Genomic DNA, 57,671 nt, shown 5'->3' with positions numbered 1-57,671 from the left:
CATGGTGCCGTTCGTGCGCACCCTGGGCGAAGCGAGCCAAGTCGTGGACCTGCTGGCTGAAAACGGCCTGTCCCGTGGCGAAAACGGCCTGCGCGTCATCATGATGTGCGAACTGCCGTCCAATGCGATCCTGGCCGAAGAGTTCCTGGAGTTCTTCGACGGTTTCTCCATCGGCTCCAACGACCTGACCCAGTTGACCCTGGGCCTGGACCGTGACTCCGGGATCATCGCTCACCTGTTCGACGAGCGAAATCCTGCGGTCAAGAAGCTGCTGTCCAACGCCATCCAGGCCTGTAACAAGGCCGGCAAGTACATCGGTATCTGTGGCCAGGGCCCTTCCGATCACCCTGACCTGGCCAGATGGCTGATGGAACAGGGTATCGAAAGTGTCTCGCTGAACCCCGATTCCGTGCTTGAAACCTGGTTCTTCCTCGCCGAAGGTCAACCGTCCGCTTAAAGCCGCTACGTCAAAAGTGCCGGTCACCTGTCGAGGGTGACCGGCATTCTTATCTGTACAGGGCGGAATTCCTGCCGGACGCCGCCCTTTTTTGTGCAAGAACATTATGCAAAGCAGCAGCAACCTGTTTCCTGTCGCCCTGATCAGCGCTGAACGTCGTGGCGACCTGAGTGAAGATGTGTACCGCCTCAAGCCCGGCAACAGCCCCGACGCGACCGTCGAGCTGGCGGTTACCCGGTTGGGACTGGCCGATGTCCCGGAAAACCGGGGCACGCCGGTTATTTTCCTGCACGGCAGTTTTTCCAATCGGCGCTTCTGGTATTCGCCCAAGGGCATCGGCCTGGGTGCTCACCTGGCGCGCCGGGGTTTTGATGTGTGGATCCCGGAAATGCGCGGCCATGGCCTGTCCCGGCGCAACCGCGACTACGTGCGCAACCGCGTTGCCGATTACGCGCGTTACGATTTGCCCGCCATTGGCGCCTTTGTGCACGAGCAAAGCGGGCAGGTGCCGCATTGGATCGGGCATTCCCTCGGCGCCACGACCTTGGCTGCGGCGCTGGGTGGGCAAACCTTGAGCGCGCAGTCAGTGGCTTCAGTGGCGTTATTTGGCTGCCAGGTCAGCCGCACGCATTGGCCGTTGAAAATTCCACCGGTGGAGTGGGGCGCTCGATTGATCCTGAAGCGTCTGGCCCAGCTGTCCGGCCCACGGTTCAAGCGCGGGCCGGAGGACGAACCGGCCGGCGTGATGATCGAAGCGCTGCGCTGGAATGGCCTGTTCGGCCGCTTTGGCGACGCCGAGCGCGATTGGTGGAAAGGCCTGGCAGCGGTCGATGTGCCGTTGTTGGCGGTCAGCGCGGCGGGCGATCGGCAGGACCCGGACTGGGCCTGTCGCAAGCTGTTCGAGCAAGTCGGCAGCGAGCATCGCCAGTACCTGTGCCTGGGGCGTCGGCAGGGTTTTACCGAAGATTTCGGGCATGTACAAATGCTGGTCAGCAAAGCCGCGCAGGCCCAGGTGTGGCCCTTGGTGGAGCGCTGGTTGAAAGACCCGCTGACACCTGTGCTCGGCGCTCGTCCCGAGGTGGCTGTGGCGGTGTGACGAAGCGCGCTATCGAGGCCGTTTCACTCTTGAGTGGTTGCGGCTAAGATATGACGCCTCAGGCGCTTCTGGTCATATTCAGTCGCGTAACGGCTGTTGCGTTGCGTTGATTGCAGTTTGATCATGGCCGGCGCCAGTGGCCAGGCATGTAAAGAATGCCTTCTGCAGCACGTTTTCCTGATGTATGCCGTGAGCTGTTCGACCCCTTCTTTGATGACAGGAGTTTCGCGATGGACCATTACGTGACCCCCGACCTGTGCGACGCCTACCCGGAGCTGGTGCAGGTGCTCGAGCCGATGTTCAGCAATTTCGGTGGCCGAGACTCCTTCGGCGGCGAGATTGTCACCCTCAAATGCTTCGAGGATAACTCCCTGGTCAAGGCTCAGGCCGAGCAGCCGGGCGCCGGCAAGGTGTTGGTGGTCGATGGCGGTGGTTCGCTCAGGCGTGCGTTGCTCGGTGACCTGATCGCCGAAAAGGCCGCGAAAAACGGCTGGGAAGGCATGGTGATCTACGGTTGCATCCGCGATGTCGATGTCCTTGCCCAGACTGACCTGGGCGTGCAGGCCCTGGCCGCCCATCCGATGAAAACCGACAAGCGCGGCCTGGGTGACCTGAACGTGGTGGTGAACTTTGCAGGCGTGACGTTCCGCCCGGGTGAATACGTGTACGCCGATAACAACGGGGTGATCGTCTCGCCCAGCCCACTGAAAATGCCGGAATAAACCGCAGTAGCCGAAAGGGATGAGGATGTTCGAGGAAGACAACGCGCAGTGGGGGCTGGTGCATGCCCTGGTGCTGGACGGTAAAGGCGGTGCGCGTTCGATTGCCCGGACCGAGCTTGACGAGTTGCAACTGCAGCCCCAGGAAAGCCTGTGGCTGCATTGGGACCGCAGCCATCCGCAAACCCAGACCTGGCTGCGCCAATCCAGCGGTTTGAGTGAGTTTGCCTGTGACCTGCTGCTGGAAGAAAACACCCGTCCGCGGCTGCTGCCGTTGCCGGATGCCGAACTGCTGCTCTTTCTGCGCGGGATCAATCTCAACCCCGGCGCGGAACCGGAGGACATGGTTTCGGTACGTATATTCGCAGCGGCCAATCGTGTGATTTCCCTGCGGTTGCGCCCGTTACGCGCCACCGATGAGCTGCTGGTGCAGTTGGCCGAGGGCAAGGGGCCCAGGACCGCGTCGGAACTGATCCTTTATATGGCGCAATACCTGACCAACAAAGTGCAGGATCTGGTCACCGGGCTGTCCGAAATTGTCGATGCCGAGGAAGAAAAACTCGATGCCGACGAACGGTACACCCCCGAGCACGGCAGCGTCCTGCAGATCCGTCGGCGAGCGGCCGGGCTCAAGCGTTTCCTCGCGCCGCAACGGGATATTTTTGCGCAGCTGACGCGAATCAAACTGGCGTGGTTCTGTGATGACGACGCTGACTATTGGAACGAGTTACACAACAGCCTGACCCGCTACCTGGAAGAACTCGAATTGGCCCGAGAGCGCGTGGGGCTTGTACTTGAGGCCGAAGACCGGCGTTTGAGCCTGCGTATGAACCGCACCATGTACCGCTTCGGCATCATCACCGGCATCTTCTTGCCGATGAGTTTCCTGACCGGCTTGCTGGGCATTAATGTGGGGGGCATCCCGTTTTCCGGCAGCCCCTACGGATTCATGATTGCGTGCCTGCTGATGGTCTCGGTGGCGCTGGGTCAATGGTGGCTTTTTCGACGGTTACGCTGGGTTTGAGCTGAATATGAGCTGAACGTAGGAAAGGGTCGATGTGACCCGATGAATTTTACCCTCGTCTTTTAAATCACTTGCGAGAGGTCTCTATGCACGATCCGTTCGAACAGTCTTTGCGTGACATGCTCAATGCTTCGCCATCCAACCGGGATGACGATGCCTGCCTGGGCCGCGTACTGAAAACCGCCAACCGTCAGGTTGGGGCGGGTTCCCTGTTCGGTCTGCTCGGGCGTTGGGTGCCGGCGTTGATGATGGCCCTGAACAACGGTTCGGCCCATGTATCGCCTGTTTCCCGGCATAAACCTCTTGCTCGCACTGCTGATAAGGCTGATTGAATATGGAACTTGATCTCTGGACCCAGAGCCTGGTCACCGCAATGACCGCATTGTGGACCAAGGTGGCGAATTTCATTCCCAACCTCTTTGGTGCCCTGGTCCTGGTGCTGCTGGGCTTTGTCGTGGCCAAGCTGCTCGACACCCTGTTATCCAAATTGCTCGCCAAGCTCGGGCTGGACCGCCTGATGGCCGGTACCGGGCTGACCAAGCTGCTGGGCCGTGCCGGGTTGCAGGTTCCGATTTCGACGCTGGTCGGCAAGATCGTTTATTGGTTCGTCCTGCTTATTTTTCTGGTTTCTGCGGCTCAGTCCCTTGGACTTGAGCGAGTTTCAGCTACGCTCGACATGCTGGCACTGTATTTGCCGAAAGTTTTCGGCGGCGCGCTGGTGCTGCTGGTAGGCGTTTTACTCGCGCAACTGGCCAATGGCCTGGTGCGCGGAGCCGCCGAAGGGGTCGGCCTGGACTATGCGGCGGGCTTGGGGCGAATTGCCCAGGGACTGGTGATCATCATCAGTATTTCGGTCGCGATCAGCCAGTTGGAGGTCAAGACCGACCTGCTGAACCACGTTATTGTGATTGTTTTGATTACCGTTGGTCTGGCCGTTGCACTGGCCATGGGCTTGGGAAGCCGGGAAATTGCCGGTCAGATTCTTGCGGGAATCTATGTGCGTGAGCTGTATCAGGTGGGGCAACAGGTGCGTGTGGGCGAGGTCGAAGGGCAAATCGAGGAGATCGGTACAGTCAAGACGACCGTGCTGACCGATGACGGAGAACTGGTTTCGCTGTCCAACCGGATTCTCCTGGAGCAGCAGGTCAGTAGCCGCTAAACCGGCAAACCCTGCTAATGTACGCCGCCGCGAACCCGGCTGACCGGGTTGCAGCGGACATTGACCTGACTGCCGGCACGACTTGTTTTGAATAAAGCCCAAACGCTGTCCACGCGCTATGACCCCCGTGAGCTCTCTGATGAGGAGTTGGTCGCGCGTTCGCACACGGAGCTGTTTCACGTAACACGCGCGTACGAAGAATTGATGCGCAGGTATCAACGCACTCTGTTCAACGTTTGTTCAAGGTATTTGGGGAACGATAGAGATGCGGACGATGTCTGTCAGGAAGTGATGCTCAAGGTGCTGTACGGCCTGAAGAACTTCGAGGGCAAATCGAAGTTCAAGACCTGGCTCTACAGCATCACGTACAACGAGTGCATCACGCAGTATCGTAAGGAACGGCGAAAGCGTCGCTTGATGGACGCGTTGAGTCTGGACCCCCTTGAGGAAGCGTCTGAAGAAAAGGCGCCGACACCCGAGGAAAAGGGCGGACTCGATCGCTGGTTGGTGCATGTGAATCCGATCGATCGTGAAATTCTGGTGCTACGTTTCGTCGCAGAATTGGAATTTCAAGAAATCGCTGACATCATGCACATGGGTTTGAGTGCTACAAAGATGCGTTACAAACGTGCTCTTGATAAATTACGTGAGAAATTTGCGGGCGAGACTGAAACTTAGTGCGTAGCAAATATCTCTTACGTGTAGGCAAGTTCTGTTAGACTTGTCGCCGAGTTGTCCCCCGGTTTGTGGGACTGCTTTACAATCACCAGATGGGGATTTAACGGATGAAACTGAAAAACACCTTGGGCTTGGCCATTGGTTCTCTTATTGCCGCTACTTCTTTCGGCGTTCTGGCACAAGGCCAAGGCGCAGTTGAAGGCGAGCTGTTCTACAAGAAGCAGTACAACGATAGCGTCAAGCACATCGAAGACGGCTTCAATCCTGGCGCTCGCATCGGTTACTTCTTGACCGACGACCTGTCCTTGAACCTGTCCTACGACAAGACTAACCACACCCGTTCGAACGACGGTACTGGTAGCCAGAAGATCAAAGGTGATACCGGCAGCCTGGTTGCCCAATACCACTTCGGTCAAGCTGGCGTTGACAGCCTGCGTCCATACGTTGAAGGCGGTTTCGGCCACCAGAGCCGTACCAACGTTCAGGCTGACGGCCACAGCGGTCGCGACCAGACCACTTTCGCTACCATCGGTACCGGCGTGAAGTACTACTTCACCAACAACCTGTACGCTCGTGCTGGTGTTGAAGCTGACTACGGTCTGGACAACGGCAAGTGGGACTACTCCGCACTGGTTGGCCTGGGTGTGAACTTCGGCGGTAACGCTGGCGCAGCTGCTCCAGCTCCTACCCCAGCACCAGCTCCAGAGCCAGTTCCAGAGCCAGAAGCTCCGGTTGCTCAGGTTGTTCGTGTTGAGCTGGACGTTAAGTTCGACTTCGACAAGTCGGTTGTTAAGCCTAACAGCTACGGCGACGTCAAAAACCTGGCCGACTTCATGGCTCAGTACCCAGACACCAACGTAGAAGTTGCTGGTCACACTGACTCCGTAGGTCCAGACGCTTACAACCAGAAGCTGTCCCAGCGTCGTGCTGACGCTGTTAAGCAAGTCCTGGTTAAAGATGGCGTAGCTCCTAGCCGCATCACCTCCGTAGGTTACGGCGAATCCCGCCCAGTTGCTGACAACGCAACTGAAGCTGGTCGCGCTGTTAACCGTCGCGTAGAAGCATCGGTTGAAGCTCAAGCTAAGTAATTAGCCGAGTTTCACAAAAAGCCCGGCTTAGGCCGGGCTTTTTTTCGCCTGCGATTTACCTCAAGCGCTGGCCGCTGCCGCATCGCACGCCATCTGTGCGGCGCCGGCAACACGGCCAATCACAAGGATTGCCGGGCTTTTCAGCGCAAAAGCCTGCGCGTCTTCATGCATGGCAATCAGGTGGCTACGGCATTCGCGCTGTTCGGGCAACGATGCATTTTCGATCATCGCCACCGGCATATCCGCAGCCATGCCGCCTTCCAGCAACTGTTGCCGGATTTCCTCGAGCTTTGCCACGCCCATGTACACCACCAGCGTCGTTCCGCCCTCGGCCAGTGCGCGCCAGTTCAGGCTGCTGTCATCCTGGGTATGCGCGGTGACCAGGGTCACGCCACGGCTCACGCCGCGCAGGGTCAACGGGATATCGCAATTCGTCGCTCCAGCCAGCCCCGAGGTGATGCCGTTGACCAACTCCACCTCGATCCCTCGCTCGCGCAGCCACGTCGCCTCTTCGCCACCGCGACCGAAAATGCATGGATCGCCGCCTTTAAGCCGCACCACGCACTTGCCCTGGCGCGCATAGCGCAGCATCAGGCGGTGAATAAACGCCTGCGGCGTGGAGCGACAGCCGCCGCGCTTGCCGACGGTTATCACGCGCGCGTCGGTGCAGTGCTGCAGGACGGCCGGGTTGACCAGATCGTCGATCAACACCACGTCTGCTTCATGCAGGGCCCTTACCGCCTTGAGGGTGAGCAATTCCGGATCACCGGGCCCAGCGCCTACGAGCCACACTTTTGCGCTCATGTTGTTCCCCTCACACACTGATTGCGATTGGCTGCGGGCCGACGGCCAGCAGACGTTTGATTTCCGGCACGCAGGAGCCGCATTGCGTGCCGCATCCCAGTTGCTGTTTGAGCCCGGTTAGGTCCAGGCCGCGGGCAATCCCGGCGCACACCGCGTTTTCGCTGACATTCTTGCAATTGCACAGGACCTTGCTGCTGGCCGCCGCTCCCCCCGGTGGGGCGCTCAGTGGCGCCAACAGCCAGCGACGCAGTTGATCGTCGGTGCGGCCCTCCAGCCACAGGCTTTGCAGCCAATGCCGGGCCAGGGTTTCACCGGCCAGGCGAACCGCCGTGATGCGGCCCTGTTCGATTTTCACCCGCTTGCCGATAGAGCGGCGCGGGTCGTCGTAGGCCATCACCGGACCGTCATGCAGGCCCAGCAACTGGTCGATGCGGGTCAGTATCTGCAGGTCGGGCGCCTCGGTATGGGCTGCACGCACCAGCAGCGCCGGTCGTTCACGTCCTGTCAGGCTTAGACTGACGTAGGCAAATGCTTCGCACAGCGGGCGCAGGGCGTCGAAGTGTCGTTGCACGTCACCCTCGATCAGCGCAAACAGCTGCCACGGCAGTTGCACCGCTTCCAGGCGCACACCGCTGTGTTTGAGTTCCGGCTGTTTCGACAACGGATCGAACGCCGGCTGGGTGAGCACATTCACGCCGCCTTTGAGAAAACGGTCGCCCCAATGCATCGGCAGGAACGCTTGACCGGGGCGCACGCTGTCATCGCCGGTGACCGCGACCACCAGATTGCCTCGGCGGCTTTTCAGGTTGACCAGGTCGCCTTCCTTGAAGCGGTGACGGCGCAACTCGTCCGGGTGCAGGCTCAGCAGCGCTTCGCTGACATGCCCGAACAGCTGCGCCGCCGTACCGGTACGACTCATGCCGTGCCACTGGTCGCGCAGACGACCGGTGATCAAGGTCAGAGGAAAGCGTGCGTCACGCTGCTCCCTGGCGGCGCGATACGGGTCGGCGACAAACTGCGCACGGCCGTTATCGGTGGGGAATATCCCGTCGACGTAGAGGCGTGGGGTCCCGGCCTGTGCGCCCATGGGAAACGGCCACTGTTGCGGGCCGAGTCGGTCAAGCAGGGCATGGCTGAGGCCTGACAAATCCAGGTCGCGCGCTTGAGTCAACAGCTTGAACTCGTCAAAGATCTGCGCCGGTTGCTCAAAGGCAAACAGGCTGTCCAGCCCCGGCCGCAGGCGGCGCTCCAGGCGCTGCGCGAAATCCACGGTAATTGCCCAGTCCGGTCGCGCTTCGCCCGGTGGTGTGATGGCGCGACGCACGTGGGAAATACGCCGTTCGGAGTTGGTCACCGTGCCTTCTTTTTCACCCCAACTGGCGGCGGGCAGCAGCAGGTCGGCGTAGGCGGCGGTTTCGGTGGTTCGAAAGGCCTCCTGCAACACCACGAACGGACACGCCGCCAGGGCTGCACGCACTGTATTCTGGTCCGGCAATGATTGGGCGGGGTTGGTGCAGGCGATCCACAGCGCCTTGATCTTGCCCGTCTGCACCTGTTCAAACAGTTCGATCGCCGTGAGGCCGGTGGTTGCGGGCAGTTGATCGACACCCCAGTACGCGGCTACTGCTGCGCGGTGCTCGGGGTTGGCGGCGTCGCGGTGCCCAGGCAGCAGGTTCGACAGGCTGCCGGTCTCGCGCCCGCCCATGGCATTGGGTTGGCCGGTCAGGGAAAACGGCCCGCAGCCTGGGCGGCCAATCGTACCGGTGGCCAGGTGCAGGTTGATCAGCGCGCTGTTTTTCGCACTGCCCGCGGTGGATTGGTTAAGGCCCATGCACCACAGCGACAAGAAGCTGCTGGAGGTACCCACCCACTGTGCGCACAGGCGCAACTGCTCGACGCTGATGCCGCACAGTTGCGTGACCATTTGCGGCGTGTAGTCATGCACCAGGCGTTTGAGCGCTGCCAGGCCGTCGGTATGGGCGTGAATGAACTCGCGGTCGATCCAGTCTTCCCACAACAACAGATGCAAAATCCCATGGAACAGCGCCACATCCGTGCCCGGCAGGATCGCCAGGTGCAGGTCGGCCAGGTCGCAGGTGTCGGTACGCCGTGGGTCGATCACCACCACTTTCATCTGCGGCCGTCGCGCCTTTGCCTCCTCCAGGCGTCGGAACAGTACCGGGTGCGCGTAGGCCATGTTGCTGCCGACGATCATCACACAGTCGCTGGTCTCCAGATCTTCATAGCTGCACGGTGGCGCATCGGCGCCAAGGCTACGTTTGTAGCCCACCACTGCCGAGGACATGCACAGCCGTGAGTTGCTGTCGATATTGTTGGTGCCGACCAGCGCCCGCGCCAGTTTGTTGAAACTGTAGTAGTCCTCGGTCAGCAGTTGCCCGGAGATGTAGAACGCCACGCTGTCGGGGCCGTGTTCGGCAATGGTGCGGGCGAATACGTTGGCCGCATGTTCCAGGGCGGTGTCCCAGTCGGTGCGGGCGCGGGCCAGGTCTTTGCCCAGACGCAGTTCCGGGTATAAGGCACGGGCGTCGAGGTCGCCGGTCAGGTGCAGGCTGGCGCCCTTGCTGCACAGTTTGCCGAAGTTGGCCGGGTGGTGCGGGTCGCCTTGCACGCCGAGGATGCGGGTGCCGTCATGCTCGATCAGCACGCCGCAGCCCACCCCGCAATAACAGCAGGTGGACTCCGTGACCTGGCGGTTCATCACCCTGCATCCCGCAGGGCCAGCATCACTCGGCCGTTTTCCACGCGGGCGAGGTGATGATGGGCGCAACCGATATCCGGCGCCTGGGCTTCGCCGGACGCCAGGTCGATCTGCCAGTTGTGCAGCGGGCAGGCCACGCGTTTGCCATAGATCAAGCCCTGGGACAGCGGCCCGCCTTTGTGCGGGCAACGGTCATCGAGTGCGAAGACTTCATCGTCGCTGGTGCGAAAAATCGCAATGTCGCCCTTGGGCCCGTTGATGATGCGCGAGCCCAGTGCGTTGATTTCTTCCAGGGCGCAGATATCCAGCCAGTTCATGCCGGCACCTCCAATTGCTTGACCGGGATCACATCGAATTCTTTTTTCAGCAGCGGCTGTTCCAGGCGTTCTTTCCAGGGGTCCTGCTCGAACGACAGGGAAAACTGCAGGCGCTCGTTGAGGGCCTGGCGCCGGGCCGGATCTTCCAGCACGGCTTTCTTGATATGGTCCATGCCGACCCGCTGCAGGTAGTGCACGGTGCGCTCCAGGTAGAAGGCTTCTTCGCGGTACAGTTGCAGGAATGCGCCGTTGTATTCGCGCACCTCTTCGGCGGTCTTGAGCTTGACGAAGAACTCCGCGACTTCGGTCTTGATCCCGCCGTTGCCGCCGATATACATCTCCCAGCCTGAGTCCACACCGATAATGCCGACGTCCTTGATGCCTGCTTCCGAGCAGTTGCGCGGGCAGCCGGACACCGCCAGCTTGACCTTGTGCGGTGACCACATGTTGAACAGGTCATGCTCCAGCTCGATGCCCAGTTGCGTGGAGTTTTGCGTACCGAAGCGGCAGAACTCGCTGCCCACGCAGGTCTTCACGGTCCGGATGGATTTGCCGTAGGCGTGCCCGGACGGCATATCAAGGTCCTTCCACACGCCGGGCAGGTCCTGCTTCTTGATGCCCAGCAAGTCGATGCGCTGGCCGCCGGTCACCTTGACCATCGGCACGTTGTACTTGTCGGCCACGTCGGCGATGCGGCGCAGTTCCGACGGATTGGTCACGCCGCCCCACATGCGCGGGACCACCGAATAGGTGCCGTCTTTCTGAATGTTGGCGTGGGCGCGCTCGTTGATCAGGCGCGATTGCGGGTCGTCCCTGGCCTCGCCCGGCCAGGTCGAAATCAGGTAGTAATTGAGCGCCGGACGGCAGGTGGCACAACCGTTGGGCGTGCGCCAGTTCAGGTAGCTCATGGTGCCGGCGATGGTCAGCAGGTGCTGCTCGCGGATGGCCTGGCGGATCTGCCCGTGGTTGAGGTCGCTGCAACCGCAGATGGCTTTTTCGCTCTTGGGCTTGACGTCGGCGGCCCCGCCCACGGTGTTGATCAGAATCTGTTCCACCAGCCCCACGCAGGACCCACAGGAGCTGGCCGCCTTGGTGTGCTTCTTCACGTCATCGACGCTGAACAGCCCCTGTTCCTGGATCGCTTTTACGATAGTGCCCTTGCACACGCCGTTGCAGCCGCAGACTTCGGCGCTGTCGGCCATGCTCATGGCCTTGTCCTGCCCTTGGTGGCCGACGTCGCCCAGTGCATTTTCGCCAAACATCAAGTGATCGCGAATCTCGCCAATCGCGTGGTTCTCACGGATCTGGCGGAAATACCAACCGCCGTCTGCGGTATCGCCATACAGGCAGGCGCCGACCAGGATGTCGTCCTTGATCACCAGTTTCTTGTACACCCCGCCGATGGGGTCGGAGAGGGTGATGGTCTCAGTGCCTTCGCCGCCCATGAAGTCGCCTGCGGAGAACAGGTCAATGCCGGTGACTTTGAGCTTGGTGGAGGTGACAGAACCTTTATAGGTGGCGAAGCCCAACTGGGCGAGATGGTTGGCGCACACCTTGGCCTGTTCGAACAGCGGCGCGACCAGGCCGTAGGCGATCCCACGGTGGCTGGCGCATTCACCGATGGCATAAATGCGCGGGTCGTAGGTTTGCATCGTGTCGTTGACCAGAATCCCACGGTTGCAGGGGAGGCCGGACTTTTCCGCCAGTTCGGTGTTGGGGCGGATACCGGCGGCCATGACCACCAGGTCGGCAGGGATGATCTCACCGTTCTTGAACTGCACCGAACCGACGCGGCCATTGCCGGCGTCGTGCAGGGCCTGGGTCTGTTCGCACAGGCGAAACACCAGGCCACGGCTTTCCAGCTCGGTTTGCAGCAGTTGGCCACTGGTCTTGTCCAGTTGCCGTTCCAGCAGCCATTCACCGATGTGCACCACGGTCACGTGCATGCCGCGCAGCATCAGGCCGTTGGCGGCCTCCAGGCCGAGCAGACCGCCGCCGATGACCACCGCGTGCTTGTGGGTTTTGGCGGTGTCGATCATGGCCTGGGTGTCGGCAATGTCGCGGTAGCCGATCACGCCCTGCAAGGTGTTGCCGGGAATCGGCAGGATAAACGGCGTGGAGCCGGTGGCGATCAGCAGGCGATCGTATTCGGCTGCAGTGCCATCCTCGGCGATGACGCGGCGCTTGACCCGATCGATCTGCACCACCTTGCGGTTGAGCAGCAGCTTGACGTGGTTGTCGAGGTACCAGTCCAGGTCGTTGAGTACGATCTCTTCGAAGGTCTGCTCGCCGGCCAGTACCGGCGACAACAGTATGCGATTGTAGTTGGTGTGGGGCTCGGCGCCGAACACCGTGATGTCGTACAGGTCGCTGCTGAGCTTGAGCAATTCTTCCAGGGTGCGAACCCCGGCCATGCCGTTGCCGATCATCACCAGTTTGAGTTTTTTCATGTCGCTCTCCGACCAATCACGCGCAAACAAAAAAAGGCGTCCCCGCTAGTTACCTAGCGAGGACGCCTTTGTCCTGGTCCCGTTCTCTCGGGAAGCTCGATCCTTCGACGTTGAAGGCGCGGCTATATGTGGGTTGTTGAGGAAGCTAATGCAGCCGCTGTGCCAAGTGTCGATATCCCGGTTTTATTGAGCGTTAAACCCCAGGAAACGGAGGATTTTGCCCGTTAGTGGTGCAATAGCCAGAACAGCAGCACCACATTGATCAGCAGCGAAACCGTCGCCAGGGTCTGCCAGACCTTGAGCGGTTCACGCTCCAGCAAGGGGCGCGGACGTACGCTGAGCTCGCGCCGGTCGGCCTGTTCCAGTACCAGCAGCCATTCTTCGGCGGTCTCATAGCGCTGCTGTGGTTGTGCGGCCACGGCGCGTTCAAGGCTTGCGGGCAACCAGTCCGGCACATCGGGACGGTAGCGGCTGGCGCTGACCGCTTGAGTGAAGTGCGGACGTTGGAAGGCCTCGATTTCGCCGTAGGGATAGTGGCCGGTCAGCAGGTAATAGAGGGTGACGCCGACGCTGTACAAATCCTGCTGTGGGGTAGGACGTTCACCGTTGAATGACTCCGGGGCGATAAAACTCGGGGTGCCGGGCAGTGCGCCGGCAGGGTCTTGCGACAGCCCCGGGCAGTAGGCCAGGCCGAAATCCAGCACGCGCAGTTCGCCGTCGTCCCCCAGCAACAGGTTTTCCGGCTTGATATCGCGGTGCAGGATCTGCCGCCGGTGCAGCAGGCCGACCGCGCGCAGCAAGCGTTCGGCGATGGACTGCCATTGCGCCAGGGGCAACGGGCCCTGGCGCTTGAACAGTTCGGCAAGGGTTTGCCCCGGGTATTCGCGCATCACGTAGTACAAATGCTGGCGCCCACTGGCGGCATGCACTTCAGGGAACGCGCGGCCGGCGACCCGGCGCAGAAACCATTCTTCCGAAAGCAGGGCCTGGGCGGCGTCAGTGTCGTTGTCGCGGCTTGATGGCAGGGTTTTCAGCAGCCAGGGCTGCTGCTGATCATCCCTTACCCTATACAGCAACGACTGTCGGCTCTGCGCCAGCAGGCTGTGCACCTGCCAACCCTCAAAATGTTGCCCGGCCTTTAGCGGTGGCGGCAGCGGCCACTGCTGCAACTGCACCAGCGCGTCGCCCAGTGTGGCGGCGCCAAGGGCATCTATGCGCACCAGCAAGGCGCTGGCATTGTCCTGGCTTCCGGCCAAATGCGCGGCATTGACCAGGGTGTTGACCGCCAGGTCCAGGTCGGTCTGCTCACGCAGAATCGCGCGGATGCTGTGGTCGCCCAACGTCGCCCAGACACCATCACTGAGCAGCAGGAAGCACTCACCTGCGCGCAGTTCTCCATCGAGAAAGTCCAGTACCAGGTGCTGGTCCAGGCCCAGGGCGCGCTTGAGCACATGCTGCATGCCCGGTTGGTCCCACACATGGTCCTCGCTGATGCGCTGCAGCTCGCCGTCCAGCCAGCGATAGGCGCGGCAATCGCCGACGTGGGCGAGGGTGAAACGCCGGCCGCGAAAGACCAGGGCGCTGAGGGTGGTCAGCAGCGGCTGACCGCCGCCATTGGCTTGCAGCCAGCGGTTCTGCGCGACCAATAAGCGCTCCAGCGCCTGGGCCACGCCCCAGGTCTGCGGCGTGGCGTAGTAGTCCAGGGCCAGTGCCTGCAAGGTTGAGCGCGCGGCCAGGCCGCCATCGGCGCACTGGCTGACGCCGTCGGCCAATGCACACAGGTAGCCTTTGCTCGCGGCCAGCTCCGCCCCGGGCGTGACCACCCGCAACGCGTCCTGGTTTTCTGCCCTGGGGCCAATCGCACTGGCCTGGGCGATGCTCAGTTGCAGGCTCATCAGACGCGGGCGGCGGTCACGGCAGCCGAACCCCAGGTGGTTCTCCAGCGGCGTTTGACGCCGTGCAGGCCAAACCAGGCCAGTACGCCGAGGCTGGCGAACAACCACAGGGCCAGTTGATAACTGCCGGTGCTCTGTTTGATCGCGCCCATGCCGGCGGCCAGCGCAAAGCCGCCGATGCCGCCGGCCATGCCGATCAATCCGGTCATCACGCCGATCTCACTGCGAAAACGCTGGGGCACCAGTTGGAATACCGCGCCATTGCCGGCGCCGAGGCCGAGCATGGTGCAGACGAAAAGCGCCAGCGCAGCGTAGGAACTGGGCAGGTTGAAACCCACCGCCGCAATGCAGATCACCGCCACGCTGTACATGCCGAGCAGGGTCTTGATCCCGCCGAAACGGTCCGCCAGGGCGCCGCCCAGCGGGCGCATCAGGCTGCCGCCGAAGACACAGGCCGCGGTGTAGTAGCCGGCGGTCACCGGGCTCAGGCCGTACTGGTCGTTGAAGTAGCCGGGCAGGGCGCTGGCCAGGCCGATAAAACCGCCAAAGGTTACGCTGTAGAAGAACATGAACCACCAACTGTCGCGATCACCCAGGGCCTTGAAATAATCGGCCATCGCCTTGGCTTTCGGGCGTTGCGGGGCATTGCGGGCGAGCCAGGCGAACACGATCAGGGTGAGAATCAGCGGAATCAACGCGAAGCCGAATACATTGCTCCAGCCAAAGGCCGCCGCCAGTACCGGTGCCAGCAAGGCGGCAAACACGGTGCCGGAATTGCCGGCGCCGGCGATGCCCATGGCTTTGCCCTGGTGCTCGGCCGGATACCATTGCGAGGCCAGCGGCAGGGCGACGGCAAAAGAGGCACCGGCCATGCCCAGGAACATGCCCAGCACCAGGGCTTGCTCGTAGCTGTGAATGCCCAGTTTCCAGGCGCAGAACAACGCCACGATGACAATCACCTGGCCAATCAGCCCGGCGGTCTTGGGCGACAGCTTGTCGGCCAGCATGCCCATAAGAAAGCGCAGCACCGCGCCCGCCAGGATCGGCGTGGCGACCACCAGGCCGCGCTGTTGCGTGGTCAGGTGCAAGTCGGCGGCAATCTGTACCGCCAGGGGGCCCAGCAGGTACCAGACCATGAAACTCAGATCGAAATACAGGAATGCGGCAAACAGGGTCGGGGTGTGCCCGGATTTCCAGAAGCTTGATTTCATCACGCACCTCAACGGTTGGGGGGGCTTGTCGGAAGACCTGGTGGCTCCATGCGCTGGGGCCGAAACGAAAAAAAACGCCGCCACCGGGTTCGCGAGGGCAAACCGGGTGTGCGACGTCTTTGTCGTTGATGGGGCAACCGCCGTTGGCTACCTGTAACGGTTCTTTAGCAAGAGCCGCGCCAGATCAGCCGAGCAGTTCGCTCATGGCAATAATCTGTTCGGCCACCTGAATCAGTTTCTGCTGGCGGCTCATGGCCTGACGGCGCATGAGGGTGTAGGCCTCTTCCTCATTGCAGTCCTTCATTTTCATCAGCAGACCCTTGGCCAGCTCGATGCGCTTGCGTTCCGCCAACTGTTGATCGCGGGCGTGCAGCTGGGCACGCAGGACCTGGTCGCTTTCAAAGCGTGCCATGGCCACCTCGAGGATCGGTTGCAGGCGCTGGGCCTGGATGCCTTCGACAATATAGGCACTGACCCCGGACTTGATCGCCTGGCGCATGACAGTCGGGTCATGTTCATCGGTGAACATCACGATAGGGCGGGGCTGGTCGCGGCTGACCAGCACCACCTGTTCCATCACATCGCGGCCGGGTGACTCGGTATCGATCAGGATCACGTCGGGGCGCACTGTTTCGACGCGTGCGGGCAAATCGATGGTCAGGCCGGATTCATCGATCACTTCAAAACCGGCCTCGGTCAGCGCGGCCTTGAGCCGGCCGACTTTGCGCGGGGTGTCGTTGATCAACAGGATTCGCAGCATGCTCGTGCTCCTAGCGCAGCGCTTGGCGGCTGGTGTCATCCGCCATGGCGTGCAGGCGGAAGCTGCGGGCATAGCCGGCGGGGTCGGAGCCGTCCCAGATCCTGCCGTCGATCAACTGGCTGCTGCGCATGTCCTGGGCATGGGGCGGCACGCCCACGGCGCTGGCGGCTTGACGATACACATCCAATTGTTGCACCTGGCGAGCGACGGCCAGGTAATCCGGGTCTTCGCGCAGCAGGCCCCAACGGCGAAACTGGGTCATGAACCACATACCGTCGCACAGGTACGGCAGGTTGACCGCGCCATCGGCGAAGAACCGCAGCGCATGCGGGTCCTGCCACTGGTTGCCCAGGCCGTCTTCGTAGTGCCCCAGCAGTCGTGGCTCGATGCAGTCCAGCGGTGCGTCGAGGTACTCGCGGGCGCTGAGCAGTTGGGCGGTGGAACGACGGTTTTGCGTGCTCGCTTCGATAAAGCGACTGGCCTCGAGAATCGCCATCACCAATACGCGCGCCGTATTGGGGTACTGGTCGACGAAGGCTTGGGTACAACCCAAAACCTTTTCCGGATGATTGGGCCAGATCGACTGGCTGGTCGCCAGGGTGAAGCCCTGGTTCTGCTGGACGGCGCTGGCGCACCAGGGTTCGCCGACACACAGGCCGTCGATGCGTCCTGCCTGCAGGTGCGCGACCATCTGCGGCGGGGGCACCACCACACTGTCCACGTCCCGCAGCGGGTGGATGCCCTGGCTCGCCAGCCAGTAATACAGCCACATGGCGTGGGTGCCTGTCGGAAAGGTCTGGGCGAAGGTGAGTTTTGTGCGGCTTTGGTGCACGTGGCGATCCAGCGCCTCAGGAGTGACCACGCCCTGCTGTTGCAGCCCACGGGACAGGTTGATGCTCTGTCCGTTTTGATTGAGCCCCATCAGCACCGCCATCGGGCTCGGCGCAACACCGCCGATGCCCAGGTGCACGGCATAGATCAGGCCGTAGAGGCTATGGGCGGCGTCCAGCTCACCGCTGACCAGTTTGTCGCGCAAGTTGGCCCAGGACGATTGGCGCTTGAGGTTCAGTGTGAGGCCGTAGGGTTGCGCAAACCCCTGGGTGGCGGCGACCACCAGCGAGGCGCAATCAGTCAGGGCCATGAACCCCAGGTCCAGGCTGCTTTTTTCCGGGGCGTCACTGCCGTTTACCCAGGCCAGCGCGGGGTTCACCGGGCTGCCGTCGACCGAATCGTTCATCAATACCTACCTTTTCTCGCAAAAAAAAGCGTCGCGCCCTCGGATGGCGATAGCAGCCATTGCAGGGAAACGACGCCTTTGTCCGTAGGCCCGCACCGTCGGTGGCGCGCGCCCTGATAGAGAGTGCGTAGCAAGGCACATGCCACGGGGCAGCCGTCAGCTTTCCATCATGATTGAACCTCGCCCGCCTTTCAGTATGGCCGCTCTTTTGCGTCCTCCCCCCAGGAAAACCCACGGTGCATGCTGATTCCGCCATTACGACCCGCCACCGCCTCGGCAGCATGCTGCTGTGGGTTGCGCTGTTGCTGGTCAGCCATGTGGCCCGGGGCGATCCGTATCAGGCCAGGGATGAGCGCCTGGACAGTTTTTTCACGGCGCTGTCGGTGCCGTTGGGGATGCCTGTGGTGGTCAGTCGGGAAGCGGCGCCCAAGCGTGTCAGCGGGACATTCGATTTTGACGCGCCGCAACAGGTCCTCGAAACGCTGGCCGGGCAGGAAGGCCTGATCTGGCACAGCGACGGGCAGGCCGTGTACCTCTACAACGCGAGCGAAGCCAGGACCACTGCGGTGGCGCTGCGCTACATCTCGGTCAACCGGCTGCGCGGCATCATGCGCCGAACAGGCATGGATGAATCGCGCTATCCCTTGCGCGACAGCGGGGTGCGTACGTTCTACGTGTCCGGGCCGCCAAGCTACGTCAGCCAGGTGCTGCGGCTGGCGCAATTGACGGACCGGCAACGCAGTGAACTGCGTGTGGGGGCGCAGGCCTTTGGTGTGGTGCAGGTGTTCAATACCCACGTCGAGGATCGGCAACATGGGACCGGCGCAAACAAGGTCACGGTGCCGGGCATGGCCTCCGTCATTCAAGGCCTGCTGGCCAGTGAGCAGAAGGGCCTGCTGGCGGACAAGAACCTGACGCTGATCGCTTATCCGGACACCAACAGCCTCCTGATCAAGGGCAAGCCTGCTCAGGTCAGCCTGATCGAAAAACTGGTGGATGAATTGGATGTGCCCAAGCAAGTCAATGAAATCTCGTCATGGCGTGTGGAAGCGGGTCGTGACGAATCGAAGCCCCCGGCCGGGCCGCCGCCGTTGACGGCCGCGCAGTATGAACGTGTGCAACGTGCGTTTGTCAGGTCGGGCGGCGAGCGTTCTCCCTGAATAAAGGCGTTAGTCCATGTACCTGGAAATACTGCTGCAGGAGCAACTGATCAGCCGCAAGCGACTGGCTGCGTTTGCGCCGGGCAAAGTCTTGCCTTTGGCACCCGAAGTCATCCATTGCGTGGAGGTTCGGGTCAATGGGCAACTGATGGCGGTGGGTGAGTTGGTGCAGTTGGAGGATCGATTAGGGGTTGAGCTGCATGAGGTGTATCAGGAGTGGCTGCCGTATTCCGGTTGAGGCGAATTGTCTTACAGCAAACCGCTGAAAGACGTCGATTGAATCGGGTTTTTCCTAACGTGATACGCGAGGGAGGTTTTTATAGTCATGGCATCGGGCAAGTGGGCCGTCACAGGAAGAATGGATTGAATGTCAGCAGTCGAACGTGCAGGTGCCTTATGGCGGTGGTGATTGAAGAGTCGACAAAGTCCCTGGTTTTCGCTGATTGGACCTTGCATGACGATGGTCGGCTGACAGGCAGGGACACCGATATTCAACTGCCGCCCAAAGAGGGCAGCGTGCTTCGATTGTTGCTGGTTTCCGGCGGTACGTTGATGACCAAGGACCGCCTGTTGGCGCTCGCCTGGCCCAGGGGCGAGGTGGCCGATGAGTCATTGACCCGTTGCATTTATGCCTTGCGCAAACACTTGAACGCCGACAAGGGGTTTATCAAGACCGTGTATGGCAAGGGGTATCGTTTTACCTGCCCCGTGCTGGCCAAAGACGCTGAGCCGATGCGGGTGCTGCACACGTGCGCGGCATGCGGACAGATCAGCCATGTCTAAGCGGTGGGGCAGGGGCCTGATCCTCGGCCTGCTGCTGGGCAGCAACCAGGCCCTGGCCTACTGCTGGGATGAGGTGGCGCGTCGCTACGACTTCGAGCCGGAGTTGCTGCAGGCGATCGCGGCGGTGGAGTCGGGGTACCGGGCGCAAGCGATCAACTCGGTCAACGCCAATGGCACCCACGATATCGGCTTGATGCAAATCAACAGCAGTCACTTGCCTCGCTTGCTCGAGCTGGGCATCACCGAGGAACGGCTGGTGAACGAGCCATGTCTGTCGGTGGAGGTGGGTGCCTCGATTCTTGCCGGTTTCGTCCAGCGTTTCGGCTACAACTGGACGGCGGTGGGTTCCTACAACGTGGGGCCGGGCGCCGGAGCGCAGCGTGACGCGTTGCGCCTGCGATACGCCGAAAAAGTCTGGGCGCGTTATGAGGCCTTGATGGCCCACCGTAATTGACGAGTCGGCGGCACGCCTCGCATGCAGCCCGTCTCCCCGGCTATAATCGCGCCACCTTTCGCCGCCATCCGAGTCTAGCCCGCCCATGTATACCCTGGCCCGCCAGCTGTTGTTCAAACTCTCCCCGGAAACCTCCCACGATCTGTCCCTGGACCTGATCGGTGCCGGTGGCCGCCTGGGGCTCAATGGCCTGGTATGCAAGGCTGCGGCGAAAGTGCCGGTGTCGGTGATGGGACTCGACTTTCCCAATCCGGTCGGGCTGGCTGCCGGTCTGGACAAGAACGGTGCGGCCATCGACGGATTTGCGCAGTTGGGCTTCGGTTTTGTCGAGATCGGCACCGTGACGCCTCGTGCGCAACCGGGCAACCCCAAGCCGCGGATCTTCCGCCTGCCGGACGCCGAGGCGATCATCAACCGCATGGGCTTCAACAATCTGGGCGTGGACCATTTGTTGTCGCGGGTTCAGGCGGCGAAGTACAAGGGCATCCTCGGCATCAATATCGGCAAGAATGTCGATACGCCGGTGGAGCGCGCGGTGGACGATTACCTGATCTGCCTGGACAAAGTCTACGCCCACGCCAGCTACGTCACCGTCAACGTCAGTTCGCCCAATACCCCAGGTTTGCGCAGCCTGCAGTTCGGTGACTCGCTCAAGCAATTGCTCAAAGCGTTGCGCCAGCGCCAGGAAGACCTGGCGGTGCGCCACGGCAAGCGGGTGCCGTTGGCGATCAAGATCGCGCCCGATATGAGCGACGAAGAAACCGTGCTGGTAGCCCAGGCCCTGGTGGACGCGGGCATGGATGCGGTGATCGCGACCAACACCACCCTCAGTCGTGCGGGCGTCGAAGGCCTGGCCCACGGTGACGAGGCGGGCGGTCTGTCCGGCGCGCCGGTGCGGGACAAAAGCACCCATATCGTCAAGGTGCTGGCCGCCGAACTGGCGGGGCGCTTGCCGATCATCGCGGTGGGCGGAATCACCGAAGGCAGGCACGCGGCTGAAAAGATCGCGGCGGGCGCAAGCCTGGTGCAACTGTACTCGGGCTTTATCTACAAGGGCCCCGCGCTGATTCGCGAATCGGTGGACGCGATCGCCGCCTTGCGCTGAGCAATCGTCAGGCAATAAAAAGGGCTCCCTGAAGGAGCCCCTGGGCCGAAGCCCGCCGCCCGGATAGGACGTGCGTGGTTAAGTCGTTATCTATTCAAGTTGATGTGTCGGATTGTAAATGCCCTGATTAGCCGACGGCGTGAAGTTCGTTGAGTCTGTGGATGCCCGCAGTGCCAGTCATACCGTCCCAGTTGTCGCCACGTCCTTCTCGCCAGCCATTGATCCAGGCTTGGCGTACCGACGGTAGAGTAAATGGGCAAAGCTCACGGGATTTTCCATGAACGCCATATTGATATCCGCGTAAAAATGCTCTTTCCAACGGATCACGCTTAAGTCTTCTCATAGGGTGTTTCCCTCACTTGTTGACTGTCTAGATATCCTTCGGCCTCGTCTGAGGCCGGGCAGAGTTTTCTGCCGTTGGTGGGCTCGCTGCCGGCGTGGCGAGCCGATGTGTCGGCGTCGTTACGGCGCCAACCTGTGTTGAGTTCTAACCAATAGGTCACATGGATTCAATGATCGTTTTGTCATAAGCACGTAACGATAACGATGCTATAGCCATAAGCTGGGATGGCTTTTCGCCCCTTTTTTCAAGCAAAGCCAGCTATGATGTGCCCTGCGAAGGAAATGTGATTAATCCTTTGGTGAGAATGACCCCCTGTTGCAGTCGGTTATTATTCGACGAAGGGTCGGAATATTTCTTTTTGTTGCTTCAAATTCTTTTTCTGCACCGTCGATAAAGGCCCGAGGGCCCGGCAGACGGGGTGGAACGGCACATTCGTGCCACGCGGGCGCTCTTCAAGAAAAGTGCTTGATTGAAAACCGAGCCGGCGATGCGTCGCCCGTTCATTTATTGCTGAAAAGCCTGGAATGCCCCATGTCGGACCGTTTTGAACTCTTCCTCACCTGCCCCAAGGGCCTCGAAGGCCTGCTGATCGAGGAAGCCGTCGGGCTTGGCCTTGAGGAAGCCCGCGAGCACACCTCGGCCGTGCGCGGCATGGCCGACATGGAAACCGCCTACCGCCTGTGCCTCTGGTCGCGCTTGGCCAACCGGGTGCTGCTGGTCCTCAAGCGCTTCCCGATGAAGGACGCCGAGGACCTCTATCACGGCGTGCTGGATATCGAATGGGCCGACCACATGGTCAGCGACGGCAGCCTGGCGGTGGAATTCAGCGGTCACGGCTCGGGCATCGACAACACCCACTTCGGCGCGCTCAAGGTCAAGGATGCGATTGTCGACAAGCTGCGCACCCCGACCGGCGAACGTCCGTCCATCGACAAGATCAATCCGGACCTGCGCATCCACCTGCGCCTGGACCGTGGCGAAGCCATCCTGTCCCTCGACCTGTCCGGCCACAGCCTGCACCAGCGCGGCTACCGCTTGCAGCAGGGCGCCGCGCCGCTGAAGGAAAACCTCGCGGCGGCGATCCTGATTCGCGCCGGCTGGCCGCGCATTGCTGCCGAAGGCGGCGCATTGACCGACCCGATGTGCGGCGTCGGCACCTTCCTGGTTGAAGGCGCCATGATCGCCGCCGACATGGCCCCCAACCTCAATCGCGAACTGTGGGGCTTTACCACCTGGCTCGGGCACGTCCCGGCGCTGTGGAAGAAACTGCACGCCGAGGCCACTGAACGTGCCGCTGTCGGCATGAACAAAACCCCGCTGTGGGTGCGTGGCTACGAAGCCGATCCGCGCCTGATCCAGCCGGCCCGCAACAACATCGAGCGCGCAGGCCTGAGCCACTGGATCAAGGTGTACCAGGGCGAAGTCGGCACGTTCGAGCCGCGCCCGGACCAGAACCAGAAAGGCCTGGTGATCTGCAACCCGCCGTACGGCGAGCGTTTGGGTGACGAGGCCAGCCTGTTGTATCTCTACCAGAACCTCGGCGAGCGTCTGCGCCAGGCCTGCATGGGTTGGGAAGCCGCCGTGTTCACCGGCGCGCCGGACCTGGGCAAGCGCATGGGCATTCGCAGCCACAAACAGTATTCGTTCTGGAACGGCGCCTTGCCGTGCAAATTGTTGCTGATCAAGGTCAACCCCGATCAGTTCGTCACCGGCGAGCGTCGCACCCCGGAGCAGCGCCAGGCCGAGCGTGAGCAAGCGGCCTACGACCAGGCTCCGACCGAACCGGCAGAGCGTCAGTACAACAAGAACGGCAACCCGATCAAGCCGGCCCCGGCGCCGGTGGTCGAACAGGCGCGCCTGAGCGAAGGCGGGCAGATGTTCGCCAACCGCCTGCAGAAAAACCTCAAGCAGCTGGGCAAGTGGGCCAAGCGTGAGGGCGTGGATTGCTACCGTGTGTACGACGCCGACATGCCGGAATATTCCATGGCCATCGACCTGTATCACGATTGGGTGCATGTGCAGGAATATGCCGCGCCCAAGTCCATCGACCCGGAGAAGGCCTCGGCGCGCATGTTTGACGCGCTCGCGGCGATTCCCCAGGCGCTCAACGTCGACAAGAGCCGCGTGGTGGTCAAGCGTCGCGAGCGCCAGAGCGGCACCAAGCAATACGAGCGCCAAAGCGCCCAGGGCAAGTTCACCGAGGTCAGCGAAGGTGGCGTGAAGCTGTTGGTCAACCTCACCGATTACCTGGACACCGGCCTGTTCCTTGATCACCGGCCGATGCGCATGCGCATTCAGAAGGAAGCGGCGGGCAAGCGTTTCCTCAACCTGTATTGCTACACCGCTACCGCCAGTGTGCACGCGGCCAAGGGCGGCGCGCGCAGCACCACCAGTGTCGATTTGTCCAAGACCTACCTGGACTGGGCGCGGCGCAATTTTTCCCTCAACGGGTTTTCCGACAAGAACCGCCTGGAACAGGGTGACGTGATGGCGTGGCTGGAAGCCAGTCGTGACGAGTTCGATATGATTTTCATCGACCCGCCAACCTTTTCCAACTCCAAGCGCATGGAAGGCATCTTCGACGTCCAGCGTGACCACGTGCAGTTGCTCGACCTGGCCATGGCGCGCCTGGCGCCGGGGGGCGTGTTGTACTTCTCGAACAACTTCCGCAAGTTCCAGCTGGAAGACAACCTCAGCGAACGCTATGCGGTCGAGGAAATCAGCGACAAGACCATCGACCCGGATTTCGCGCGTAACGCGAAGATCCATCGGGCGTGGAAAATCAGCGCACGCTGAGTCGCCGATGGGGGAGGTAGGAGCGAGCTTGCTCGCGAAAAACGTCAACGATAACGCGTGATTCCTGAATGAACGCGTTGCCGGTGAGTTTTTCGCGAGCAAGCTCGCTCCTACCTGATGGTATTAGGGCAAACCCCCTCCCACATTAAGCGTGCGCATTTTTTACACTGGTCAAACCCCCGACGGATGGCTATAACTTAACGTCCAGCCAAAGTGACACCCCGCACGCTGGCGCTGTGAGTGTTGCCTATGCCGATGCAAGCCGTACGCCCGAAAATCCTTGGTTTTATCAGTGAACAGGCATCGGCTTGGCTGGTGGCATTGGTGGTAATGGCAACGGGTAGCGCGCTGACCCTGGTCATCGCGTGGGCCGCTGCCGACCTGTATCAGCAACAGGTGCGCCAGCGCTTCCAGTTGCTGGTCAGCGAGCGCTATAGCCGGATTCAGGAACGCTTCGAAGACCAGGAGCTGCGCCTGGATAGCCTGCGGCGTTTTTTCGTCAATTCCGACGAAGTGTCCCGCGCCGAATTTGACGGCTTCGCCCAGTCCCTGTTGTTGCACGCGCGTGCCTATGCCTGGGCGCCGCGAGTGTCCGGGGATCAGCGCAGCCAGTTCGAACAGACCATCTCGCGCCAGCGTGGCGCACCTTTCACCATCCGCGAATTGAATTCGGCGGGCGAGCTGGCGCCGGCGTCCGAGCGCGATGAATACGTGCCGGTCCTATATAGCCAGACCCAGAGTCTGTTGGGCTCGCCAATGGGTTTTGATCTGCTGGCCCAACCCCTGCGGCGCGCGGTTGTCGAGCGCGCGCAAGCCAGCGGCCAGGCGGCGGTGTCCCAGCCCATGCAACTGGTGGGCCTGGAGCCGGCGTATGCCGCCGGGGTGCTGCTGGTGGCGCCGGTGCGCAAAACGGTCGATCCCCAGCCGTACGGCTATGTAATGGCGGTGATCAGCATGCGCCAGCTGGTGGCCGAGGGTTTGCCCAAGTCCAGCCGGGATAACCTGGTGATGCAGATCGTCGATACCTCCGACACTGAGCAGCGGGTGCTGTATGCGTCGAGCAATGTGCCGGGCGACAGCGATCTTGTCGCTGCCCGACGACTTACCCTCGGTGACCACGTCTACGCGCTGAGCCTGCGCGCCAGCGAGGTATTCGACAAGGCCAACCATTCTTCGACCCACACCATATTGGTCATGGGCGTGCTGCTGAGTGCGCTGCTCGCGGCTCTGCTCTATGTGTTGGTCAGCCAACGCCAGCGGGCGCTGGCACTGGTGGAGCAGCGTACCGCGCAGTTGCGCCTGCGTGAACAGGAACTGCGCGGCGCACACGGCCAATTGCGCAGTGTGCTGGACGCGGCAACGCACGTCGCAATCATTGCCACTGACTTGCGCGGTGTCATCAACATGTTCAATGCCGGCGCCGAACGGATGCTGGGATTCAAGAGCGAACACGTGGTGGGCCACCTGACGCTGGAAAGCCTGCACCTGGCCTCGGAGCTTGAGGCCCGCGCCACGCGTTTGAGCGCGGCGCTGGGCAAGCGTATTACGCCGAGCCAGGCGATGCTGGTGGAAAGTCCGGACAGACAGCACGACGCCCGCGAGTGGACGCTGGTGCGTGAGGACGGTAGCCCTTTGACCGTGAACATGCTGGCCACTGTGTTGCTGGATGACCATGGCCTGTGGGTCGGGCACCTGGCCATTTACCTGGATGTCACTGAGCAGAAGCGCGCCTACGAGGCCTTGGCGGCGCGGGATCGCTTGCTGAAAAAACTCAGTGTCCATGTACCTGGCGGTATCTTCCAGTTCACACTGGAGCCCCACGATCGCTGGCGCTTCATTTACACCAGCGAAGGCATGCGCGATATCTATGAAATCGAGCTTGGCGTGTTGCAGCAGGATGCGGGCAAAATCCTGGAACGCATTCACCCCCAGGACCTTGAGCGGGTACGCGCGTCAATACGTTTGTCGGCGCTGCAATTGAGCCATTGGCGCGAAGAATATCGCGTGCAGTTGCCCCAGCGGGGCCTGCGCTGGATTCGTGGCGAAGCGACCCCGGAAGAATTACCCGGCGGCGGTACGTTGTGGCACGGCTATGTGTCGGATATTTCCGATCTAAAGCGCGTGGAAGACGAATTGCGCACGCTGTCCATCACCGACTCCCTGACCGGCATCCACAATCGCCGCTACTTCCAGGACCGCATGAAAGTCGAACTGCTGCGCCTCAACCGCACATCGGGAGCGCTGTCGGTGATCATGCTGGACATCGACCACTTCAAACGGATCAATGACCAGCACGGGCATGGTATCGGCGACGACGTATTGCGCGAGCTGTGCAAGCGAATCAGCCAGCGCCTGCGCCGCACCGACGTGTTCTGCCGGCTGGGTGGAGAAGAGTTCGTGGTGCTCTGCCCGCATACCGATAGCGCCCAGGCCTATTGCCTGGCGATGGAGTTGTGGCAGTCGTTGCGCAGTGTGCCGATGGCACCGGTGGGCGTCGTCACCGCCAGCTTTGGGGTCGCCAGCTGGCGGATCGATGAAGGTATCGACGGGTTGCTGCTGCGCGCGGATTCGGCTGTCTATGTCGCCAAGCAGGCGGGCAGGGACCGGGTGGAACCCGCTCCCACAGACTGAACCGGTGCTCTATAGCACCGGCGCGGCTGCCACTGCTTTCGGCTGGCGATACAGGTCAAGCAGCACCTGGTCCAGCACCGACGACGCGCCCCACGGCTTGGAATCGTTGAGAATCGCCACCACCGCCCAGGTGTTGCCATTGTTGTCGCGGCTGAACCCGGCGATGGCGCGCACGGTGTTCAAGGTGCCGGTCTTCACATGGGCTTCGCCGCGCATCGCGGTGGTCTTCAGGCGTTTACGCATGGTGCCGTCGGTGCCGGCGATCGGCAGCGAGCTGATGTATTCGGCGGCGTAGGGGCTTTTCCAGGCCGCTTGCAGCATGGCCGCCATCTCACGGGCGCTGACCCGTTCGGCGCGGGACAGGCCGGAACCATTCTCCATCACCAGGTGTGGCGCGGTAATGCCTTTCTTCGCCAGCCACTGACGCACCACGCGTTGCGCGGCCTTGGCATCGTCGCCATCGGCATCGTTGCGAAACTGCGCACCCAGGCTCAGGAACAGTTGCTGGGCCATGGTGTTGTTACTGTATTTGTTGATGTCGCGGATGATTTCCGCCAGGTCCGGCGAGAAGGCACGGGCCAGCACCTTGGCATCCTTGGGCACCGGCGCCTGGATATCGCGGCCCTGGATGGTGCCGCCCAATTCCTTCCAGATCGCACGCACGGCGCCGGCGGTGTAGGTGGCATGGTCGAGCAGCGACAGGTAGGTCTGCGAACTGCAACCGTCCGCCAACTGGCCACTGACGGTCACGGTCACACTGCCATCGGCGGCGGTCACCGGGCTGTAACGTACGTCGCCGGTGCACTGTTTGGCGTTGGAGACTTTCACCTGGTTGTCGATGCGAATGCTCGCAATCGGCGGCTCGACCGACACGATCACCCGCCCGGCATCATTGCGCGTCACAAAGCGCAGCGCCTTGAGGTTGACCAGCAGGGCATCGGGCTTGACCAGGAACGGCTTGTTCTCGTCGTTGCCGTCGTCATTGAACTCCGGCAACTGTGGCTGCTGGAAGAAGTTGCGATCCAGGACCAGGTCGCCGGTGACCTGCTGTACGCCGTTGGCGCGCAGGTCGCGCATCAACAGCCAGAGTTTCTCCATGTTCAGCTTGGGATCGCCGCCGCCCTTGAGATACAGGTTGCCGCGCAACACGCCGCCACTGAGTACGCCGTCGGTGTAGAACTCGGTTTTCCACTGATGGTTGGGGCCGAGCATTTCCAGGGCCGCGTAGGTCGTCACCAGTTTCATGGTGGAGGCCGGGTTCACCGAAACGTCGGCATTGAACACGGTCGGCGTACCGGGGCCGTTCAAGGGCAACATCACCAGGGACAGGGCGGTATTTTGCAGTTTGGCCTTCTGAAGGGCCTGGGCAACGCTGGGGGGCAGGGTGTTATTGACGGGGGCGGCGGTGGCATGCAGGGCCAATGGCAGAAGAACACCGGCGAGGAAAACAGAACGCAACGATTTGATCATAAAAAATAAGACCCTACTGCTGAGGAGGGTGAAAAAGGCGAGGGGTATACAAGAAAAATCCCTCATTGGTCATGAAAGTGTCGGCATTATGCCCCAAGCCGAGCTTACTTGTAGCTGAACGATAGCGGGTAATCCGGGTTTTTTTATCGGCCAAACGCCGCCCGTCCCAGAGAGTCGGGCAATTGCCGCCTTAAACTGCTAAAGTGCCGGCCGTTATTACTTAAGAGGATTGTTCCAATGGCGACTAACCGTTCCCAGCGTCTGCGCAAAAAACTGTGCGTTGATGAATTTCAAGAGCTGGGTTTCGAACTGAACCTGGACTTCAAAGAAGGCCTGAGTGAAGAAGCTATCGACGCTTTCCTCGAAGCATTCATCAAAGAAGCCATGGAAGCCAACGGTCTGGGTTATGTCGGCGGCGATGACTACGGTCTGGTTTGCCTGCAGAAGCGTGGCTCGGTCAACGAAGAGCAGCGTGCTGCCGTTGAAGCCTGGCTGAAAACCCGTTCCGAGCTGACCAAGGCTGAAGTCAGCCCGTTGCTGGACGTGTGGTATCCGGAAAAGCCGATCAACGCGGCCAAGTGATACTCAAAAAAACGGCGACCTGAAGGTCGCCGTTTTTTTATGCCCTGCGCCCGTTCAGAATCAGCAGCGTCAACACTCCCGCCACAATCCCCCAGAACGCCGAACCAATGGAAAACAGCGTCAGGCCTGACGCGGTGACCATGAAGGTGATCAACGCCGCTTCCCGTTCCTTCGGCTCACTCATGGCGATGCTCAGGCCATTGATGATCGAGCCGAACAACGCCAGCGCCGCAATCGACAGCACCAGTTCCTTGGGCAACGCGGCGAAGAGCGCCGCCAATGTGGCGCCGAACACCCCGGCAATCCCGTAGAACACCCCGCACCAGACGGCAGCTGTATAGCGCTTGTTGCGGTCTTCGTGAGCGTGCGGCCCGGTGCAGATCGCCGCGCTGATGGCCGCCAGGTTGATGCCGTGGGAGCCAAAGGGCGCCAGCACCAGCGAGGCGAGGCCGGTGCTGGTGATCAATGGCGAGGCCGGCACGGTGTAGCCGTCGGCGCGCAGCACGGCGACCCCCGGCATGTTCTGCGAGGTCATCGCCACCACGAACAGCGGGATACCGATGCTGATGGTCGCCGCCAGCGAAAAGTGCGGCGTGGTCCATACCGGTGTCGCGACTTCCAGATGAAAGCCGCTGAAATCCAGCAACCCCATCAAGCCCGACAGCAGGGTGCCGCTCACCAGTGCGGCCAGCACCGCATAACGCGGCGACAGGCGCTTGATGATCAGGTAAGTGAAAAACATCCCCAGCACCAGGCCGGTGCGATGCTGCGCGGCGACGAAGATTTCACTGCCGATCTTGAACAGAATCCCCGCCAGCAACGCCGCCGCCAGCGACGCGGGGATACGCTTGACAAGTTTTTCAAAGCTGCCGGTCATCCCGCAGATCGTCACCAGCACTGCGCAGGTGATGTAGGCACCGATGGCCTCGCCGTAACTGACGCCGCCCAGGCTTGTGATCAACAGCGCCGCGCCGGGTGTCGACCAGGCGATGGTGATCGGCGTGCGATAACGCAGGGACAGGCCGATGCTGCACACCGCCATGCCGATGGAAATCGCCCAGATCCACGAGGAAATCTGCGCCGTGGTCAAACCGGCGGCCTGGCCGGCCTGGAACATCAGCACCAGCGAGCTGGTGTAGCCGGTCATCATGGCGATGAAACCGGCGACGATGGCCGAAGGTGAAGTGTCGGCCAGCGGGCGCAGCGGCGCTTGGGTGGCGTCGGTCATGAAAGGGTGTTCCTTTTACCTGACTCCGCACGCTGTAGGAGCGAGCTTGCTCGCGAAACTCGCCAACGATAACGCGCGCAATCAGATTAAACGCGGCGCCCTTGGGTTCTTCGCGAGCAAGCTCGCTCCTACAGCGGGATGTCGTTCATGGGAAATCGTGGAATCAAGCCTAAACTCAAACGCAGCGACCCATTGCAATACAGCCGGCGCCGCAAACAGCCGTACAGTGTGTTGGCGCATTGGGTTGTGTACAATGTGCCGTGTTTTCAGGCGATACTTGCCAGCGACTCCCTGTTGCCGTATTACCTTAAAGTTGTCGTATTACCGTTAATTCGCCGCCGTTCTCCCTACCCGAGTGCCCATGAACGAACAGTTGCAACCTCTCAAGAAACAACCGCGCGCCGGCAAGACCGGTCGCAGCGGAACCCAGGACGATATCGTCTACGCGCATATCTTCGAGGCGATCCTCGAACAACGCCTGGCACCTGGCACCAAATTGAGTGAAGAGGCACTGGGCGAAATCTTCGGCGTGAGCCGTACCATCATTCGCCGCGCGTTGTCGCGCCTGGCCCATGAGGGTGTGGTGTTGCTGCGGCCCAATCGTGGCGCGGTCGTCGCCAGCCCGAGCGTCGATGAAGCCCGCCAGGTGTTCATGGCGCGGCGTCTGGTGGAGCGGGCAATCACCGAGTTGGCGGTGCAGCACGCTACCGCCGAGCAACTGGCCGAGTTGCGCCAGATGGTCAACGACGAACGCGACAGTTTCTCCCGTGGTGACCGTGGCGCCGGTATTCGCCTCTCCGGCGAATTTCACCTGAAGCTGGCCGAAGCGGCGAAGAATGCGCCGCTGATCAGCTTCCAGCGCAGCCTGGTGTCCCAGACCTCATTGATCATCGCCCAGTACGAAAGCGGCAACCGCTCGCACTGTTCCTACGATGAGCACACCCAGTTGATCGACGCGATCGAAGCCCGGGATGCGGTACTGGCGGTGGATTTGATGATGCATCACATGGATCACATCGACAGCAAGCTCAACCTCGATGAGGAAAGTGCGTCGGATGATTTGCATGCGGTGTTCTCGCATCTGTTGCAGACCAAGAAGGCGGGGCGCTCTTCGGTAAAACTGTAATTTCCCTGATTCACCGGGGACAAAAATGTGGGAGGGGGCTTGCCCCCGATAGCAGTGTGTCAGTCAATGCATAGGTTGGCTGATCGACCGCAATCGGGGGCAAGCCCCCTCCCACATTGGTTTTTTGGTGCCTCTGCAATTAGCGTTGGTGCACCAGATTGCCGGCCGCGTAGGTCTGCAATACCGCCCGGTCATCCCCCAGTGTCATCAGCACAAACAACGTCTCGGCAATGTTATTGGCCTGCTTCAAGCGGTAGCTGAGCAGCGGCGTGGCGTTGTAGTCCAGCACCAGGAAGTCCGCGTCCGTGCCCGGCTGCAAGGTGCCGATCCGGTCCTCCAGGCGCAACGCCCGCGCGCCGCCCAGGGTGGCCAGGTACAGCGACTTGAACGGGCTCAACCGCGCACCCTGCAATTGCATGACCTTGTAGGCTTCATTCAGCGTTTGCAGCAGCGAGAAGCTGGTGCCGCCGCCCACGTCGGTGCCCAGGCCGACATTCAGTGTGTGCTTCTCGGCCATCGGCAGGTTGAACAGGCCACTGCCGAGGAACAGGTTCGACGTCGGGCAGAACGCCACGGCCGAGCCGGTCTGCGCCAGCCGGGCACACTCGTCGTCACACAGATGCACGCCGTGGGCAAACACCGAGCGTTCGCCCAGCAATTTGTAGTGGTCGTACACATCCAGATAGCCTTTGCGCTCCGGGAACAACTCCTTCACCCATTCGACTTCCTGCTTGTTCTCACTGATGTGGGTCTGCATGTACAGGTCCGGGTACTCGCCCAGCAGTTGCCCGGCCAGCGCCAGTTGCTCCGGCGTGCTGGTCGGCGCAAAGCGCGGCGTGACGGCATAGTGCAGGCGGCCCTTGCCGTGCCAGCGCTCGATCAGCGCCTTGCTGTCCTGGTAGCCCGATTGCGGCGTGTCGGTCAGGTAGTCCGGCGCGTTGCGATCCATCATCACCTTGCCGGCGATCATGCGCAGGTCGAGTTTTTCGGCCGCTTCAAAGAACGCGTTCACCGACTGCGGATGCACACTGCCGAACACCAGCGCGGTGGTGGTGCCGTTGCGCAGCAGTTCCTTGATGAAAATGTCCGCGACTTCCTCGGCGTGGGCCTTGTCGGCGAACTGGCTTTCACAGGGGAAGGTGTAGGTGTTGAGCCAGTCCAGCAACTGCTCGCCATAGGCACCGACCATGCCGGTCTGCGGCAGGTGGATGTGGGTGTCGATCAGGCCGGGGGTGATCAATGCATCCTGGTAGTGAGTGATATCGATGTCAGCGGGCAACGTCGGCAGCAGGTCGCTGGCGTGGCCGAGCGCACTGATCTGGCCGTTATCGATCACCAGCAGGCCGTCTTCGAAATATTCGTAGGACGCTTCAATGCCCACGATGGCAGGGTCGTCGATGCTGTGCAGGATGGCGGCGCGGTAGGCTTTGCGGGTCAAAGGCATGGTGATCTCAATTGATAGCTTGGCTGCGGCGTGACACCGGCAGCAATTTGGCAATGGTTTCGGCGCCGGCGGTGTGCTGGCCGAAATTGGCGTTATAGGTGGCGATGATTTCGCCGGCGATGGAGATGGCCATCTCCACCGGCAATTTGCCCTTCACCTCGGTGAGGCCCATGGGGCAGCGCATGCGTTGCAGTTGCGCGGCATCGAAGCCGCGATCGCGCAGGCGGTGTTCGAATTTGACGCGTTTGGTTTTCGAGCCGATCAGGCCGAAGTAGGCAAAATCATTGCGCTTGAGCAGGGCGGCGGTGAGTTCCAGGTCCAGCGCGTGGTTGTGGGTCATGACGATGCAGTAGCTGCCCGCCGGCAAGTCGGCGATCTCGTCGACCGGCTCTTCGCTGACGATTTTACGCACGCCTTGCGGAATGTTCTCCGGGAATTCCTGCTCACGGGCATCGATCCAGCGCACCCGGCACGGCAGGCTCGCCAGCAACGGCACCAGCGCACGCCCCACATGGCCGGCACCGAACACCGCGATGTGCGCCTGCACCTGGCCCATCGGTTCGAACAGCAGCACGGTGACGCCACCACAACACTGTCCCAGACTCGCGCCGAGACTGAAGCGCTCCAGGTGGGTGTTCTGCTGGCCACGGGCGAGCATCTCGCGGGCGAGCTGCATCGCCTTGTATTCCAGGTGCCCGCCGCCGATAGTGTCGAAGGTCTGCGCGGCACTGATCACCATCTTCGAACCGGCGTTGCGCGGCGTGGAGCCGAGCTCTTCGATGATGGTCACCAGTACGCAGGGCTCGCCCTGGTTCTGCAGGTCGGCGAGGGCGCTGATCCAGTTGTTCATAGTCACCTCTTGTGGTGTCTGTCAGGCCGTCATCGGGGGCAAGCCCCCTCCCACATTTTGAACTGTGAATACATTCAAGTGTGGGAGGGGGCTTGCCCCCTATGGCAGCGCCTCGGTCTAGAGCGAAGCCAACTCGGTTTCGGTATCCACCGCCACAGCGGCGCTCAACTTGCGCATCTGCTCACACCCCCACAACACCCGCTCGGGAGTGGCCGGCGCGTCGATCTTCGGCTGCTGGCGATAGTCACCCAGGCTCGCCACCGCATCCTTGATCGCGCACCACGAAGCAATCCCGAGCATGAACGGCGGCTCGCCCACGGCCTTGGAGTGGAACACCGTGTCCTCGGGGTTCTTGCGGTTTTCCACCAGCTTCACCCGCAGGTCCAGCGGCATGTCGGCCACCGCCGGGATCTTGTAGCTGGCCGGGCCATTGGTCATCAGCTTGCCCTTGTTGTTCCACACCAACTCTTCCATGGTCAGCCAGCCCATGCCCTGGATGAACCCGCCTTCCACCTGGCCGATGTCGATGGCCGGGTTCAACGAGGCGCCCACGTCGTGGAGGATGTCGGTGCGCAGCATCTTGTATTCGCCGGTCAGGGTGTCGACGATCACCTCGCAGCAGGCCGCGCCGAAGGCGAAGTAATAGAAAGGCCGTCCGCGCGACTGGCTGCGGTCATAGAAAATCTTCGGGGTCTTGTAGAAGCCGGTGCTCGACAGCGAGACCTGGGCGAAATACGCCTGCTGGATCAGCGCCTCGAAGCTCAGGATCTGCTCACGCACGCGCACATGGCCGTTGCGAAATTCCACATCCGCTTCGCTGACGTCGTACTTGCGTGCGGCAAATTCCACCAGGCGCTGCTTGATGGTTTCGGCGGCGTTCTGGGCGGCCTTGCCGTTCAGGTCGGCACCGCTGGACGCCGCGGTTGGCGAGGTGTTCGGCACTTTGTCGGTGTTGGTCGCGGTGATCTGCACGCGGTCGATGTCGACTTGGAACACTTCGGCCACCACCTGGGCGACCTTGGTGTTCAGGCCCTGGCCCATTTCGGTACCGCCATGGTTCAGGTGAATGCTGCCGTCGGTGTAGATATGAATGAGCGCGCCGGCCTGGTTGAGAAAGCTTGCGGTAAACGAGATGCCGAATTTGACCGGGGTCAGCGCCAGGCCCTTTTTCAGGATCGGGCTGTGGGCGTTGTACAGGCGAATCGCTTCGCGGCGCTCGGCGTATTGGCTGCTCGCCTCCAGCTCGGCGGTCATTTCTTCGAGCATGTTGTGCTCGACGGTCTGGTAGTAATGAGTAACGTTGCGCTCGGTCTTGCCGTAGTAGTTGGCCTTGCGCACAACCAGCGGGTCCAGCGCCAGATGGCGGGCGATGGCGTCCATCACTTCCTCGATGGCGACCATGCCCTGGGGGCCGCCGAAGCCACGATAAGCTGTGTTGGAGGCGGTGTTGGTCTTGCAGCGATGGCCGTTGACTGTGGCATCGCCCAGGTAATACGCGTTATCGGCGTGGAACATCGCGCGGTCGACAATCGAGTTGGACAGGTCCGGCGAACAGCCGCAGTTGCCGGCCAGCTCCAGGTTGATGCCGTGCAAACGGCCGTTGTCGTCAAAGCCCACGTCATATTCGATGTAGAAAGGGTGGCGCTTGCCGGTCATCAGCATGTCTTCGACCCGCGGCAGGCGCATCTTGGTCGGTTGCCCGGTGAGGCGTGCCACCACCGCGCACAGGCAGGCGGGGCTGGCGGCCTGGGTTTCCTTGCCGCCAAACCCGCCGCCCATGCGGCGCATGTCGACGACGATCTTGTTCATCGACACATCGAGCACTTCGGCCACCAGTTTCTGCACTTCGGTGGGGTTTTGCGTGGAGCAGTAGACGATCATGCCGCCGTCTTCGGTGGGCATCACCGAGGAAATCTGCGTCTCCAGGTAGAAATGCTCCTGGCCACCGATATGCAGCGTGCCCTGGATACGGTGTTTCGCGCTCGCCAGCGCGCCGGCCGCATCACCGCGTTGATGGGTGTGGCTGTCGAGCACGAAGTGTTTGTTGCGAAACGCCGCGACCACATCCAGCACCGGCTCCAGGTCTTCGTATTCGATCACCGCCGCCATCGCGGCTTTACGCGCGGTCTCAAGATCGCGGGCGGCCACGGCCAGCACCACCTGGCCGACGAACTGCACGGTGTCGATGGCCAGCAACGGATCGCCGGGCATCAGCGGGCCGATGTCCTTGAGGCCCGGTACGTCTTGGTGGGTAATCACGATGCGCACGCCGTCGAAGGCATAGCAGGGCGCGGTGTCGATGCTGAGGATTTTCGCGTGGGCGCGGTCGGACATGCGCGCATACAGGTGCAACTGGTTGGGAAATTCGAGGCGGTCGTCGATGTACTGCGCCTCGCCGCTGACATGCTTGGCCGCGCTGTCATGCCTGACGCTGCGGCCGACCCCGGAGGTCAGGTCCTGGGCAAACAGCTCGGCCAGTTCGGCCTGGGTTTTTACCACGGCGTGATGGTTAGACATAAGCGGTCACCCGAGTCTCGATGTGCGGCGTTTGCAGTTCGATGAAGTATTTGCGCAGCAGGTTCTGCGCGCTGAGCAGGCGGTATTCCTTGCTGGCGCGGAAGTCCGACAGCGGGGTGAAGTCCTCGGCCAGGGCGGCGCAGGCTTTTTCCACGGTAGCGGCGTTCCAGGTGGCGCCGACCAGTACCGTTTCGCAGTGCCTGGCGCGCTTGGGGGTAGCGGCCATGCCGCCGAAGGCGACGCGGGCCTGGCTGATCACACCGTTGTCGAGCTTCAGGTTGAAGGCGGCGCAGACGGCGGAAATATCGTCGTCCAGGCGCTTGGACACCTTGTACGCGCGAAACAGTGAATGGCCCTTGGGCACGATGATTTTCTCGATGAATTCGCTGTCCTGGCGGGCAGTGACGCGGTAGTCGATAAAGTAGTCTTCCAGCGCCAGGGTGCGGCGGGTCTGGCCCTTGCACAGCACAATCTGCGCACCGAGGGCGATCAGCAGCGGCGGCGAATCGCCGATGGGCGAGGCGTTGCCGATATTGCCGCCCAGGGTGCCCTGGTTGCGGATCTGCAGGGAGGCGAAGCGGTGCAGCAAGTCGCCAAAATCGGGGTATTCGTGGTGCAGCGCGGTGTAGCAGTCGGAGAGGGCGGTGGCGGCGCCGATTTCCAGGCGGTCATCGAAGGATTCGATGCGCTTCATTTCTTCGATATTACCGACGTAGATCATCACCGGCAGGGTGCGATGGAACTGCGTGACTTCCAGCGCCAGGTCGGTGCCGCCGGCCAGCAGGCGGGCTTGCGGGTAGGCGTCATAGAGATCGGCCAGGTCGGCGACCGTCAACGGCACCAGGCAGCGTTTGTCGCCGCTGTTGAGTTCGCCGGTTTGCGTCGGCGCAATCGCCTTGAGCTGCGCGATGGTCTGGGCTTCACGGCTGTCGAACTGGTCCTGGGGCTTGTTGCAACAGGCCTGTTCGGCCGCCGCCAGAATCGGGCGGTAACCGGTGCAGCGGCACAGGTTGCCGGCCAGGGCTTCGTGGGCTTTCTGGCTGTCGGGCGCGTCGCTGTTCTTTTGCAGGGCAAACAACGACATCACGAAGCCCGGGGTGCAAAAGCCGCACTGCGAGCCGTGGCACTCGACCATCGCCTGCTGCACGCTGTGCAGTTGGCCCTGGTGCTTGAGGTCTTCGACACTGATCAGTTGCTTGCCATGCAACGACGAGACAAAGGTCAGGCACGAATTGAGGCTGCGATAACGGATCTGCTCAACGCCTTGATCGTTGCGGTGCAACTCGCCGACCACCACGGTGCACGCACCGCAGTCGCCGCTGGCGCAGCCTTCCTTGGTTCCGGATTTGCCCACATGCTCACGCAAATAGTTGAGCACGGTCAGGTTGGGGTCCAGGGCGTGCTCGCTACGGAGTTCCTGGTTAAGTAAAAACTGGATCACGGAAGGCCTCGCAGACTCATTATTGTTGTTAACCGCTTTGCGCCGAATCTAGTCATGTCTGACTTTTCGGTCAATGGTTTTCTGACCTAAGGGTCAAGAAAATCCGGTCGCAACACATTCAATTATGGTCCAGTCTTCTGGAACCGGTGTTTTCAGGGGCTTATGGCTGTTAAGGCTTGCGTGTTTCATGCCAAATTCGCCACCGTGGGCGTAGCGCCATCAGCGGGCCAATGCGCTACACTGCCGCGCTTGTACCGATAGAAGATTTTGAAGGGAAAACATGACGTTCAAGGCGCCGGACAGTCTCGCCGAGCAAATCGCTCACCACCTCGCCGAACGTATCATTCGCGGCGATCTCAAGCCTGGGGAGCGGATCCAGGAACAGAAGGTCACGCTGGCACTGAATGTCAGCCGTGGTTCCGTGCGCGAAGCCTTGCTGATCCTCGAACGCCGGCACCTGATCGCGATCCTGCCGCGCCGTGGCGCTCATGTCACTGAACTGACCGCACACAAGGTGCAGAGCCTGTGCACGTTGATGGGCGAGATGTACATCCTGCTTGGCAATGCAGTCGCCGAAGGCTGGCAGACCCAGGCCGACATGGCGCCATTCCTGCAAATCCAGCAGCGCCTGATGGCCAGCTACGAGCGCCAGGACATCCGCGCCTTTGTCGAAGAAAGCTTCAATGTGATGCGCGCCGCGTATCCCTTCGCCAACAATCCGTACCTGCAGGAAACCGTCGAGAACCTGCAGCCGGCGATGAACCGCGCCTATTACCTGGCCCTTGACCAGCGCAAGGCGGAAATGAGCGAGTACCTCGCGCTGTTCGAACAACTGCTCGCTGCCGTGCTGGCCCGCGACCTGGCGCAGATCCGCCTGGTGCTGTCGGCCTACTGCCAGCGCAGCAGCTCGCTGGTCATCGCAGCGTTGGCGGACGCCTAAACGTGCGGCTCAAGTGCATCAAACTGGCGGGGTTCAAATCCTTCGTCGACCCGACCACGGTGAACTTCCCCAGTAACATGGCGGCGGTGGTCGGGCCCAATGGCTGCGGCAAGTCGAATATCATCGACGCCGTGCGCTGGGTGATGGGCGAGAGTTCGGCGAAAAACCTGCGCGGCGAGTCGATGACCGACGTCATCTTCAACGGTTCCACCAGCCGCAAACCGGTGAGCCAGGCCAGCATCGAGCTGGTGTTCGACAACTCCGACGGCACCCTGGTCGGCGAGTACGCGGCCTACGCGGAAATCTCCATTCGCCGTAAAGTCACGCGCGACAGCCAGAACAGTTATTTCCTCAACGGCACCAAATGCCGTCGACGCGACATCACCGATATCTTCCTCGGCACAGGCCTGGGCCCGCGCAGCTATTCGATCATCGAGCAGGGCATGATCTCCAAGCTGATCGAAGCCAAGCCCGAAGACCTGCGCAACTTTATCGAGGAAGCGGCCGGCATCTCCAAATACAAGGAGCGCCGCCGCGAGACCGAAAACCGCATCCGCCGCACCCATGAAAACCTCGCCCGCCTGACCGACCTGCGCGAAGAGCTGGAGCGCCAGTTGGAGCGCCTGCACCGCCAGGCCCAGGCGGCCGAGAAGTATCAGGAATACAAGGCCGAAGAGCGCCAGCTCAAGGCACAACTGTCGGCCCTGCGCTGGCAGGCGCTGAACGACCAGGTCGGCCAGCGCGAAGCGATCATCGGCACCCAGGAAGTCAGCTTTGAAGCGCTGGTGGCCGAGCAGCGCAACGCCGACGCCAGCATCGAACGGCTGCGGGACGGGCACCATGAACTGTCCGAGCGCTTCAATCTGGTGCAGGGCCGCTTCTATTCGGTGGGCGGTGATATTGCCCGGGTCGAACAGAGCATCCAGCACGGCCAGCAACGCTTGCGCCAGTTGCAGGACGATCTGAAGGAAGCCGAACGCGCACGCCTGGAGACCGAATCGCACCTGGGCCACGACCGTACCTTGCTGCTGACCCTGGGTGAAGAGCTGGACATGCTCACCCCCGAGCAGGAAATCACCAGCGCCGCCGCCGAAGAAGCCGCCGCCGCCCTGGAAGAAGCGGAAACCGGCATGCACGGCTGGCAGGAGCAGTGGGACACGTTCAACCTCAAATCCGCCGAACCGCGCCGCCAGGCCGAGGTGCAGCAGTCGCGTATCCAGCAACTGGAAACCAGCATGGAGCGCCTGGCTGAACGCCAGCGCCGCCTGCAGGAAGAGCGCGTGTTGCTCGCCGCCGACCCGGAAGACGCGGCGATCATGCAGTTGAGCGAGCAACTGGCCGAAAGCGAAATGACCCTCGAAGAACTCGAGGCCAGCGAAGCGCAGCAAGTGGAGCGCCTCGAGCAACTGCGTCAGCAATTGCACACCGCGACCCAGGCGCAGCAACAGGCCCAGGGCGATCTGCAGCGCCTCAACGGGCGGCTGGCCTCATTGGAAGCCTTGCAGCAAGCCGCGCTGGACCCCGGCACCGGCACCGCCGAATGGTTGCGCGACCAGCACCTGGCCGAGCGCCCGCGCCTTGCTGAAGGCTTGAAGGTCGAGGCCGGTTGGGAACTGGCGGTGGAAACCGTGCTGGGCGCTGATCTGCAAGCGGTGCTGGTGGATGATTTCGGCGGCTTCGACCTGGGCGGTTTCACCCAGGGCGACCTGCGCCTGCTCAGTCCCGCAGCCGATGGCACGCGCGTGCCGGGCAGCCTGCTGGACAAGGTCGAGGCGGCGATTGACCTGTCGCCGTGGCTGGGCCAGGTCAAGCCGGTCGAATCACTGGAGCAGGCCCTGGCCCAACGCGGCCAGTTAGCGGCCGGCGAAAGCTTGATCAGTCGCGACGGCTATTGGGTCGGCCGCCACTTCCTGCGCGTGCGCCGTGCCAGTGAGGCCGAAAGCGGCGTATTGGCCCGTGGCCAGGAAATCGTCAACCTGAGCGCCGAGCGTGAAGAGCGCGAGGCCACCCTGGAAAGCCTGGAAACCGAACTGCAAACCCTGCGCGCCACCCAGCGCCAGCAAGAGACCGGTCGCGAGCATCTGCGCCGCCTGTTGCAGGACGAGGCGCGCCAGCAGGGCGAACTCAAGGCCCAGCTCTCCGCGAGCAAGGCCAAGGTCGAACAACTGACCCTGCGCCGCACCCGCCTTGACGAAGAAGTCGCCGAAATGGGCGAGCAGCGTGCTCTGGAGCACGAACAGATCGGCGAAGCGCGCCTGCTGTTGCAGGAAGCCCTCGACAGCATGGCCCTGGACACCGAGCAGCGCGAACTGCTGCTGGCCCAGCGCGACAGCCTGCGCGAACGCCTCGACCGCGTGCGCCAGGAAGCCCGCCAGCACAAGGACCACGCGCACCAACTGGCGGTGCGCCTCGGCTCGCTGCGCGCCCAGCACACGTCCACGGCCCAGGCCCTTGAGCGCCTGGAGATGCAATCGGAACGCCTCACCGAAAAGCGCGAGCAACTGAGCCTCAACCTGGAGGAGGGCGAAGCGCCGCTGGAAGAGCTGCGCCTCAAGCTCGAAGAGTTGCTCGACAAGCGCATGAGCGTCGACGAAGAACTCAAGACCGCGCAGATCGCCCTCGAAGACGCCGACCGCGAACTGCGCGAGGCTGAAAAGCGCCGCACCACGGCCGAACAGCAATCCCAGCTGATTCGCGGTCAGCTCGAACAACAGCGCATGGAGTGGCAAGCCCTGACCGTGCGCCGCAAGACCCTGCAGGACCAGTTGCTCGAAGACGGTTACGACCTGCACGGCGTGCTCAACACGCTGACCGCCCAGGCCAACGAAAAAGACGCCGAAGAAGAACTTGAGCGCATTGCCGCGCGTATCCAGCGACTGGGCGCGATCAACCTCGCGGCCATCGATGAGTACCAGCAGCAGTCCGAGCGCAAACGTTATCTGGATGCCCAGAACGCCGACCTGGTCGAAGCGCTGGACACCCTGGAAAACGTGATCCGCAAGATCGACAAGGAAACCCGCAACCGCTTCAAGGATACCTTTGATCAGATTAATGGCGGTTTACAGGCGTTATTCCCAAAAGTTTTCGGTGGTGGCAGTGCCTACTTGGAACTGACGGGCGAAGATCTACTCGATACAGGGGTAACGATCATGGCGCGGCCACCGGGCAAGAAGAACAGCACCATCCATTTGTTGTCCGGCGGCGAAAAGGCCCTGACGGCCCTGGCCCTGGTATTTGCCATCTTCAAGCTGAACCCGGCGCCGTTCTGCATGCTCGACGAGGTCGATGCACCGCTGGATGACGCTAACGTTGGACGCTACGCTCGGCTGGTCAAGGAGATGTCCCAGACGGTGCAGTTCATCTATATCACCCACAACAAGATCGCCATGGAAATGGCCGATCAATTGATGGGCGTGACGATGCATGAGCCGGGCTGTTCGCGTTTGGTCGCCGTCGATGTGGAAGAAGCGATGGCGATGGTGGAATCCTGAGGTCTGTCAGGAAGAAATTTTACAGCACGCTGTAGGACGGTTTACCGGTCTGGGAAAAGTGGCAAATGGACATATTTGCTCAAGGCATTTTGACAGACGGTGTAAAGTTATCTTTCGTCGTGCTAGTTTAATGTCAATTTTTCGTATGCGTGGGCAAAACGTCAGTCAGAACATAGAGTTGGCGCCACGTTTTAAAGCGGTTTGCACGGTGCTAAACCCCTTATTTTTCAGCATTTTTTATTAGAGGCACGGGATTACATGGAAATCGGTCTGCGCGAGTGGCTGATCGTCATCGGCATCATTGTCATTGCCGGTATTCTTTTTGATGGCTGGCGCCGCATGCGCGGTGGCAAGGGCAAGCTTAAATTTCGCCTGGACCGAAACCTGTCCAACTTACCTGACGACGACGGCAGCGCCGAGCTGCTGGGGCCGCCCCGTGTGCTGGATACCCATAAGGAACCGCAGCTGGACGAGCACGACTTGCCGTCGATGAGCGCGCCGGTGCGTGAAGCCCGCGAGCCGTCGTCCAAGCGTGGCAAGCGCGGCAGTGCGGGCGTGGCCGAGCCGCATCAGGGCGACCTGAACCTGGACGTCGACGAAGGCCCGAGCTTCAGCAGTCGCGACGATGATTTCCCGGATGAAAACGGCGGCAAGGCCCCATCGCGCCATTCGGTCAACGATCAGCCGGCGGCCGAAGAAGTGCTGGTGATCAGTGTGATCTGCCGCGATTCCGGTGGCTTCAAAGGCCCGGCCCTGTTGCAGAACATCCTTGAGAGCGGCCTGCGTTTTGGCGAGATGGATATTTTCCACCGTCACGAAAGCATGGCCGGCAACGGCGAAGTGCTGTTTTCCATGGCCAACGCGGTCAAGCCCGGCACCTTCGATCTGGACGACATCGACCTGTTCAGCACCCCGGCGGTCAGTTTCTTCCTCGGCCTGCCCGGCCCGCGTCACCCCAAGCAAGCGTTCGACGTGATGGTGGCCGCGGCCCGCAAGCTGTCCCAGGAACTAAACGGCGAGCTCAAGGACGACCAACGCAGCGTCCTTACCGCCCAGACCATCGAGCATTACCGTCAGCGCATCGTCGAGTTCGAGCGTCGCGCCCTGACACAAAAACGCTGAGGATTACGCCTCGGCGTTGTCGGATAGAATAAGCGCACTACCATTTGAGCAGCTTCGGCTGCTCTTTTGCTTGTTGAGAGAACACCATGACCGCCGCCCATACCCGCATCCTCGAACTGCGCGCTGAACTGGATCAGCACAATTACCGTTACCACGTCCTTGATGAGCCGAGCATTCCGGACGTTGAGTACGACCGCTTGTTCCATGAGCTCAAAGCCCTGGAAGCCGAACATCCGGAACTGGTGACGCGTGATTCGCCGACACAGCGGGTCGGCAGCGCGGCGTTGTCGGCGTTTACTCAAGTCAGGCATGAAATCCCGATGCTCAGCCTCGGTAACGCCTTCGATGAATCGACCATGCTGGAATTCGATCGCCGGGTGACCGAGGGCCTGGATCTGCCGGCCGGGGACTTGTTCGCCAGTGTCGAATACAGTTGCGAGCCGAAGCTGGATGGCCTGGCGGTCAGCCTGTTGTATCAGGATGGCGAACTGGTGCGCGGCGCCACCCGTGGCGACGGGACCACCGGCGAAGACATCAGCGTCAATGTGCGCACCGTGCGCAACATCCCGTTGAAGCTGCACGGCAGCGGCTGGCCGGCCACCCTGGAAGTGCGCGGTGAAGTGTTCATGTCCAAGGCCGGTTTCGAGCGCCTGAACGCCTCGCAACTGGACGTCGGCGGCAAGACCTTCGCCAACCCGCGCAATGCGGCGGCCGGCAGCCTGCGCCAGCTGGATTCGAAGATCACCGCCAGCCGCCCGCTGGAATTCTGCTGCTATGGCATTGGCCAGGTGACGGCGGACATCAGTGACACCCATATCGGCAACCTCAAGCAGTTGCAGAAGTGGGGCATGCCGATCAGTCATGAACTGAAACTGGCCAAAGGCATTCAGGAATGCCTGGACTATTACCGCGACATCGGCGAGCGGCGTAACAGTCTGTCGTACGAGATCGACGGTGTGGTGTTCAAGGTCAACAGTATTGCCGCCCAACGGGAACTGGGCTTCCGCGCCCGCGAGCCGCGCTGGGCCATTGCGCATAAATTCCCGGCCATGGAAGAACTGACCGAGTTGCTCGACGTGGAATTCCAGGTCGGCCGTACCGGCGCCGTCACGCCCGTGGCGCGGTTGAAACCGGTCAAGGTCGCCGGCGTGACCGTGTCCAACGCCACCCTGCACAACATGGACGAAGTGGCGCGCCTGGGCCTGATGATCGGCGACACGGTGATCATCCGCCGCGCCGGGGATGTGATCCCGCAGGTGGTCTCGGTGGTTACCGAGCGTCGTCCTGAACATGCCCGTGCGGTGCAGATCCCCGAAAGTTGCCCGGTGTGCGGCTCCCACGTGGAACGCACGCAACTGGTCAAGCGCAGCAAGGGCAAGGAAACCGTCAGCGAGGGCGCGGTGTACCGCTGCGTCGGGCGGCTGGCCTGTGGCGCGCAGCTCAAGCAGGCGATCATTCATTTCGTCTCGCGCCGCGCCATGGACATCGACGGCCTGGGCGACAAGACCATCGAGCAACTGGTGGATGAAAAACTGATCGGCTCGCCGGCCGACCTCTACAAACTCAAGTATGAGCAGATCATCGACCTGGAAGGCTTTGCCGATATTTCCAGCAAAAAGCTGATCGCCGCCATCGAAAACAGCAAGACGCCGACCCTGGCGCGGTTTATCTACGCCCTGGGCATTCCCGATGTGGGCGAGGAGACCGCCAAGGTGCTGGCGCGCTCCCTGGCGTCCCTGGAGCGGGTGCAGAAGGCCTTGCCGGAAGTGCTGACGTACTTGCCGGACGTGGGGCTGGAAGTGGCACACGAAATCCACAGCTTCTTTGAAGACAGCCATAACCAGGAGGTGATTGGCGCGCTGCTGTCGCCCGATGAATGCGCCCTGCAATTGCAGGAGCAGGGCGACCTGAGCGCCGAGTTCGCCGCCAGCACCACCCTGGGCGGCCTGCTCGACAAGCTGCACGTGCCCTCCGTGGGGCCGGGCGCGGCGCAGAAACTGGCGGACAAGTTCGGCAGCCTCGAAGGCGTGATCAAGGCCGACTGGCTGGACATGCGCCAGGCCCTGCCCGAGAAGCAGGCCAAGGCCGTGCGCGACTTTTTTGACAGCGAAGACAACGCCAACCGCGCCCTGGCCATCGAGCAGCAGCTCAAGGACTTCGGCATGCACTGGCAGAGCGAGAAAAAGGTCGTCGAAGGCCTGCCGGAAGCCGGACACACCTGGGTGCTCACCGGCTCCCTGGAGTTGATGAGCCGCGACGTGGCCAAGGACAAGCTCGAAAGCCTGGGCGCCAAGGTGGCCGGTTCCGTGTCGGCCAAGACTCACTGCGTGGTGGCCGGGCCGGGCGCCGGTTCCAAATTGGCCAAGGCCAGCGAACTGGGGCTCAAAGTGCTCGACGAAGAGGCGTTCGTCGCTTTCCTCGCCAAGCACAACATCTCCGTCTGACGATCGTTCCCACGCGTGGGAACGATCCTGCGAGGGAAATGATCTAGTCTCAGTCACCCCTGGGAGAGATCGCCATGTTTCGCTACTTCGAGCAACTCAGCACGCGCATCGCCGCACCGTTCATGGCCGGATCCTCGCGTAACAGCAAGGTATGGCAATGCCGCTGCGGCCAGTCCTTGTTCTTTCGCAACAGCCAGTGCCTGGCCTGCTCGGCGCTGCTGGGCTACCACCCGCAGCAAAGCCGCTTGTCTTCACTGCAACCAGGTCCGGTGGCTGACACCTGGCTGCTGGACGCCAATCTCGACGCCGGCGCCTTTCGCCGCTGCGCCAACCTCCAGACCCCGGCGGCCTGCAACTGGCTGATTCCGGCGCACAGCACCTCTGCCCTGTGCGTAGCGTGCAGCCTGAACCGCACCATCCCGGATTTGTCCATCGCGGAAAATCCCGAGCGCTGGCGCAAGGTGGAAACCGCCAAGCGCCGACTGGTGGCCCAACTGATCAGCCTGGGCCTGCAGGTGGTGCCCAAAAGCGTCGACGAAGACACCGGCCTGGCGTTCGACTTCGTCGGCATCGACCTGCAAGGCAATGCGCCCACGACCGGTCACGCCAACGGCCTGATCACCCTCGATATCAAGGAAGCCGACGACGCCCATCGTGAAAAGGTTCGCGTACAGATGCACGAGCCCTACCGCACCTTGCTCGGTCACTTCCGCCATGAGGTCGGCCACTATTACTGGGACCGCCTGATCGCCAACAGCCACTGGCTCGAGCCGTTTCGCAACCTGTTCGGCGACGAGCGCGCCAGTTACGCCGACGCGCTCGATCAGCACTACCAGAACGGCCCACGCCCGGACTGGCAGCAAACCTGCGTCAGCGCCTACGCCACCATGCACCCCTGGGAAGATTGGGCCGAGACCTGGGCGCATTACCTGCACATGATGGACGCGGTCGACACCGCCCTGGGGTTTGGCATGAGCGCTCGGGAGATGGACCTCGATTACCAGCCGTTTCCCCTGACCACCCTGTACGACCCCGAACACCCTGGTGGAGCGGCATTCCTCTCCTTCGTCAACGCCTGGATCGAACTGGCCGGCATGCTCAACGAACTGTCCCGCGCCATGGGCCAGCCGGATTTCTACCCCTTCGTGCTGCCGCCGGCGGTGATAGCCAAGTTGCACTTTATCCACCTGGTCATCCAGGAAGAGGGCGGCAGGGCCGATGAGGTCCTGCAGGCACAATGATAAAAAAATGCGGGAGGGGGCAAGCCCCCATGCCAGTCTGTAGGAGCGAGCTTGCTCGCGAAAAATTCACAGGCACCGCGTTCATTCAGAAAGTACGCGTTATCGTTGACGTTTTTCGCGAGCAAGCTCGCTCCTACAGAGTGATTGGGAGAGCGTCATCATTGAAGGCCATGGCAAGTACTTGAAGCTTCTCATTTTTTACGGTTGTAACTTCCAATCAGATCGGTACAATGGCCCCGCTTGCCGAGAGGCCAGCGTCGTTATGGTGACCCCATCGGTCCCCCCGCAACGATTACCCGTGAACCTGGTCAGAGCCGGAAGGCAGCAGCCACAGCGGGAACATTGTGTGCCGGGGTGTGGCTGGTGGGGTTGCCTCCATAACGCTCCCTCCTGCAATACCCTCCCAAAAAAATCTCAGTTATTCAGCCAGTCATCTGTGACGCTTATTGCGCAGTGCATGACGACCCTTCCACGACTGGTGGCATACTCCCAAGCGTCTCTCTCCTGGCCATGAGGCTGTATGCACTCGGAACATTTTGATTTATCCAGCCCCGTGTTCTTGCCGATCACCGATGAAACCTGTGCGGGTTTGTTGGGTTCTGACGGTGCGGGTGCGCTGCTGGCCCTGAGTGAGCCGGAGTTGGCCGCTGTGTTGGTTATCCAGAATCTGGCGCAAATGCCGGAACACGAGTTGAGTGCAGTGGGCGCTGAAAGGGTGCTGGCCAAACTCATTGGCTGGGCGGCGCAGGGCAGGCATTCGGCCGCCGTGAGCTTGCTGTCGGAGGCACAACGGTTGTTTGACCCGCGCAAGCTGTACTTCGGCCTCAATGTGGTCAAGAGCCTGAAGTTGCGTTTTCTCTTAGCGGATGAAGTCCTGGCGCGAGAGTATCTATTGCCCGACGGCCAATGGGACGTCGAGTACAAAGTCCGTCACCTCAAGGCCAACAATCCCTTCCGCCAGCAGATGGTCACGCCCAGGCACCGCGAGCGCTGGTTGAGCGCCGAGCAGGACAAACTGGTCCGTACCTTTCGCGCCAACCTGAACGAAGACCTGCACGTGCAAGGGTACGCCGGCATTGGCAAGAGTCACCTGCTGGTGGCGCTGATGGAGCATCTGCGCCCCGAAAAGACCTTGTTGCTGGCACGTACACCGGCAAAGCTGGAAACTCTGCGCGCGCGCATGGTGGGCGTGCGGGAGAGAAAGGCCGGGCAAACCTTCCACGGGTTTGCCCACGTCTTGTTGCATGGCCCAAGGCCACAGCCGCTGACTACCCAAGGGCGCGTCCCGAGCAAGCAGGCACTGGCGCAGGAATTGAACATCTTCGGTTTTCGTCATCTGGAAGGGCAGGCGCTGCTGGATGTCTGCCTCAAGGTGCTGGAAAACTACTGCGGCTCCCGGGACTACAGCCTGTCGGCCAAACATCTGCCGCACTTCAAGCAAGCGCTGTCCAGCATTGATGCCAAGGTACTGGTCGAATACTCCAGCCGGTTATGGCGCTACCTTGAGGCGAATCCGGCCTGGAACGCTCACACCGGGTTTGAAGCGTTATTGATGATCAAGCGCGCCAGCCTCGCCGGCAGTGTGGTGCCTGAGCGCTATACCCATGTGTTGATTGATGAGAGCCAGGACATTCCAGCGCCTTTGCTGCAAATCATCGAACGCGGGCGCCAGGTGCTGATCACCCTGGGCGACGAGTATCAGCAGGCCAGTGGGGTGCTGGTCAAGCGCGCCCGCGAGGTTCGCCATACGGATGTGAGCTATAGCGTGCGCTCCGGGCGCAATGTCGAGCGCCTGGTCAATCCGCTGATCAGCCAACACTCGCAGAAAAGCAAGGTGCTCTTCGAAGGTGCACGGGATGCGGACGTCGGTATCGAGCTGTATCCCCAGGGCTTTGTGCCGCCGCCAGGGTGCGTGGTGCTGACCGCGTCCTGCTGGGACACCATGAAGTGGCTCATCCAACTGAGCGAAGAGCGTTGTGCCTGTGCGTTTGCCAGCAGCGAGGCGCAGCAGGATCTCAACTATTTCATGGACACCGTCATCGCGCTGTTCAAGCCGCAATTCTATGGCAGCGATTACGGCGATCGTGGTCCCCATCCGTTTTTCAGCGATATGGCCGACTGGCAGCAGGTGCGCGACGCGTGCCGGTTCGATGAGGCGTTCCTGTGGGTCGAGGAACAACTGGAAAAAGGCTTCAATGTGGCCGACGTGACACGCTTGAACAGGCTCAGCGGCCACCCCGGCGAGCGCTGTTTATTGATGTTGGCGCAAGACGCCGGCGGCATGGAGTTCGAACGGGTCCTGCTCACGCCCGAGTTGCTCACCAATGTGAAGTTCCAGGACGCGTATGCGTTCGATCAGCGCTTGTGCGCGGTGTACATCGCCATTTCCCGCGCCACCGTGCAGCTTTATCTGCCCTATGACGTGGTCGAGTGGATCGACTACCACCAGTATCAGAAGACCCGCGATGTGCATGGCTACTGAGTGATTTATTCTGGCTGATTCACAACTTTCGAAAGCCTCTCTGGACAACCCCCAGGCACCTTGTTAGCTTCCGCCGGCCACTTGTTTCAGAGTACGACAAGGGCGTGGACTTGATATCGAAGCGCAATCGCTTCTTTAACGCACAAGGATGTCCGTCATGAAAAGCCTGCAAGGGTTGCCTCGTCTTATCAGTGCCTCGGTCGGTACACCCGGTAAAGCCCGCAACTTGCCTGCCGATGTTCAGTGCATCCAGTATCTATTCAACCTGATCATTCCCAAGCTGGGTTTCGCCCTGCCCGAAAACGGCAAATGCGATGGCCAACTGGTGCAGTGCATCAGCCAATACCAGTTCCGTCATCTCAAGTACGCCCACCCCGATGGCGTGATCGACCCTACCGGTCGTACCTTCAACAGCCTGATCGAAGAGGCGTTGAAGGTGCCGGTGACGGCCTTCCCGACGATGCGCATTCCGAGTTTTCTGAATGCCTTCGGCAATAACAATGCCGATGCGGTGCAGGCCACCGTCAATGTCTACCTGAACCAGGTGCGTGCGGTGATCGAGGCCGAACGGCGTAACCGGCAGTTGATGATGCAGTCCACTTGCGATGGCGGTATGACGCTCAGCGACACTGACTTTCAGAACGCCGCCAAGCAGCTGGGTAACGGCATCTCGGTGAATGTCATCAAGGCGTTCGCCACGATCGAGTCGGGCGGAAAGGTGGGCTTCGGGCCGGCGAAGTTGCCGATCATCGCCTTCGAGGGCCATCACTTTCGCAAGTACACCAAGCACATTTACGACCAGTCGCACCCGCTGCTGTCGTACGTCTACAAGAAAAAAGCCGGCCCGCAATGGCAGGCCAACAACAAGGACCAGGTCAAGGCCTGGGAAACCATGGCCACCGCGTTTGCTCTGGATCAGGAAGCGGCGTTGCTGTCGGCCTCGTGGGGCATGTTCCAGATCATGGGGTTCAATTTCGCGTCTTGCGGATTCAAGACCGTGTTCGAGTTCGTGGCGGCCTTGAAGATCAATGCCGGCAATCAGCTCAAGGCCTATCTGAGCCTGTGCGGCAAAAATACCGCGTTGATGACGGCCATGAAAAACAAGGAATTTACCGCCATGGCGCGCAACTATAACGGTGAGGACTACGGCAACTACGACGTGCTGATGAAGCAGGCCTACGACGTACTGGAAGGGAAGAAATAAGATGATGCGTTTACTGGCGATGGGTGTGTTGTCGTTATGCGTCGTGGTGCCTGTGCTTGCAGGGCCTGCCGCGTTGCAGTCGGGCAAGTACGAGGGGCTGATGCTGGCGGTGACGCCGCAGCAGCAGGTCGAGGGGTTCTACTCGGAGGCGATGGGCGAGGGCGTGACGCGGGGGTGCAGCTTCTTTCTGCAAGGTAAACCCGAAGCGCTGACCACCTGGCGCGAGGCGGCTTATCCCGGCAGCGTAGCGGCAGCGGCCGACGGCGTGACCCTGACCGTGGAGCAAGGTCGCCAGCATCCAGGTTGTATCAATGTGTTGATGCCGGACATCGCTACGGGTCTGGAGTTGAGCCGGACCGCCCGGAAAAAATGGATCGGCCTGGTGACGGTATCGGCCGAAAAGGCCTACCTGTTGAAAACGCCGGGCGCCAAAGCGACAAAGCGTCCCTACATCGTCAAAAATGATGTGGTGGGCGTACTGGCGTTCAAGGACGGCTGGGCGCAGGTGGAATTTATCAATGCTGACGAGCGTTCGTTCACCGGCTGGATCAGCCAGGATCAGTACGCACGGTTGGCTGCACCGCAGCTCTAAAAAATGTGGGAGGGGGCAAGCCCTAATGCCAGTTTGTAGGAGCGAGCTTGCTCGCGAAAAACTCACAGGCACCGCGTTCATTCAGGAAGCACGCGTTATCGTTGACGTTTTTCGCGAGCAAGCTCGCTCCTACAGACTGGCATGGGGCTTGCCCCTCCCACATTTTGGACTGTGTCAGCCGAAGGTTTCGCGCAGCAGCCCGGCGAACGCGTCCCGTGCCAGGTGCCGCTGGGTGTCGGTGTGCCAGAACAGCAGGTTGTCCACGGGGGCCAGCGCTTCAAAGCAATACGACGCCAACTGGTTGGCCTGCTCATAGCGCGCCAGAATGCCCTCGGGCGCCAACGCGACGCCAATCCCCGCGCTGACGCAACCGATGATTGTGCCCCAGCTGGCATAGCTGGCAATCGCCGGCTTGAAGTCCTGAGGCTTGAGCCAGTTTTCCAGGGCGGCGCGGTAGGGGCAGCCGGGCGGCCACACCAATAATGTGCGGCCGGCCAGGTCTGCGGCGCCGGTGATGGGCGCGCTCGACGCGCTGGCGATCAATACCAGGCGTTCGCTGTAAACCACGCTGTGTTCCAGCTTCGGGTGTTTGCCACTGGCGGCTACCAGCGCCACATCGAGGCGATGGTGCTGCAGGTCGTCCAGCAACTGCGCCCAGGCGCCGGTGACCAGTTCCAGGCTGACCTCAGGGTAGCGCCGGTGGTACTCGGCCAGCAGCGGCGGCAGGCGCCCGCTGGCGCTGGACTCCACCGCACCGATGCGCAGCGTGCCGCGAGGCGTCGCCGTGGCATCCAGTGCGCGTTTGGACTCGTCCACCAGCGCCAGGATGCGCTCGCAATAATCCAGGAAAATCTCCCCGGCGGCGCTGATCGCCAGCCCGCGTCCGGCACGAATGAACAAGGGCGTGCCCAACTCGCTTTCCAGCTGCTTGATGCGCGTGGTGATGTTGGAGGGCACGCAGTGCAATTGCAGGGCAGCCTGCGCCACGCTGCCGGTTTGCGCCACGGCTCGCACCATTTTCAGTTGGGCCAGTTCCATTGCTCAGTTCCAGTGATCTCAGAAGTCAGAAACGCTTAATTGTGCTGCGCCTGGCGCGGGCCAAGACTGATGGCATTCCTTCCCTGTGCCCCGGATGCCGTCGATGAATGCCCCATCTCATGTGAAGCTTACGCTAGTCGTTGCCGTCGTGATTCTCTGTTGGGCGTATTCGCCGATTGGCGTGCACATCGGCTTGCACAGCTATAGCCCTAGGCAACTGGCGTTGCTGCGCTTCCTGATCGCCTCTCTGTTCATGGGCGCGGTGGCGCTGGTGGCGGGCATTGGCCGGCCGCGCCTGCGGGATTTGCCGTGGCTGCTGGTGCTGGGTTTTTTCGGGGTGTTCCTGCACCACACCTGCCTCAATAGCGGCCAGCAGTGGGTGACCGCGTCGGCGTCCAGCGTGCTGGCGCAGTCGGCACCGCTGTTCAGCGTGTTGATTGCGTTTTTCTGCCTGAAAGAGCGGGTCAGTGCCTGGCGCTGGGGGTGTGTGCTGTTGGGCTTGTGGGGTGTGCTGGTGGTGATCAGGGGCGATCATGGCATGGCCGAGATGGACCCGCGCGGTTTGCTGATCCTGCTGGCGGCCCTGTCCTGGAGCGTGTATTTCGCTGTCCTGCGACATTACGCTTACCGCTACAGCCCGCTGACGCTGGCCTGCTATATGGTCTGGTCCGGCACCTTGATGCTGTGCGTGAACCTGCCAGGTCTGCCCGCTGCAGTGGCACGGGCACCGCTGCCGGACAACATGGCGGTGCTGGTGCTCGGTATTTTTCCCAGTGCCCTGGCCTACCTGGCCTGGGGCTACGTGCTCAAGCACGTTGAAGTCAGCCGCGCCTCGGTGGCGATGTACCTGATCCCACCCGTAGCGATGATCTTGGCGGCGATGCTGCTGGGCGAGCGCATGACCCTGCAGGTGCTGCTGGGCGGGCTGATGGTGCTGGCCAGTGTCGCAGCTATCGGCCTGGAGGCGCGCTGGGCGCGTTCTTTGCGGCGTACAGCCGGTGCAGGATCAGGCCTCTGAGGAGCGCTTAGTCAGATAAGACGAGCGTGCCGGATGCAATTTCCCCCTTGCTCCGCTAGCATTACCGCCTCCCGCTTCCCAGTTGCGACGGTTTTCGATGAGTTATCAGGTTCTTGCACGTAAATGGCGTCCGCGCTCGTTCCGCGAAATGGTCGGCCAGACCCATGTGCTCAAGGCTCTGATCAATGCCTTGGACAGCCAGCGGCTGCACCACGCCTACCTCTTCACCGGTACCCGCGGCGTGGGCAAGACCACCATCGCGCGCATCATCGCCAAATGCCTGAATTGTGAAACCGGTATCACCTCGACACCGTGCGGCACCTGTTCGGTGTGCCGCGAGATCGACGAAGGGCGTTTCGTCGACCTGATCGAGATCGACGCCGCGAGCCGCACCAAAGTCGAAGACACCCGCGAACTGCTCGACAACGTGCAGTACGCACCGAGCCGTGGCCGCTTCAAGGTCTACCTGATCGACGAAGTGCACATGCTGTCCAGCCATTCCTTCAACGCGCTGTTGAAGACCCTGGAAGAGCCGCCGCCCTACGTCAAATTCATCCTGGCCACCACCGACCCGCAGAAACTTCCTGCGACGATTTTGTCGCGGTGCCTGCAATTCTCCCTGAAGAACATGACCCCCGAGCGGGTGGTCGAGCATTTGACCCACGTGCTGGGCGTCGAGAACGTACCGTTCGAAGACGACGCACTGTGGTTGCTGGGCCGCGCTGCCGATGGCTCGATGCGTGATGCCATGAGCCTCACCGACCAGGCCATCGCCTTTGGTGAAGGCAAGGTCCTGGCCGCCGATGTGCGCGCCATGCTTGGCACGCTGGACCACGGCCAGGTGTTCGACGTGCTGCATGCGCTGATCGAGGGCGATGCCAAGGCCTTGCTCGAAGCCGTGCGCCACTTGTCGGAGCAGGGGCCGGACTGGAATGGCGTGCTCTCGGAAATCCTCAACGTGCTGCACCGCGTCGCCATCGCCCAGGCATTGCCTGAGGCGGTCGACAACGGCCATGGCGACCGCGACCGCGTGTTGGCGCTGGCCCAGGCGCTGCCGGCCGAAGACGTGCAGTTCTATTACCAGATGGGCCTGATCGGCCGTCGCGACCTGCCCCTGGCGCCGGACCCGCGCGGGGGGTTCGAGATGGTCCTGCTGCGCATGCTCGCCTTCCGGCCCGCCGACTCGGCGGATGCGCCGAGACAGCCGCTAAAGCCAGTGGGGATCAGCCAGGCCACAGCTGATTCCGCCAAACCAGTGGCTGGTGCGGCGGTCGTCGCGCCAGTGGCGGTTGCACCCCCAGCAGTTGCCGAGCCGGTGGTTGCCGCCCCGGTGGCCGAACCTGAAGCGCTGATCGAGGCTGAGCCTGAGCCTGAGCCGCAAATCGCCCCGGTGGTGGATCTGCCCTGGAACGACCCGGTTGAAGCGCCTGTCGAGCCCGAGCAACAGCCCGTCGTGGAGCCGGTACTGGACACCACCGGCGAGCAGCCCGAACTGACGCCAATGCCCGCGCCGACCCCGGACAGCGTAGTGCTGGATGCGCCGGAGTGGGTATCGGCGCCGGTGCCGGAGCCGACCGTGGCCCAGGTCGAGGCGGCCACGCCCGGCATCGACCTCGACGATGAACCGCCGCTGGACGAAGACTACATCGAGCCGGACATGGATTCGGCCTACAGCTACCTGGACGAACTCGCCAGCGAACACACCGCCGAGCCGGCCCCCGAGCCGGAAGTGGAGCCCGCTGCGGCCCCGGCCACCGGCCTGGCCCTGCAATGGCTGGAATTGTTTCCAAAGTTGCCGATCTCCGGCATGACCGGCAGTATCGCCGCCAACTGCACGTTGATTGCCATCGACGGCGACCACTGGCTCCTGCACCTGGACCCGGCCCACAGCGCCTTGTTCAATGCCACCCAGCAGCGCCGTCTGAACGACGCGCTCAACCAGTACCATGGGCGCACGCTGACCATCGCCATCGAGCTGATCAAGCCCGAGCAGGAAACCCCGGCCCAGGCTGCGACGCGCCGACGCCTGAACCGCCAGCGCGACGCCGAGGCGTCGATCCAGGCTGATCCGCTTATCCAACAAATGATGCAACAGTTCGGTGCGGTCGTCCGTCACGATACTATTGAACCTGTCGAAGCCCCGGCGCCCCAGGCGTCATGAACCGGGCGATTCTTTTGATCCACGTACTTTTGAGGTGATTCCCATGATGAAAGGTGGCATGGCCGGCCTGATGAAGCAGGCGCAGCAGATGCAGGAAAAGATGGCCAAGATGCAGGAAGAACTGGCCAACGCCGAAGTCACCGGTAAAGCCGGTGGCGATATGGTCAGCGTGGTGATGACCGGTCGTCACGACATCAAGCGCGTCAGCATCGACCCAAGCCTGCTCGAAGGCGTCAGCGATGACGACCGTGAAGTGCTGGAAGACCTGTTCGCCGCTGCCGTCAACGACGCGGTGCGCAAGATCGAAGCCAGCAGCCAGGAAAAAATGGGCGGCATGACCGCCGGCATGCAACTGCCACCGGGCATGAAGCTGCCGTTCTGATCGGCAGGCTTTAGCTGCGCTCCAATGCCAGGCCTCGTGCCTGGCATTTTTGTTTGTGCCCATAAGATCTGAACCCTGGCACAGCAAGCAGGGTCTGCACCCTATACCGATGCAGTCGCTAAAGGAGCCCCTTCATGCCTCAAGAATCCACACTGAACCAACGCATTGTGCTGGTCTCACGCCCTCAAGGCGCGCCGACCCCGGAAAATTTCCGCCTCGAACGCGTAAACCTGCCAGAGCTGGCCGACGGCCAGGTGCTGCTCAAGACACTCTACCTGTCGCTGGACCCTTACATGCGCGGACGCATGAGCGACGCGCCGTCGTACGCAGCGCCCGTGGAAATCGACGACGTGATGACCGGTGGCGCAGTCAGCCGTGTCGAGCAATCACGCAACCCGAAATTCGAGGTGGGCGACCTGGTGGTTGGTTCCACCGGCTGGCAAAGCCACAGTATCTCCGATGGCCGCAACCTGATGCCGGTGCCCAACGGCCTGGCCAGCCCGTCGATGGCCCTGGGGGTGCTGGGCATGCCCGGTATGACGGCTTACATGGGCCTGATGGACATCGGCCAGCCCAAGGCCGGTGAAACCCTGGTCGTGGCCGCGGCCTCCGGCGCAGTGGGCTCGGTGGTGGGCCAGGTCGCCAAGCTCAAGGGCTTGCGCGTAGTGGGCGTTGCCGGCGGTGCGGACAAGTGCCGCTATGTAGTCGATGAGCTGGGTTTCGATGCCTGCATCGACCACAAGAGCGAACACTTTGCCGACGAGCTGGCCCAGGCCTGCTTCAATGGCGTCGACATCTATTTCGAGAACGTCGGCGGCAAGGTGTTCGATGCCGTAATGCCGTTGTTCAACCCCAAGGCGCGGGTGCCCCTGTGCGGGCTGATCGCCGGGTATAACGCCCACGAGGCGCCAAGCGGCCCGGATCGTCTGCCGGCGCTGCAGCGCACCTTGCTGACCAAGCGCGTGCGCATCCAGGGCTTTATCGTGTTTGACGACTACGGTGATCGCCAGCCGGAGTTCCTCAGCGCCATGGCGCCCTGGGTTCGCGAGGGCAAGATCAAGTTCCGCGAAGACGTGGTCGAGGGCCTGGAGCAAGCGCCTGAAGCGTTTATCGGCTTGCTCGAGGGGCGCAACTTCGGCAAGTTGGTCGTACGCGTCGCGCAGGATTGAGCATTTGACGCTAATCCGAGGCGCGGGTATAAACCGCGTCTCGTTGTTTTGTCGGACCCTTCGCCCATGAGCTTCAGCCCCCTGATTCGCCAACTGATCGACGCCCTGCGTACCTTGCCGGGCGTCGGCCAGAAAACTGCCCAGCGTATGGCGCTGCAACTGCTGGAGCGTGATCGCAGCGGCGGTACCCGCCTGGCCCAGGCCCTGAGCCAGGCCATGGAAGGCGTGGGCCACTGTCGCCAATGCCGCACCCTGACCGAAGAAGCACTCTGCCCGCAATGCGCCGACCCTCGTCGCGACGACACGCTGCTGTGTGTGGTGGAGGGGCCAATGGACGTGTATGCGGTGGAGCAGACCGGCTACCGCGGGCGTTACTTCGTGCTCAAGGGCCATCTGTCGCCGCTCGATGGCCTGGGGCCGGAAGCCATCGGCATTCCGCAACTGGTGGCGCGGATCGAAGAACAGGGCACCTTCACCGAGGTGATTCTGGCGACCAATCCTACCGTTGAAGGCGAAGCGACGGCGCATTACATCGCCCAGTTGCTGACCAACAAGGGGCTGATCACCTCACGTATTGCCCATGGCGTGCCACTGGGTGGCGAGCTTGAACTGGTCGACGGCGGCACCCTGGCGCACTCGTTCGCCGGCCGCAAGCCAATCGCTCTCTAAAGATCACCGCAGGATCAAAGATGGAAGGGGGCATAGGTATCTACACAACTCTGTAGCGCCCAACCGTAACCACGATGCGAAGCGAGTCGCTCTTGATCTGGCTTTTGATCTTGATCTCAGGCGCCCCGTTAAACCACGCTGGCCGAACGCAGGCTTGAATCCGTGGGTAACCCG

General features: G+C 61.7%; 45 protein-coding genes, 1 other RNA gene and 1 pseudogene (1 of these 47 only partly in view). 31 read left to right on the top strand and 16 right to left on the bottom strand.

Annotated elements, in window-relative coordinates:
• From ppsA to BFQ00_RS24465, 8 genes are all read left to right on the top strand, one after another.
• On the top strand, positions 1 to 457 hold the 3' portion of the coding sequence (ppsA, locus tag BFQ00_RS24500; RefSeq protein ID WP_065934997.1) for a phosphoenolpyruvate synthase. 1,919 nt of this gene lie to the left of the window's left edge; only the last 457 of its 2,376 coding nucleotides appear in the window; its start codon lies beyond the left edge, outside the window; the stop codon is at positions 455 to 457.
• Between the two features lie 106 nt (positions 458 to 563).
• On the top strand, positions 564 to 1,553 hold the full coding sequence (locus BFQ00_RS24495) for an alpha/beta fold hydrolase (protein ID WP_065934996.1): 990 nt from the start codon (positions 564 to 566) through the stop codon (positions 1,551 to 1,553).
• Between the two features lie 230 nt (positions 1,554 to 1,783).
• Positions 1,784 to 2,275 (top strand): ribonuclease E activity regulator RraA, encoded by a 492-nt coding sequence (rraA, locus tag BFQ00_RS24490; protein WP_065892338.1) that lies wholly within the window; start codon positions 1,784 to 1,786, stop codon positions 2,273 to 2,275.
• Between the two features lie 25 nt (positions 2,276 to 2,300).
• Positions 2,301 to 3,296, top strand: coding sequence for a zinc transporter ZntB (locus BFQ00_RS24485; RefSeq protein WP_065892339.1), 996 nt, complete (start codon positions 2,301 to 2,303; stop codon positions 3,294 to 3,296).
• Between the two features lie 86 nt (positions 3,297 to 3,382).
• A complete protein-coding gene (locus BFQ00_RS24480; protein WP_065887847.1) occupies positions 3,383 to 3,628 on the top strand; it encodes a CrfX protein in 246 nt (81 codons plus the stop codon).
• A gap of 2 nt (positions 3,629 to 3,630) precedes the next feature.
• Positions 3,631 to 4,455, top strand: coding sequence for a mechanosensitive ion channel family protein (locus BFQ00_RS24475; protein ID WP_034099717.1), 825 nt, complete (start codon positions 3,631 to 3,633; stop codon positions 4,453 to 4,455).
• 87 nt (positions 4,456 to 4,542) lie between these two features.
• Entirely contained in the window at positions 4,543 to 5,133 is a 591-nt protein-coding gene (gene sigX / locus BFQ00_RS24470; protein WP_057721193.1) for an RNA polymerase sigma factor SigX, read from the top strand.
• Positions 5,134 to 5,240: 107 nt separating this feature from the next.
• Entirely contained in the window at positions 5,241 to 6,221 is a 981-nt protein-coding gene (locus BFQ00_RS24465) for an OmpA family protein (RefSeq protein ID WP_065934995.1), read from the top strand.
• A 60-nt stretch (positions 6,222 to 6,281) separates the two neighbouring features.
• Here BFQ00_RS24465 and cobA read toward each other — a convergent pair whose 3' ends face one another.
• The 8 genes from cobA to BFQ00_RS24425 form a co-directional block, all read right to left on the bottom strand.
• Positions 6,282 to 7,025 carry a uroporphyrinogen-III C-methyltransferase gene (gene cobA, locus BFQ00_RS24460; RefSeq protein WP_065934994.1) on the bottom strand — a complete coding sequence of 248 codons (744 nt, stop codon included), beginning with the start codon at positions 7,023 to 7,025 and terminating at the stop codon, positions 6,282 to 6,284.
• Between the two features lie 10 nt (positions 7,026 to 7,035).
• Positions 7,036 to 9,744, bottom strand: coding sequence for a nitrate reductase (locus tag BFQ00_RS24455; protein WP_065934993.1), 2,709 nt, complete (start codon positions 9,742 to 9,744; stop codon positions 7,036 to 7,038).
• Entirely contained in the window at positions 9,744 to 10,061 is a 318-nt protein-coding gene (gene nirD, locus BFQ00_RS24450) for a nitrite reductase small subunit NirD (protein ID WP_057721197.1), read from the bottom strand. Before nirD ends, BFQ00_RS24455 begins: the two co-directional genes overlap by 1 nt.
• A complete protein-coding gene (gene nirB, locus BFQ00_RS24445) occupies positions 10,058 to 12,511 on the bottom strand; it encodes a nitrite reductase large subunit NirB (protein ID WP_065934992.1) in 2,454 nt (817 codons plus the stop codon). Before nirB ends, nirD begins: the two co-directional genes overlap by 4 nt.
• Positions 12,512 to 12,735: 224 nt before the next feature.
• A complete protein-coding gene (locus BFQ00_RS24440) occupies positions 12,736 to 14,406 on the bottom strand; it encodes a bifunctional protein-serine/threonine kinase/phosphatase (RefSeq protein ID WP_065934991.1) in 1,671 nt (556 codons plus the stop codon).
• Positions 14,406 to 15,617 carry a nitrate/nitrite transporter gene (locus BFQ00_RS24435; RefSeq protein WP_065934990.1) on the bottom strand — a complete coding sequence of 404 codons (1,212 nt, stop codon included), beginning with the start codon at positions 15,615 to 15,617 and terminating at the stop codon, positions 14,406 to 14,408. The genes BFQ00_RS24440 and BFQ00_RS24435 overlap by 1 nt, the downstream gene beginning before the upstream one ends.
• Positions 15,618 to 15,801: 184 nt before the next feature.
• Positions 15,802 to 16,377, bottom strand: coding sequence for an ANTAR domain-containing response regulator (locus BFQ00_RS24430; RefSeq protein ID WP_065934989.1), 576 nt, complete (start codon positions 16,375 to 16,377; stop codon positions 15,802 to 15,804).
• Between the two features lie 10 nt (positions 16,378 to 16,387).
• Entirely contained in the window at positions 16,388 to 17,614 is a 1,227-nt protein-coding gene (locus BFQ00_RS24425; protein WP_065934988.1) for a CmpA/NrtA family ABC transporter substrate-binding protein, read from the bottom strand.
• A 281-nt stretch (positions 17,615 to 17,895) separates the two neighbouring features.
• Between BFQ00_RS24425 and BFQ00_RS24420 the strand changes: the two are divergent.
• From BFQ00_RS24420 to BFQ00_RS24400, 5 genes and pseudogenes are all read left to right on the top strand, one after another.
• Positions 17,896 to 18,684: pseudogene (locus BFQ00_RS24420) on the top strand (secretin N-terminal domain-containing protein); the annotation flags it as partial.
• Between the two features lie 106 nt (positions 18,685 to 18,790).
• Positions 18,791 to 19,012, top strand: a complete 222-nt coding sequence (locus BFQ00_RS24415; protein ID WP_065887857.1) for a FliM/FliN family flagellar motor switch protein — start codon at positions 18,791 to 18,793, stop codon at positions 19,010 to 19,012.
• Positions 19,013 to 19,170: 158 nt separating this feature from the next.
• The gene (locus tag BFQ00_RS24410) at positions 19,171 to 19,557 is read left to right on the top strand and encodes a winged helix-turn-helix domain-containing protein (protein WP_065934987.1); all 387 of its coding nucleotides are present in this window, start codon (positions 19,171 to 19,173) and stop codon (positions 19,555 to 19,557) included.
• A complete protein-coding gene (locus BFQ00_RS24405) occupies positions 19,550 to 20,011 on the top strand; it encodes a transglycosylase SLT domain-containing protein (RefSeq protein ID WP_065934986.1) in 462 nt (153 codons plus the stop codon). The genes BFQ00_RS24410 and BFQ00_RS24405 overlap by 8 nt, the downstream gene beginning before the upstream one ends.
• 85 nt (positions 20,012 to 20,096) lie before the next feature.
• Positions 20,097 to 21,116 (top strand): quinone-dependent dihydroorotate dehydrogenase, encoded by a 1,020-nt coding sequence (locus BFQ00_RS24400; protein WP_065934985.1) that lies wholly within the window; start codon positions 20,097 to 20,099, stop codon positions 21,114 to 21,116.
• A 127-nt stretch (positions 21,117 to 21,243) separates the two neighbouring features.
• On the opposite strand, the gene rmf is transcribed toward BFQ00_RS24400, so the two are convergent.
• On the bottom strand, positions 21,244 to 21,459 hold the full coding sequence (gene rmf / locus BFQ00_RS28675; protein ID WP_002553055.1) for a ribosome modulation factor: 216 nt from the start codon (positions 21,457 to 21,459) through the stop codon (positions 21,244 to 21,246).
• A gap of 531 nt (positions 21,460 to 21,990) precedes the next feature.
• On the opposite strand from rmf, the gene rlmKL reads away from it, so the two are divergent.
• The gene (rlmKL, locus tag BFQ00_RS24395) at positions 21,991 to 24,255 is read left to right on the top strand and encodes a bifunctional 23S rRNA (guanine(2069)-N(7))-methyltransferase RlmK/23S rRNA (guanine(2445)-N(2))-methyltransferase RlmL (RefSeq protein ID WP_065892350.1); all 2,265 of its coding nucleotides are present in this window, start codon (positions 21,991 to 21,993) and stop codon (positions 24,253 to 24,255) included.
• A 249-nt stretch (positions 24,256 to 24,504) separates the two neighbouring features.
• On the top strand, positions 24,505 to 26,886 hold the full coding sequence (locus BFQ00_RS24390; RefSeq protein ID WP_065934984.1) for a sensor domain-containing diguanylate cyclase: 2,382 nt from the start codon (positions 24,505 to 24,507) through the stop codon (positions 26,884 to 26,886).
• A gap of 9 nt (positions 26,887 to 26,895) precedes the next feature.
• On the opposite strand, the gene dacB is transcribed toward BFQ00_RS24390, so the two are convergent.
• Positions 26,896 to 28,356: a D-alanyl-D-alanine carboxypeptidase/D-alanyl-D-alanine endopeptidase gene (gene dacB / locus BFQ00_RS24385; RefSeq protein ID WP_065887863.1), complete on the bottom strand. Its 1,461-nt coding sequence runs from the start codon at positions 28,354 to 28,356 to the stop codon at positions 26,896 to 26,898.
• 237 nt (positions 28,357 to 28,593) lie between these two features.
• Between dacB and BFQ00_RS24380 the strand changes: the two genes are divergently transcribed.
• Positions 28,594 to 28,938, top strand: a complete 345-nt coding sequence (locus BFQ00_RS24380) for a YggL family protein (protein WP_057721210.1) — start codon at positions 28,594 to 28,596, stop codon at positions 28,936 to 28,938.
• A gap of 37 nt (positions 28,939 to 28,975) precedes the next feature.
• On the opposite strand, the gene BFQ00_RS24375 is transcribed toward BFQ00_RS24380, so the two are convergent.
• Entirely contained in the window at positions 28,976 to 30,166 is a 1,191-nt protein-coding gene (locus BFQ00_RS24375; protein ID WP_065887864.1) for a benzoate/H(+) symporter BenE family transporter, read from the bottom strand.
• A gap of 361 nt (positions 30,167 to 30,527) precedes the next feature.
• Between BFQ00_RS24375 and BFQ00_RS24370 the strand changes: the two genes are divergently transcribed.
• Positions 30,528 to 31,292 (top strand): GntR family transcriptional regulator, encoded by a 765-nt coding sequence (locus BFQ00_RS24370; RefSeq protein WP_065887865.1) that lies wholly within the window; start codon positions 30,528 to 30,530, stop codon positions 31,290 to 31,292.
• A 139-nt stretch (positions 31,293 to 31,431) separates the two neighbouring features.
• Here BFQ00_RS24370 and guaD read toward each other — a convergent pair whose 3' ends face one another.
• From guaD to xdhA, 4 genes are all read right to left on the bottom strand, one after another.
• Positions 31,432 to 32,736: a guanine deaminase gene (guaD, locus tag BFQ00_RS24365; RefSeq protein ID WP_065934983.1), complete on the bottom strand. Its 1,305-nt coding sequence runs from the start codon at positions 32,734 to 32,736 to the stop codon at positions 31,432 to 31,434.
• Positions 32,737 to 32,743: 7 nt separating this feature from the next.
• The gene (gene xdhC, locus BFQ00_RS24360) at positions 32,744 to 33,586 is read right to left on the bottom strand and encodes a xanthine dehydrogenase accessory protein XdhC (RefSeq protein WP_065934982.1); all 843 of its coding nucleotides are present in this window, start codon (positions 33,584 to 33,586) and stop codon (positions 32,744 to 32,746) included.
• 117 nt (positions 33,587 to 33,703) lie between these two features.
• Positions 33,704 to 36,103 carry a xanthine dehydrogenase molybdopterin binding subunit gene (xdhB, locus tag BFQ00_RS24355; protein ID WP_065934981.1) on the bottom strand — a complete coding sequence of 800 codons (2,400 nt, stop codon included), beginning with the start codon at positions 36,101 to 36,103 and terminating at the stop codon, positions 33,704 to 33,706.
• Positions 36,096 to 37,544, bottom strand: a complete 1,449-nt coding sequence (xdhA, locus tag BFQ00_RS24350; protein ID WP_065892355.1) for a xanthine dehydrogenase small subunit — start codon at positions 37,542 to 37,544, stop codon at positions 36,096 to 36,098. The genes xdhB and xdhA overlap by 8 nt, the downstream gene beginning before the upstream one ends.
• A gap of 280 nt (positions 37,545 to 37,824) precedes the next feature.
• On the opposite strand from xdhA, the gene BFQ00_RS24345 reads away from it, so the two are divergent.
• The 9 genes from BFQ00_RS24345 (at position 37,825) to BFQ00_RS24305 (ending at position 51,060) form a co-directional block, all read left to right on the top strand.
• Entirely contained in the window at positions 37,825 to 38,484 is a 660-nt protein-coding gene (locus BFQ00_RS24345; RefSeq protein ID WP_065934980.1) for a GntR family transcriptional regulator, read from the top strand.
• Positions 38,485 to 38,486: 2 nt separating this feature from the next.
• Entirely contained in the window at positions 38,487 to 41,975 is a 3,489-nt protein-coding gene (smc, locus tag BFQ00_RS24340; RefSeq protein WP_065934979.1) for a chromosome segregation protein SMC, read from the top strand.
• A gap of 258 nt (positions 41,976 to 42,233) precedes the next feature.
• Positions 42,234 to 43,097 (top strand): cell division protein ZipA, encoded by an 864-nt coding sequence (gene zipA / locus BFQ00_RS24335; RefSeq protein WP_065934978.1) that lies wholly within the window; start codon positions 42,234 to 42,236, stop codon positions 43,095 to 43,097.
• Positions 43,098 to 43,183: 86 nt separating this feature from the next.
• Positions 43,184 to 45,541, top strand: a complete 2,358-nt coding sequence (gene ligA / locus BFQ00_RS24330) for an NAD-dependent DNA ligase LigA (protein WP_065934977.1) — start codon at positions 43,184 to 43,186, stop codon at positions 45,539 to 45,541.
• Between the two features lie 74 nt (positions 45,542 to 45,615).
• Entirely contained in the window at positions 45,616 to 46,782 is a 1,167-nt protein-coding gene (locus tag BFQ00_RS24325) for a zinc-binding metallopeptidase family protein (RefSeq protein WP_065934976.1), read from the top strand.
• Between the two features lie 272 nt (positions 46,783 to 47,054).
• An RNA gene (gene ffs / locus BFQ00_RS24320) (signal recognition particle sRNA small type) lies at positions 47,055 to 47,151 on the top strand.
• A 151-nt stretch (positions 47,152 to 47,302) separates the two neighbouring features.
• Entirely contained in the window at positions 47,303 to 49,264 is a 1,962-nt protein-coding gene (locus tag BFQ00_RS24315; RefSeq protein WP_065934975.1) for an AAA family ATPase, read from the top strand.
• Positions 49,265 to 49,421: 157 nt separating this feature from the next.
• Positions 49,422 to 50,468 carry an N-acetylmuramidase family protein gene (locus BFQ00_RS24310; RefSeq protein WP_065934974.1) on the top strand — a complete coding sequence of 349 codons (1,047 nt, stop codon included), beginning with the start codon at positions 49,422 to 49,424 and terminating at the stop codon, positions 50,466 to 50,468.
• Between the two features lies 1 nt (position 50,469).
• A complete protein-coding gene (locus tag BFQ00_RS24305) occupies positions 50,470 to 51,060 on the top strand; it encodes a hypothetical protein (protein WP_065934973.1) in 591 nt (196 codons plus the stop codon).
• A gap of 174 nt (positions 51,061 to 51,234) precedes the next feature.
• Here the strand turns inward: BFQ00_RS24305 and BFQ00_RS24300 are convergent, their stop codons facing one another.
• Entirely contained in the window at positions 51,235 to 52,098 is an 864-nt protein-coding gene (locus tag BFQ00_RS24300) for a LysR family transcriptional regulator (protein WP_065934972.1), read from the bottom strand.
• A gap of 103 nt (positions 52,099 to 52,201) precedes the next feature.
• Between BFQ00_RS24300 and BFQ00_RS24295 the strand changes: the two genes are divergently transcribed.
• The 5 genes from BFQ00_RS24295 (at position 52,202) to recR (ending at position 57,497) form a co-directional block, all read left to right on the top strand.
• Complete coding sequence (locus BFQ00_RS24295) at positions 52,202 to 53,116, top strand: DMT family transporter (RefSeq protein ID WP_065934971.1); 915 nt, start codon at positions 52,202 to 52,204, stop codon at positions 53,114 to 53,116.
• A gap of 97 nt (positions 53,117 to 53,213) precedes the next feature.
• Positions 53,214 to 55,277, top strand: a complete 2,064-nt coding sequence (gene dnaX / locus BFQ00_RS24290) for a DNA polymerase III subunit gamma/tau (protein ID WP_065934970.1) — start codon at positions 53,214 to 53,216, stop codon at positions 55,275 to 55,277.
• A 43-nt stretch (positions 55,278 to 55,320) separates the two neighbouring features.
• Positions 55,321 to 55,659: a YbaB/EbfC family nucleoid-associated protein gene (locus BFQ00_RS24285; RefSeq protein ID WP_057721228.1), complete on the top strand. Its 339-nt coding sequence runs from the start codon at positions 55,321 to 55,323 to the stop codon at positions 55,657 to 55,659.
• Between the two features lie 134 nt (positions 55,660 to 55,793).
• Entirely contained in the window at positions 55,794 to 56,828 is a 1,035-nt protein-coding gene (locus tag BFQ00_RS24280; RefSeq protein WP_065934969.1) for an NADP-dependent oxidoreductase, read from the top strand.
• Between the two features lie 66 nt (positions 56,829 to 56,894).
• A complete protein-coding gene (gene recR / locus BFQ00_RS24275) occupies positions 56,895 to 57,497 on the top strand; it encodes a recombination mediator RecR (RefSeq protein WP_065934968.1) in 603 nt (200 codons plus the stop codon).
• The last annotated feature ends 174 nt before the right edge of the window (positions 57,498 to 57,671 follow it).

This window comes from Pseudomonas sp. 28 E 9 (assembly GCF_900004785.1).
GTDB lineage: Bacteria > Pseudomonadota > Gammaproteobacteria > Pseudomonadales > Pseudomonadaceae > Aquipseudomonas > Aquipseudomonas orientalis_A.
The sequence above is the reverse complement of the archived record's forward strand: the minus strand, read 5'-3'. Positions and strand labels throughout refer to the sequence as shown.

Bases quoted from the DNA above. Each gene is read 5' to 3' on its own strand.
- xdhB (WP_065934981.1), bottom strand. From the start codon at position 36,103: ATGTCTAACCATCACGCCGTGGTAAAAACCCAGGCCGAACTGGCCGAG.
- BFQ00_RS24455 (WP_065934993.1), bottom strand. From the start codon at position 9,744: ATGAACCGCCAGGTCACGGAGTCCACCTGCTGTTATTGCGGGGTGGGC.
- BFQ00_RS24315 (WP_065934975.1), top strand. From the start codon at position 47,303: ATGCACTCGGAACATTTTGATTTATCCAGCCCCGTGTTCTTGCCGATC.
- BFQ00_RS24345 (WP_065934980.1), top strand. From the start codon at position 37,825: ATGACGTTCAAGGCGCCGGACAGTCTCGCCGAGCAAATCGCTCACCAC.
- BFQ00_RS24480 (WP_065887847.1), top strand. From the start codon at position 3,383: ATGCACGATCCGTTCGAACAGTCTTTGCGTGACATGCTCAATGCTTCG.
- BFQ00_RS24325 (WP_065934976.1), top strand. From the start codon at position 45,616: ATGTTTCGCTACTTCGAGCAACTCAGCACGCGCATCGCCGCACCGTTC.
- guaD (WP_065934983.1), bottom strand. From the start codon at position 32,736: ATGCCTTTGACCCGCAAAGCCTACCGCGCCGCCATCCTGCACAGCATC.
- ligA (WP_065934977.1), top strand. From the start codon at position 43,184: ATGACCGCCGCCCATACCCGCATCCTCGAACTGCGCGCTGAACTGGAT.
- rlmKL (WP_065892350.1), top strand. From the start codon at position 21,991: ATGTCGGACCGTTTTGAACTCTTCCTCACCTGCCCCAAGGGCCTCGAA.
- BFQ00_RS24475 (WP_034099717.1), top strand. From the start codon at position 3,631: ATGGAACTTGATCTCTGGACCCAGAGCCTGGTCACCGCAATGACCGCA.
- BFQ00_RS24380 (WP_057721210.1), top strand. From the start codon at position 28,594: ATGGCGACTAACCGTTCCCAGCGTCTGCGCAAAAAACTGTGCGTTGAT.
- BFQ00_RS24405 (WP_065934986.1), top strand. From the start codon at position 19,550: ATGTCTAAGCGGTGGGGCAGGGGCCTGATCCTCGGCCTGCTGCTGGGC.
- nirB (WP_065934992.1), bottom strand. From the start codon at position 12,511: ATGAAAAAACTCAAACTGGTGATGATCGGCAACGGCATGGCCGGGGTT.
- BFQ00_RS24485 (WP_065892339.1), top strand. From the start codon at position 2,301: ATGTTCGAGGAAGACAACGCGCAGTGGGGGCTGGTGCATGCCCTGGTG.
- BFQ00_RS24370 (WP_065887865.1), top strand. From the start codon at position 30,528: ATGAACGAACAGTTGCAACCTCTCAAGAAACAACCGCGCGCCGGCAAG.
- dacB (WP_065887863.1), bottom strand. From the start codon at position 28,356: ATGATCAAATCGTTGCGTTCTGTTTTCCTCGCCGGTGTTCTTCTGCCA.
- BFQ00_RS24300 (WP_065934972.1), bottom strand. From the start codon at position 52,098: ATGGAACTGGCCCAACTGAAAATGGTGCGAGCCGTGGCGCAAACCGGC.
- BFQ00_RS24425 (WP_065934988.1), bottom strand. From the start codon at position 17,614: ATGAACGATTCGGTCGACGGCAGCCCGGTGAACCCCGCGCTGGCCTGG.
- zipA (WP_065934978.1), top strand. From the start codon at position 42,234: ATGGAAATCGGTCTGCGCGAGTGGCTGATCGTCATCGGCATCATTGTC.
- BFQ00_RS24295 (WP_065934971.1), top strand. From the start codon at position 52,202: ATGAATGCCCCATCTCATGTGAAGCTTACGCTAGTCGTTGCCGTCGTG.
- BFQ00_RS24415 (WP_065887857.1), top strand. From the start codon at position 18,791: ATGTACCTGGAAATACTGCTGCAGGAGCAACTGATCAGCCGCAAGCGA.
- BFQ00_RS24440 (WP_065934991.1), bottom strand. From the start codon at position 14,406: ATGAGCCTGCAACTGAGCATCGCCCAGGCCAGTGCGATTGGCCCCAGG.
- BFQ00_RS24285 (WP_057721228.1), top strand. From the start codon at position 55,321: ATGATGAAAGGTGGCATGGCCGGCCTGATGAAGCAGGCGCAGCAGATG.
- BFQ00_RS24430 (WP_065934989.1), bottom strand. From the start codon at position 16,377: ATGCTGCGAATCCTGTTGATCAACGACACCCCGCGCAAAGTCGGCCGG.
- rraA (WP_065892338.1), top strand. From the start codon at position 1,784: ATGGACCATTACGTGACCCCCGACCTGTGCGACGCCTACCCGGAGCTG.
- BFQ00_RS24390 (WP_065934984.1), top strand. From the start codon at position 24,505: ATGCCGATGCAAGCCGTACGCCCGAAAATCCTTGGTTTTATCAGTGAA.
- BFQ00_RS24435 (WP_065934990.1), bottom strand. From the start codon at position 15,617: ATGAAATCAAGCTTCTGGAAATCCGGGCACACCCCGACCCTGTTTGCC.
- BFQ00_RS24305 (WP_065934973.1), top strand. From the start codon at position 50,470: ATGATGCGTTTACTGGCGATGGGTGTGTTGTCGTTATGCGTCGTGGTG.
- xdhC (WP_065934982.1), bottom strand. From the start codon at position 33,586: ATGAACAACTGGATCAGCGCCCTCGCCGACCTGCAGAACCAGGGCGAG.
- BFQ00_RS24375 (WP_065887864.1), bottom strand. From the start codon at position 30,166: ATGACCGACGCCACCCAAGCGCCGCTGCGCCCGCTGGCCGACACTTCA.
- rmf (WP_002553055.1), bottom strand. From the start codon at position 21,459: ATGAGAAGACTTAAGCGTGATCCGTTGGAAAGAGCATTTTTACGCGGA.
- dnaX (WP_065934970.1), top strand. From the start codon at position 53,214: ATGAGTTATCAGGTTCTTGCACGTAAATGGCGTCCGCGCTCGTTCCGC.
- nirD (WP_057721197.1), bottom strand. From the start codon at position 10,061: ATGAACTGGCTGGATATCTGCGCCCTGGAAGAAATCAACGCACTGGGC.
- BFQ00_RS24495 (WP_065934996.1), top strand. From the start codon at position 564: ATGCAAAGCAGCAGCAACCTGTTTCCTGTCGCCCTGATCAGCGCTGAA.
- recR (WP_065934968.1), top strand. From the start codon at position 56,895: ATGAGCTTCAGCCCCCTGATTCGCCAACTGATCGACGCCCTGCGTACC.
- cobA (WP_065934994.1), bottom strand. From the start codon at position 7,025: ATGAGCGCAAAAGTGTGGCTCGTAGGCGCTGGGCCCGGTGATCCGGAA.
- BFQ00_RS24400 (WP_065934985.1), top strand. From the start codon at position 20,097: ATGTATACCCTGGCCCGCCAGCTGTTGTTCAAACTCTCCCCGGAAACC.
- BFQ00_RS24280 (WP_065934969.1), top strand. From the start codon at position 55,794: ATGCCTCAAGAATCCACACTGAACCAACGCATTGTGCTGGTCTCACGC.
- BFQ00_RS24310 (WP_065934974.1), top strand. From the start codon at position 49,422: ATGAAAAGCCTGCAAGGGTTGCCTCGTCTTATCAGTGCCTCGGTCGGT.
- BFQ00_RS24465 (WP_065934995.1), top strand. From the start codon at position 5,241: ATGAAACTGAAAAACACCTTGGGCTTGGCCATTGGTTCTCTTATTGCC.
- BFQ00_RS24410 (WP_065934987.1), top strand. From the start codon at position 19,171: ATGGCGGTGGTGATTGAAGAGTCGACAAAGTCCCTGGTTTTCGCTGAT.